The sequence below is a fragment of the Streptosporangium sp. NPDC049644 genome, assembly GCF_040675205.1.
GTDB classification, from domain to species: domain Bacteria; phylum Actinomycetota; class Actinomycetes; order Streptosporangiales; family Streptosporangiaceae; genus Streptosporangium; species Streptosporangium fukuiense.
Genome location: NZ_JBFAOJ010000072.1, coordinates 1 through 50,640, shown reverse-complemented (window position 1 = coordinate 50,640; position 50,640 = coordinate 1). Strand labels below are relative to the sequence as shown.

The following is a 50,640-nucleotide window of genomic DNA, read 5'->3' as shown; positions in this document are numbered from 1 at the left end:
GGCCAGGGCCGCCACCAGGGCACCGGCCCGTTCCGGCGAACGGTGGACAGGCACTGGTACGCCTGGGCCATGGTGGCCCCGGTGATCCTGGTCACCGGGCTGCTGATCGGCTGGCCGCTGGCCCGAGGCGTCTACCTGTCCCTGACCGACGCGACCGAGGCCAACATCGGCCGCACCATCGGCGTCAACGTCATCCCCTCGACCTACGAGTTCGTCGGGCTCGACAACTACATCGCGATCCTGACCAGCGGCCTGTTCTGGGAGAAGCTGGTCTGGACCGTGGTGTGGACCGTCGCCTGTGTCTCGCTCCACTACGGCCTGGGGCTGGGCCTGGCGCTGCTGCTCAACCGCAGGCTCAGATTCCGCTCGGCCTACCGGCTGCTGCTCATCCTGCCGTGGGCGATCCCCGGCTTCGTCTCCGCGTTCATCTGGCGCTACCTCTACAACAGCGACTTCGGCGTGATCAACGCGATGCTCAAGGCCGCCGGCCTCGGCGCGGTCGGCTGGCTCGACGACCCGACCACGGCGAAGATCGCGGTCATCGCGGTCAACGTCTGGATGGGCGTGCCGTTCATGATGGTCGCCGTGCTGGGCGGGCTCCAGTCGATCCCCGGTGAGCTCTACGAGGCGGCGGAGGTGGACGGCGCCACCCCCTGGCAGCGCTTCCGCTTCATCACCGTCCCCGGCCTGCGCACCGTGTCGAGCACCGTCGTCCTGCTGGGCACGATCTGGACCTTCAACATGTTCCCGGTGATCTACCTGATCAGCGGGGGAGGGCCGGGCAGCTCCACCGAGATCCTGGTCACCTACGCCTTCCGCGAGGCGTTCACCGGGGTCCGCAACTACTCCAACTCCGCGGCCTGGGGAGTCATCGTCCTGCTGCTCCTCGTCGTGCTGGCCGTGGTCTACCGGCGCTCGCTGCGCAAGCAAGGGGAGGTCTGGTGAGCACCGTCACCACCGGGCACGCCCGCGGCCGCGGGGAACGCAGCGCGGGAAGGTCGATACTGCTGCACGCGACCCTGCTCGCCGCGGTCGCCATCTCGCTGTTCCCGATCGTCTGGTTGGTCCTGACCTCGCTCAAGCCGCGCGACGGCTGGCTCTCCAGCGAGCTGGAGATCTTCAACCAGCCCTCGCTGGACAACTACGTCCGGGTGCTGACCGAGACGCAGTTCCCGACCTGGCTGCTCAACTCGGTGATCGTCGCCGGGCTGACCACGGTCATCGGCGTCTTCCTGGCCTCGACGACCGGGTACGCGATCAGCCGCTTCCGCTTCCCCGGCCACCGCGGGGTGATGTGGACGCTGCTGATCACCCAGATGTTCCCGGTGGCGATCCTGATCGTCCCCCTCTACAACCTGATGGCGGGCCTCGGGCTGCTCAACCAGATCGCTGGGCTGGTCATCGCCTACATGACCGTGGCGGTGCCGTTCTGCGCGTGGATGATGAAGAGCTACTTCGACTCCATCCCGCGCGAGATCGACCAGGCCGGACTGGTCGACGGCCTGACCCCGTTCGGCACGTTCTGGCGGGTCGTCCTGCCGCTGGCCAGGCCCAGCCTGGCGGTCACCGCCTTCTACTCCTTCATGACCGCCTGGGGCGAGGTGGCCTACGCCACCGTGTTCATGTCGCAGGAGGAGAAGCGCACGCTCGGCATCGGCCTCCAGCAGTTCGTCGGCCAGCACTGGTCCGACTGGGGCCTGCTCACCGCCTCGGCGGTGCTGATCGCGGTGCCCGCGGCGATCGTCTTCCTGCTCGTCCAGCGGCACCTGGTCGCCGGACTTACCGCCGGTGCCACGAAGTCGTAATACCACCGTGCTATCACGTCCTGACATGCCACCTGATCGGGGGATTTAATATGACTGAGCTGGTTTACGCGGACCATGCCGCCGGGACCGCCACCCGATGGTGGCGCGACGCGGTGATCTACCAGGTCTACGTGCGCAGCTTCGCCGACGGCAACGGCGACGGTGTGGGCGACCTGCTCGGCGTGCGTGGCAGGCTCCCGTACCTGGCGGACCTCGGGGTCGACGCGATCTGGCTCACCCCGTTCTTCACCTCGCCGATGGCCGACTTCGGCTACGACGTGGCCGACTACCGGGACGTGGACCCGATCTTCGGCTCGCTGGCCGACGCCAGGGCGCTGATCGACGACGCGCACGGCCATGGCCTGCGGATCATCGTGGACGTGGTGCCCAACCACACCTCCGACCAGCACGTCTGGTTCGCGGAGGCGGTGGCGGCGGGCCCGGGGAACCCCGCGCGCGAGCGTTACATCTTCCGCCAGGGCCGGGGGGCGACCGGAGAGCTGCCGCCCAACGACTGGGAGTCGGTCTTCGGCGGCTCCGCGTGGACCCGGCTGCCGGACGGCGAGTGGTACCTCCACCTGTTCGCGCCCGAGCAGCCCGACCTGAACTGGGAGAACCCCGAGGTTCACGCGGAGTTCGAGTCGATCCTGCGGTTCTGGCTCGACCTGGGGGTCGACGGCTTCCGTATCGACGTCGCCCACGGCATGGTCAAGGCCGAGGGGCTGCCCGACATCGGGCACAGCGACCAGATCCGGATGATCGGCACCGACGTGGTGCCGTTCTTCGACCAGGACGGTGTGCACGAGATCCACCGCGCCTGGCGCAGGCTGCTCGACTCCTACCCCGGAGAGCGGATCGGCGTCGCCGAGGCGTGGGCACCGTCCCCGCAGCGGCTGGCCAACTACGTCCGTCCCGACGAGCTGCACCAGGCGTTCAACTTCCACTTCCTCAACACCCCCTGGGAGGCGGGGGGGTTCCGCGCGGTCATCGAGGAGTCGCTGGCGACCGCCGGACTGGTCGGCGCGCCCAGCACCTGGGTGCTCTCCAACCACGACGTCAAGCGGCACCTCACCCGCTACGGTGGCGGCGAGGTCGGTCTGTGCCGCTCCCGCGCCGCGGCCCTGCTGACCCTCTCCCTGCCCGGCTCGGCCTACGTCTACCAGGGCGAGGAGCTCGGCCTGCCCGAGGTCCTCGACCTTCCCGAGGAGTTCCTGCGCGACCCGCAGCGGCTCCGCAACCCCGACGACGGCCGGGACGGCTGCCGGGTGCCGCTCCCCTGGTCCGACGGCGAACCGCACTTCGGCTTCAGCCTGCCGGGCGTCAACGGGACGTGGCTCCCCATGCCGTCCTCCTGGGGCCCGCTCAGCGTCGAGTCCCAGCTGGAGGAGCCGCTCTCCACGCTGAACCTGTACCGCGAAGCGCTCCGGATCAGGCGGGAGCGGAGGGCCTTCGGCGAGATGCCGCTGGCCTGGCTCGACTCCCCGGAGGGAACGCTGGCCTTCACCCGCGACGCCGGCTTCACCTGCACCGTCAACCTCACCGGCGAGGACGTGGAACTGCCCGCCCCCGGGCGGGTCCTGCTGGCCAGCGCCGAGCCGGTCGTCCAGGGCGGCGTCGCGCGGCTCGCGCCCGACTCCGCCGTCTGGTGGCAACGCGATGACGCCTCCTAGTGCCGTCGGCCCGCTCGGCAACGGCGCCGCCCGGCTGACCGACATCGCCGCGCAGGCCGGGGTCAGCGAGGCCACGGTCAGCCGGGTGCTCAACGGCAAGCCGGGGGTCTCCGCCGTCACCCGGCGCTCGGTGCTGGCCGCGCTGGACGTCATGGGGTACGAGCGTCCGCAGCGGCTGCGCCAGCGCAGCAACGGGCTGATCGGCCTGGTCACCCCGGAACTGGACAACCCGATCTTCCCGGCGTTCGCCCAGGCGTTCGAGAAGACGCTGACCCAGTACGGCTACACTCCGGTGCTCTGCACCCAGCTGCCCGGCGGCGCGGTCGAGGACGAGTTCACCGAGCTGCTCGTGGAGCGCGGGGTCAGCGGCATCATCTTCGTCTCCGGACTGCACGCCGACGTCACCGCGCGCTCGGACCGCTACACCCAGCTGATCGGGCAGGGCGTGCCCATCGTCCTGCTCAACGGGCACGCCGCCGACGTCCCCGCCCCCTTCATCTCACCCGACGACCGGGCCGCGACGAGGCTGGCCGTCCAGCACCTGGTCGACCTGGGCCACGAGCGGATCGGCCTGGCCGTCGGTCCCAGCCGGTTCGTGCCGGTGATCAGGAAGATCGAGGGGTACCGGCGGGCGATGGCGCAGTTGCTGGGGGCGACGGAGGTCGACGAGCTGATCTCGCACTCGCTCTTCTCGGTGGAGGGCGGGCAGGCTGCGGCGGCGCAGCTGCTGATGCGCGGCTGTACGGGGATCGTGTGCGCGTCGGATCTGATGGCGCTGGGGGCGATCCGGGCCTGCCGGGATCGAGGGCTCTCGGTGCCGGGGGAGGTGTCGGTGGTGGGGTTCGACGACTCGCCGCTGATCGCGTTCACCGACCCGCCGCTGACCACCGTGCGCCAGCCGGTCCAGTCGATGGTGACCGCCGCCGTCCACACTCTGCTGGAGGCCATCGCCGGCACGCCGGGACAGCACTCCGAACTGATCTTCCAGCCCGAGTTCATCGTCAGGGGATCGACGGGATCCGGCCCCAAGGTACTCCGGTGACGGCCTGATCTCCCCGATCTCCCCTGACCCCCTCTCCCGTCGCTCGAATCCATCACCCCTTCTCCACGAGGGGACCGGCATCGCCGCCGGTCCCTCTCCCCGGCATGTGCACCATCCGGACCGCCCACGGTCCGGGATCTCACTCTCGTTCGATCCACCGATCCCGAGCGCCCGCCCAGGAGGCCGGCATGAGTGTGCACGACCCGGCTCCGCCCACCGTTCCCCGGCTGCTCGCAGCACGGGCGGAGACCGATCCCGACCGCCCCGCCCTCGTCGCCGGTGAGCCCGCCGACGGATCGGGCGACCTGACCTTCGGCCAGTGGGAACGGCGTTCCAACGCCGCCGCCCGCGGTCTGCTCGCGCGCGGGCTCCGTCCAGGAGACCGCGTCGGCCTGCTGTTCGGCGGGGACGAGTGGCCCGCCTTCGCCGTCGCCTTCTGCGCCGTGCTCAAGGCCGGCGGCGTGGCGGTGCCGCTCTCCGCCCGCCTCGGCGGTCATGAGATACACGACACCCTGCGGCGTTGCGCCGCCGTGGGCGTGCTGCACGGGCGGCAGGCCCCCGCGCCTGCCGGGGAGGACCCCGGCCGGTGGTGGTCACCGGTGCCGGACGGCGGCGACGGCTCACCGATCGGCGGCGTCGAGGTGCGACCGGGCGACCTCGCCCAGATCATCTACACCTCCGGCACGACCGGCACCCCCAAGGGGGTCGGCGCCACCCACGCCAACCTGACCCACGGCCGCCCGCTACGTCCTCGCCGCCGGGCCTACGCCCACTCCGAGCGCTTCCTGCACGCCTTCCCCATCGGAACGAACGCCGCGCAGATGATGCTGATGGACGCCCTCACCGCCCACCCGGCCGCGCTCACCCTTCCCGGATTCGAGCCCGAGGAGTTCTGCCGCCTCATCGAGACCCACCGTGCGGGCACCGTCTTCCTCGTCCCGTCCATGGCCATCGAACTGCTCGGCTCCGGCGCCCACCGCAGACACGACCTGTCCGGGGTGCTGCTGCTCAGTTCCTCGGCCGCCGCCCTGCCCCCGTCCGTCGCCCAGGACCTGGCCGTCGCCTTCCCGGGGGCGACGCTGGTCAACTACTACACCTCGACCGAGGCGGTCCCCGCCCAGACCACCATGATTGTCGATCCTGCCAGGCCCACCTCCCTGGGCCGCGCCACCGACCCCGGTGACCTGCGCGTCCTCGGTGAGAACGGAGAGATGCTGCCTCCGGGTGAGACGGGCGAGGTCTGGCTCCGCTCCCCGGCGCCGCCGCGCTCCTACGTGGGCGACCCCGAGGGCAGCGCGCTGGTCTTCCGCGACGGCTGGGTTCGGATGGGCGACGTCGGCCACCTCGACGCCGACGGCTACCTCTACCTGTCCGACAGGGAGACGGACGTCATCAAGTCGGGCGCCCTGAAGGTCTCGACCGTGCGGATCGAGGCGGTACTGCACGAGCACCCCGCGGTGGCGGAGGCCGCCGTCGTCGGCGTTCCCCACCCCGTGATGGGCGCGCTGCCCGCCGCCGCCGTACGGCTGGCGTACCCGGTGCCGATGGACGAGATCCGCGACTTCCTGTCCGGGCGGCTGGCCCGCCAGGAGCTGCCGACCAGGATCGTGCCGGTCGAGGAGTTCCCCCGCAACGACCTCGGGAAGATCCTGAAGTCCGGGGTCCGCGAGCTGTTCACCGCGCGGGGCCGCCGGGTCCCGCTGACCGCGGGGCAGGCCGGACCGCCGGCCCACGGGGAGACGGTCCGGGTGGCGATGCGGGTGCGAGACACCGTCGACCCGGGGATCCTGCGCAGGGCGCTCCGCGAGGTCGCCGCCGCCCACGAGGCACTGAGGCTCACCTTCCCCGTGCCGGACGGCGCCCGCGTCGCTGAGATCGCGCCGGAGGCGGAGCCCGAACTCGTCCGCGTCCCGCTGGAGGCCGCCGTCGAGTACGAGCTGTCCCGGGGTTTCGACCTCGAACGGGGGCCGCTGCTCAGGACGATCCTGACCGACCCCACCCCCGGCGGGTCCCTGCTGGTGCTCTGCGCCTCCGCGCTGGCCTGTGACGACTGGTCACTCGAGACGGTCCTGTACGAGCTCGGCACCGCCTACGCCGCCGCTCTCAGCGGGCGTACGGCACCGGCCCCGCCGGCCACCGCGAGCTACGCCGACTGGGCCGCCACCCGCCCCCCGGCCCCGGGTGTCCCGCGATCCCGGCCGGTGTCGCCGCTCCCGCACCTCCCGGCCGGCGTCGCCGGGGCATACGGCTTCAGCCTGCCGCCCGAGACGGCCGGGCGGCTTCGGCAGGTGGCGCGGGCCCGCCGGGTGACGCCCGCCGAGGTGGCCCTGGCCTGCTGGGCGGCCGCGCTGTCGCGGGCCGGGGGCCTGGCTGAGCCGACGGTGCTGGTGCGCGAGCCGGGGCGCTCGGAACCCGCCCATGCCACCCTGGTCGGCCCGCTCGCGCTGGACGTGGCCGTCCGGATCACGATCCCCGGCGATCCCGCCGCGCTGATCGGCCTCGCCGAAGCGGCGCCGGAAACGGCGGGGCATGACGGCCGGTTCCGTTTCGAGGGCTTCCGTCCTGAGCCGTACCTGCCCGGCCTGAAGTCCGAACCGTACCCGCTGCCCGCGGCTCCGCCCGCCGACGGCGGGCCGTCCCTCATCCTCACCGAACAGCCGGACGGATCCATGTCCGGCGTCTGCGCGGGGCCCGCCGCCGACGACCTCGGCCGGGGGTTCCAACGCCTGTGCGACCTCCTCGCTCCCTGATCGACCCCCTGACTCCCCCTGATGAGCTCTCTCCGCCGAGCCCTCATCTGAGATCGGAAGTGATGCCAGTGACGTCCGAGATCGTCTCCGTACCCGTTCGGGCCTCGCTCGCCCAGCAGGGAATATGGTTCAACGAACGGCTGGGCGGCATCGGGACCGTCTACACGATGCCGTTCTCCGTCACCTTCGACGGCCCCCTCGACGCGGCCGCCCTGGCCGCCGCCTGGGAGGGGCTCGTCGCCCGCCATCCCGTTCTGGCCCGCGCGGTCGAGGAGCGGCAGGGCGTGCCCTACCTGGTACCCGCCGCCCCACCCGGGCTGCGGGTGGCGGACGCCCCGCGGGAACGGCTCGCGGAACTGGTACGGGCCGAGATCCTGCGCCCCTTCGACCTGGCCGCCGGACCCCTGGTGCGGGCGGTCCTGTACCGGGAGGGCGCCGGGCGGGCGACGCTGCTGGTCGTGGCACACCACATCGTCTTCGACGGCGAGTCCACCTCGGTTTTCCTGCGCGACCTCGCCGAGCTCTACCGGGCCGAGGTCACCGGAACCCCCGCGGACCTGCCCGAGCTGCGCCACGAGGAGCCGGGCGCCGGGCGCGTCGAAGCCGGGCTCTCCTTCGCCAGGGAGTTCTGGAACTCGCGGTGGCGCCAGCCGGCAGAGGTGACCCTGCCGGGACTGGCGGGGGAGGCGGCCACCTCGGCCGAGGGCGCGGCCGTGGAGTTCGCGCTGGCGGACGAGGCACGGGAGGCACTGGCCCGGCTGGCGGAGGAGATCGGTGCCAGCAGGTTCGAGATCGTGCTCGCCTCGCTGCACGCGCTCCTGTACCGGTACGGCAACACCGAGCCGACCGTCGCGGTCGATCTGGGCACCCGATCGCCGGAGACCCGCCACCGCCTCGGCGCCTTCGTCAACGAGTTGCCCGTCACGGCCAGGATCCAGCCGGACTGGAGTTTCCGCCGGTTCGTCGCCGACCAGCGGTTCGGCTACGGGCTCCGCTCCGACCTGCGCGGCCTCTACCGGGTCAGGGAGGTGCCGCTGTCGCGGGCGGTCAGCGGCGTACGGCCCGGCGTCTCGCTCGCGCCGGTCTCGCTCGGCTACCGCAGGCGCGAGGCCGCGCCCGCCTTCTTCGGAGTGGACGCCCATGTGGAGTGGGCGCTCTTCAACCACACGGTCCGCGGCGCCATGCGCGTGCACATCGTGGACGGGCCGGACCGGTTCGGCGTCGCCCTCCAGTACGACCCGGAGGCGATGGGCCGCGACGACGCCGAGCGGGTCGCCGCCCACTGGCGGACGCTGCTCGCCGCGGCGGCGGCCGAACCGGACGCGCCCCTGGCCGGGCTGCCGCTGCTCGGCGCGGAGGAGACCGGGCTGCTGCTGTCGGGCTGGAACGACACATCGGTCGACTACCCCGAGCTCACCCTGCCCGAACTGGTGGCCGTGCAGGCGGCCCGTACCCCGGACGCCACGGCCGCCGAGTGCGGCACGAACTCGATGACCTACGCGGAGCTCAGCGCGGCCACCGACCGCCTGGCCGGGCGGCTGCGCGCCGCGGGGGTGGGCCCGGGGAGGCTGGTCGCGATCTGCGCGGAGCGTTCGCCGGCGACCCTGGTCGGGCTGCTGGCCGTGGCGCGAGCCGGGGGTGCCTACCTGCCGCTCGACCCCGGACACCCCGAGGAGCGGCTCCGTTTCGTGCTGGAGGACTCCGGCGCCGGGCTGCTCCTGACCGATCTCGCGACACGGGACCGCCTGGCCGGACTCGAGCTCCCCACCCTCGTCCTCGAAGACCCGGCCGCCCCGGCCGGGGCGGAAGAGCCGGCCGGTCTCGGCTGGCCGTCGCCGGAGGATCTCGCGTACGTCATCTACACCTCCGGCTCCACCGGGCGCCCGAAGGGCGTGGAGATCCCGCACCGGGCCCTGACCAACCTGCTGCTCGCCATGCGCGACCGGCTCGGCTCCCGCCGGGGGGACGGCTGGCTCGCCCTGACCTCGCTGTCGTTCGACATCTCCGCGCTGGAGCTCTACCTGCCGCTGGTCACCGGCGGCCGGGTCGTCATCGCCTCCGGCGACGCAGCCAGGGACGGGCGCGAACTCGTCAGGATCGCCGGGTGCGGGGTGACCCACGTGCAGGCCACCCCGTCCGGCTGGCGGATGCTGCTCGACTCCGGGCTCGACCTGCCGCACGTGACGGCGCTGGCAGGTGGGGAGGCACTACCCGCCCCGCTGGCCCGCGAGATCCTGCGCAGGACCGGTCGTCTGATCAACGTCTACGGTCCCACCGAGACGACGATCTGGTCGATGAGCGCGGAGATCACCGAGCCTGTCACGGCGGTGCCGATCGGCGAGCCGCTCGCCAACACCCGGGTCCATGTGCTCGACGAACGGCTCGGCCTGCTCCCGATCGGAGTGCCGGGTGAGCTCTGCGTCGCGGGCGACGGCGTCGCCGACGGCTACCGGAACCGGCCCGAGCTGACCGCGGAGCGGTTCGCGGACGACCCGTTCGGCCCCGGGCGGCTCTACCGCACCGGCGACCGGGTGCTCAGGCGGGCCGACGGCCTGATCGAGTTCATCGGCAGGCTGGACGACCAGATCAAGCTCCGCGGCCACCGCATCGAGCCGGGCGAGATCGAGGCCCGGCTGCTCGAACACCCTCGGATCCGCCGCGCGGCCGTGCTCGCCAGGGAGGACGACAAGGGCGAGCGGCGGCTGGTCGCCTACCTGGAGGCCGAGGCCGTCCCCGGTGACCTGCGGGAGCACTGCGCGAGGACGCTCCCGCCGTACATGGTCCCGAGCGACTTCGTGTGCCTGTCCCCGCTGCCGCTCACCGCGAACGGCAAGCTCGACCGGGCCGCGCTGCCCGCCCCCGACCTGGGAGGGGAGCGGGAGGCGAAAGCGGGCCCGGTCGCCTACAGCGGCGTGGCCGCCGAGCTCCACGAGATCTGGTGCGAGGTGCTCGGGGCGGCGGAGATCGGTCCGGAGGAGGACCTGTTCGAACTGGGCGGGCACTCGCTCACCATCACCCAGATCGCCTCCCGGGTCCGCCTGCGCCTGGGCGCCGACCTGCCGCTCCACGTCTACTACGACGACCCCACGATCCAGGCGGTCGCCGCAGCGGTCGAGCGCCTGCGCGGGGAGGGCTGAGCACGTGCCGACCCAGCTGCGGGACGCCGCCCGCACCGACGGCGTCCCGCTCTCACCCGGCCAGGAACGGCTCTGGTTCCTGGATCAGCTCAACCCCGGTGACGCCGCCTACAACGTCTACGTCTCGGAACGGCTGCGCGGACCGCTGGACGCCGCGGCGCTGGCCCGCGCGTTCGATGAGGTCGTGGCCAGGCACGAGGTGCTGCGCACCCGCTACCCGAGCATGGACGGCCGGCCGGTCCAGGTCGCCGAGGAGTCCGGCCCCGGGCTGGGGCGGGTCGACCTGTCCGGTGGGGCCGTGCCGGATCCGGTCGTGCGGGCGCGGGAACTGGTGGCCGAGCTGACCAACCGGGGGTTCGACCTGGCGGCAGGGCCGGTGCTGCGCGCCGTCCTCATCCGGCTGGCCGCCGACGACCACGTGCTCTGCCTCGTCGTCCACCACATCGCGGTGGACGGCTGGTCGCTGGGCGTGCTCCGGGGCGAGCTGACCGCCCTGTACGAGGCGTTCGCCGCGGGGCTGCCCTCGCCGCTCCCGCCGCCCGCGCTGCAGTACGCCGAGTACGCCGTGGCCCGCCGCGAGGCCCCCGCCGAGGAGGACCTGAGGTACTGGCGGGCCAAGCTCGCCGATCCGCCGGTTCTCGCGCTGCCCACCGACCGCCCGCGCCCCCGGATCAGGACCGCGCGCGGCGCCTACGTCTCGCGGATCATCCCCGGGCCGCTGGCGGCCGAGGTGGCCAGGCTGGCCAGGAGCGAGCGCTGCACGCTGTTCATGACGCTCACCGCCGCCTTCCAGGCACTGCTGGCCCGCCACACCGGGCAGGAGGACATCTGCCTGGGCACCCCGGTCGCGGCCAGGGACCGGCCCGAGCTGGAGGGAATGATCGGTTTCGTCGTCAACACGCTCGTACTGCGGGGCGACCTGTCGGGCGACCCGACCTTCCGCGACCTGCTGCGCCGTACCCGCGCGACCGCGCTGGAGGCGTACCAGCGCCAGGACACGCCCTTCGACGTCCTGGTCAACGAGCTCGGGGTGGAGCGGGACCTGTCGCGCACCCCGGTCTTCCAGGCCCAGCTGGTCCTGCACGGCCGGGACCAGGAGGGGCCACCGCTGCCGGGGATCGTCACCGAGTTGTTCGAGGGCGGCTTCGCCCTGTCCAAGTTCGACCTCTCCCTGGAGATCGGGCACGACGGCGACGGGCTGCGGGCGCACCTCTCCTACAACGCGGACCTGTTCGAACCGGGCACCGCCGAACGGCTCGCCGCCCACTTCGAGAACCTGCTGCGTTGCGCGACCGGTGCCCCGGACACCAGGCTGTCGGAGCTGGAACTGCTCGGCCAGGACGAGCGCGAGCTCGTCCTGGAACGATGGAACGGCGGGGCGTCACGTCCGGGCGCCGCCGGGGAGGTCACCACCCTGCACGGGCTCGTGGAGCGTGCCGCGGCCTGCTCGCCGGATGCCGTCGCGGTCGTCTTCGGCGCCACCGAGCTGACCTACGGTGAACTCGACTCCCGAGCCGACCGGCTCGCCCGGGTACTGTGCGGTCACGGGGTCGGCAGGGACGACCGCGTCGCCGTCTGCCTGGAGCACTCGCCCGACCTGGCGGTGGCCGTGCTGGCCGTGCTCAAGGCGGGGGGCGCCTACCTGCCGCTCGACCCGGAGCAGCCCGCGGACCGGCTCGCCCACCTGGTCTCCGACTCGGGGACGACGGTGCTGGTGACCGCTCCGGCGCTGGCCGACCTGCTCCGCGCCCGGGTCACGGTCCTGCTCGACGGGGGCGAGGTCGTGGACCCGGGAGACCCCGCGGATCCTGCGGAGCCCGCGGGCGCGGGACCGGACGACCTGGCCTACGTTATCTACACCTCGGGCTCCACCGGCCTGCCCAAGGGCGTCGCCGTGCAGCACAGGCAGGTCCTCAACTACCTCGCCGACGTGCGCGAGCGATTCGAGATCGTGGACGGCGCCCGGTACGCCCTGCTGCAGTCGCTCTCCTTCGACTTCGGAGTCACGATCTTCTACCTGGCCCTGGCCACGGGGGGATGCCTGCACCTCGTCCCGTCGCGGATCTCCGGCCCGGATCTCGCCGACTACGCGGACCGGGTGGGGATCGACTACCTGAAGATCACTCCCTCGCACCTGGCGGCGCTCACCGCCGAGGTCGACCCGCGCCGGATCCTGCCCCGCCGCATGCTCATCCTCGGCGGCGAGGGCTCGGCCTGGGAGTGGACCCGCGAGCTGGCCGCCCTCGGCGTCTGCCGCGTGGTGAACCACTACGGCCCCACCGAGGCGACCGTCGGCGCGACCACGTACGAGGTGGGGGCCACCGACGACGTCCGGGGGCCGATCACGCCGATCGGGCGGCCGCTCGGCCATGTCCGGGCCTACGTCCTGGACGCCGGCCTCGGGCCGGTGCCGATCGGCGTGGTCGGTGAGCTCTGCCTCGGCGGCGACCGGCTGGCACGCGGGTATCTCGGCCGCCCGGACCTGACCGCCGCCGCCTTCGTCCCCGACCCCTACGGCGGGCCGGGGGACAGGCTCTACCGCACCGGCGACCTGGCCCGCAGGCTGCCCGGCGGCGACCTGGAGTTCCTGGGCCGCCGCGACCTCCAGGTCAAGATCCGCGGGTACCGGGTCGAGCTGGGCGAGGTCGACGAGGCGCTCCGCGCCCTCCCCGGCGTCGCCCACGCGGTGGTGGACGCCCGCGGCCGGCCCGGAGCACTGGAACTGGTCGCCTACCTGGTCGCGGCGGGGACATCCGGGGAGCCCGAGGCCGAGGGCGCCGGCCAGGGCCCCGCCGGACCGGGCGTGGCCGAGCTGCGCGGGCGGTTGCGGGCCGTGCTGCCCGACTACATGGTGCCGACCCGCTACGTCTGGCTGGAGCGGTTGCCGCTGAAGTCGCACGGCAAGGTCGACAGAGCCGCGCTTCCCGACCCCGAGGCGGCCGGGCCGGATCGGACCGGGGAGTTCGAGCCGCCCTCCGGGATGGTCGAGGAGGCCGTCGCAGCGGCGTTCGCGCAGGTGCTCGGGGTGGAACGGGTCGGCGCGGGGGACGATTTCTTCGACCTGGGCGGGCACTCGCTGCTCGCCGTGCGGGTGGTCGCCAGGCTCCGCCGGAGCCTGGACGGCATGCGGCCGGTCAGTGTGATGGACCTGTTCGGCCACCCGAGCCCGCGAGCGCTGGCCGCCCTCGTCGAGTCGGACGACGGCGGGCCGCGCGGCCTGCTGTACGAGCTGACGCCCAAGATCGCCACACCCGGGCTGTCCCTGGTGTGCGTGCCGTACGGCGGCGGCAGCGCGGTGGTCTACCAGCCGCTCGCCGACGCCCTGCCCGCCGGGTGCGCGCTGCACGCGGTGGCGGTGCCCGGCCACGACCTGGGGCTGGCCGAGGAGCCACGCCCGCTGGCCGAGGTCGCCGCCGACTGCGTGGCCGAGATCCTGGCCAAGGTGTCCGGGCCACTGGTGCTCTACGGCCACTGCGGGGTGGGCGGCGCGCTGACCGTCGAGATCGCCTGCCGGGTGGAGGCCGCGGGGCGCCCGCTTGAGGCGGTCTACCTCGGCGGGCTGTTCCCGTTCGCCCGGCCCACCCGCGGCGTGCTCGGCCGATGGGCCCGTCTCACCCGGCTGGAACGGCTGCGCGCCGACCGGGGCCAGGTGAACTGGCTGACCGGAATGGGCGCCGACCTGTCCGGGCTGACCGAGGAACAGCTGGCGTTCGTCGTGCGCAACATGCGGCACGACTCCCGCGAGGCGGAGGACTACTTCACCCGGCTGGTCGAGGAGGGGGCGGAACCGCTGAGGGCCCCGATCATCTCGGTGGTCGGCGAGCGCGACCCCAGCACCGAGTTCCACCGCGAGCGCTACACCGAGTGGGGTTTCCTGTCGCCCCGTACCGCCCTCGCCGTGCTCGACGAGGGCGGCCACTACTTCCTCAAGTACCGGGCCGAGGAACTGGCCGAGATCGTCACCACGGTCCACCCGGCCCTCGCGGAACCTCCGGTGCCGGGGGCCGGGCCGCCGGAATCCGCCGGCGGCACCTGGCGCCTCGCCGCCGACTCCGGCGCGGACGGCCGGGAGGCGCCGCGCGAGAAGGCACCCGAACCGAGCCTGGCGCGCTTCCTGACGATCGCGGTCGGGCAACTGGTCACCATCGTGGGTGCCACGCTCACCGAGTTCGCGATCCCCATCTCCACCTACCTGGACGGCGGATCGCTCACCCGGTTCGCCGTGCTCCAGGTGCTCGCGCTGATCCCCGGAATCCTGGTCGCCCCGCTGGCCGGCGCGATCGTGGACCGGTCGAGCAGGCGGGCCGTCATGCTCGGCGGCAACGTCGCGGCGCTCGTCGTGCAGCTGATCACCGGCATCCTGGTGTGGAGCGGAGCACTGGCGGTCTGGCACCTGTACCCGTTGCTCACCGCCCTGTCCGTCGCGCTGACCTTCCAGCGACTGGCCTACGTCTCGGCCATCCCGCAACTGGTCCCCAAACGCTATCTCGGGCACGCCAACGGGGTGGTCCAGGCGACCACCGGCGTGGCGCAGTTCATCGCGCCGCTCGGCGCGGTGGGGCTGCTCGCGCTCACCGGGCTGGGAGGCATCCTGGTGCTCGACGTCGCCGGGTACGTCGCGGGTGTGATCGTACTGCTCTGCGTCGCCTTCCCCGCGACGCTGGCCGGCGAGCGCCACGAGTCCGTCGCGGCGGAGATCGCCGGGGGCTTCCGGCTGCAGATGGGCCGGCCCGGCTTCCGGGCCATGCTGGTCTTCTTCGCGCTCTTCAACCTGGTGCTCTCCCCGGCGTTCCTGCTCTTCTCGCCGCTGGTGCTCTCCTTCGGGACGCTCGGCGACGCCGGGTTCGTCGCGCTGCTCGGCGGCGCGGGCGCGGTGACCGGCGGCCTGGTCATGAGCGTGTGGGGCGGGCCGGCGCGCCGCCGGATGTTCGGCGTGCTGATGGGGACGCTGGCGCTGGCGGCCTGCTGTCTGGTGACCGGCGCGCACGAGTCGCTGCTGTTCGTCGGGGCCGGTGCGTTCGGGGTGTCCTGCTCGCTCGCGCTCGTCAACGGCGTCTACGCCACCATCGTCCAGGTCAAGGTGCCCCAGCGGTTCCACGGCCGGGTCTTCGCGCTCAACCAGATGGTCGCGCTGTCGACGATCCCGCTCGGCGTGGCCCTGATCGCGCCGTTCGGCGAGCGCCTGCTGGAGCCGATGTTCCTGCCGGGCGGCCTGCTGGCCGATACGGCGGGTGCGGTCATCGGGGTGGGGCCGGGCCGCGGCATCGCGTTCATGTACATCGTGTGCGGCCTGCTGGTCGCACTGATCGCGGCCGGCGCGCTGCGCAGCCGGGCGCTGTCCCGTTTCGACGACGAGGTGCCGGACGCCGTGGCCGACGACCTCGTCGGTATCGAGGCCCTGAGCCGAAGGACCGGGCCGGACGGAAGAACAACGAGAAAGGAGCCGGTCCAGTGTCCCTGACCGTCCCCGCAGTCCATGTCAACTGGACCGGCCCGTACCGGGCCGGCCTCCGCCGCCACCGGGACCGGGCGCTGGAGAACGGACCCTACGGCCTGCCGGTCGAGGAGATCCTCACCTGCGTGCACAGCGTCCATGCCTGGCGCACCTTCCACGGAGGCGTCGAGCTGGTGACCGACGAGCTGGGAGCCTCCTACGCCGCCGCGCAGGGGCTCGACGCGCTCTACGACCGGGTCGACACCCGCCTGGACGAGCTGGACGCCCTCGACGTCGACCCGCTCCTGTACTTCGCGGCGGGCAAGAGCCATGCGGCCCTGTCGCGGACCGCGCCGTTCGCCGTGGTCGACACCGACCTCTACCTGCGCCGTCCCATCGACCACCTGGAGCGCGGCGGGTTCGTCTTCGCGCACTGGGAGTCGGTCGGCAACTCCGTCTACCCGCCGATCGAGGAGATCCCCAATCCCGCGGGCCTGGACCTGTCCCGCTGGACGTTCGACACCCCGGCCGCGAACATGGCCGTCTCGGTCTTTCTCGACGACCGGCACCGCGCCGAGTACGCCGAGGCGGCGATGGCGTTCATGACCGGCAACGCGGGCCCTTCGAGCACCGACCCGATCGTCCGCCAGACCTTCGCCGAGCAGCGCATCGCCCCCGCGGTCGCCCGCTCCCTCGGCGTGGACCCGCGCCCGGTCACCGAGCGCTTCTGGATCGTGGAGACCGAGGAGTGGGACGGGCCCTCCTACGCCGACCGGTTCCACCACACCTGGAACCAGAAGCGTCTGCTGCGCCAGTTCCCCGAACTGCGCCCGGCCTACTGGCGCTACCTGCTGGAGGACCTGCTCTGGAACCACCCTTCCGCCGCCGACCTGCTCCTGTCGGTGCCCGCGCTCGAAGAGTGCGCCGACCTCATCCGGGCCGTCCGGCGCGACCTGGCCGCACACGGCCCCAGCGTCCTCGATTGGAAGAGGCCATGACCCCGTACCGAGACCGGCTGGAGGAAGAGTGACCGCGCAGAGCACCGAGACGGAGCTGGGCGCCCTGTGGCGTCAGGTGCTCCGTGTCCCCGAGGTCGCCCCGGGCGACAACTTCTTCGAGCTGGGCGGCGACTCCTTCAGGGCCGCCCAGCTGGCCTCCCTGATCGGCGACCGCCTGGGCGTGCCCGTCACCCCGGCCCTGGCCTTCGACCGGCCCGAACTGGGAGGGCAGGCCCGCTGGATCGACGACGCGCGCGCCTCGGCCGTCCCGGCCGCGGCCGCTCCGGAGACGGGCGGGGGAGCGGCGCTCAGCACCCAGCAGGAGGAGTTCCTGCACTGGATGTTCGAGAGCGAACCGGTCCGCGACATAGGATCCTGCGCCACCGCGATCCGTATCCGGGACGCCCTCGACGTACCGCTCCTCACCCGGGCGCTGGAGGCGGTGATCGCCCGGCACGAGCCGCTGCGCACCGTCGTCACCGCCTCGGGGCGGGTCCTGGTCGCGGACGAGCTGCCTCCCGAGGTCGCCGAGGTCGCGGCCTCCGGTGACACGCCGTCGGAGCGCGAGCGCGACGCCGAGCGGATCGTCTGGCACGAGCGCATGCGCCTGGACAGCGTGCTGCGCGGCCCGCTCGTCCGGGCGCTGGTGGTGCGCGTCGACACCGACGACCACGTGCTGGTCCTCGCCGTGCACCACTTCGCCTTCGACGGGTTCTCGCTGGGCGTCATGCTCAGGGAACTGGGCGTCGTCTACTCGGCGCTGCGCACCGGCCACCCCAGCCCGCTGCGCCCGCTGCCCATGACCTACGCCGACCACTGCGCCTTCGCCCGGGAGCAGTGGCCGCGCAACCGGGCCTACTGGGACCGGGTCCTGGACGGCGCCCCCCGCGACCTCACACCGTTCCCCGGCCGCCGGGACACCGCCCTGTTCTCCCGGCGCAGGCACGCCTTCGAGATCGACGCGGGGCTGGCCCGCGGGCTGCGGGAGACCGCCCAGACGCGGGGCGCGACCACGTTCATGGCGGTGGCGGCATGCTGGACCTGGTTGCTCCGCCAGTGGACGGGGATGACGGATCTGGTGGTGATGTCACCCGTGCCGGGCCGTACCGTGCCCGAGCACGAGGCGCTGATCGGCTGCCTGGTGCAGTCGCTCGTCCTGCGCTTCGACGCCTCGGGAGAGCCCGCCTACTCCGAGCTGCTCGACCGGGTCAGGACGGTGTCGGTGGGGGCGGTGACGCACCAGTTCCACTCCTACCTGGAGACCAGGCTGCGGGTGCCGTTCCCCTCGCGGATCCACTACGAGAGCTTCGGCGCCCCGCACTTCCCCGGCCTGATGTCGGAGGCGTTCCCCTTCCCGCGCGAACAGGAGGGACTCGACTGGGCGGCGAACCCGGGCGAACTCGACCTCAGCGCTCCCGAGCTGATCGTCGAGGAGCAGCGGGACGGCTCCATGCTCGCCGCCGTGGTCTACAACCACTACGGGTACGACCCCGAGACGGCCGCCGAACTCGCCGGGGCCTTCCAACGCTACGCCCGCATCGCGGTCGAGCACCCGGACGACCCCCTCCCCGGGCTGGGGGCGGCCTGACCGCACCTTTCAGTCCGCTGTGGCGCTGAACCCATGAGGACGCCGGCAGATGTGGCCTAAGCGCCTGTTCCTAAGCTTCTGACCTTGCGCTTCGTGATCAGCAGGTGAAGAGACCCCGCCGGCGTGTGCCGGCGGGGTCTTGGCGTGCGGGTGGCGTCGAAGGTTCGGCCACACGAGTACCACGGGGCTTGCACTCGCCACAGCGACCCGGACGGCGGGCCGAAACGGTGCTCGGGCAGCCTCGGCGGTGAGAGGCGGACCCACGGCCGAACCGTGTCGGAACGGCTCCGACGGCTGGGGCGGATCGGCCGTCGGAGCCCCCGGGCGCGTCCTTCCGAGATCGGTCAGGAGGTGGCTGCCGGGTGCGGGTCGCCGAGGTACGGGAACCGGTCCAGGGTGTCGGTGTGCGGGTTCAGGCCGGTGGGCGGAGCTTCGTTCCTGGTGAGGAACGCGACGCGGATGTTGATGACGTCTTCGGTAAATGTCCGGCCATTAGGATACGCAGCCGGCTTGGATGGGTCGAAGCGCAGCACGTCCGGCAGGAGGCCGTGCTCGTCGATCGCGTTGATCGCGTCCTCGCGCGAGTAGCCGCCGGTGTGGCCCAGCAGATGGACGAACTGGTCGGTCCAGTTGTCCCGGTCGTTGACCGGTTCGCCGGCGTTGTAGTCCTCCTTCGTGTCATCGGTGTTGAAGAAGCTGCTCATCGACGGGTGTCCGGCCCGGTCGGCGTGGACGAGTTCGCCGTCGCGCCGGACGCTGCACCGGCCCCAGATGTGCAACCCGGACTTGGGCGCCAGTTCCGCGGTCGGTAGTTCGATGGCCATGGAGAAGACGTTGGCCATGAGATTGGAGTCGACGCCGGTCCACGGGGACTTCCCGCCCAGATGTGGTGCGGTGAAGTTCCGCCTGCCGCTGGTGTCGAACAGGTTCTTGATTCCGTCGAAGTCGAAAAAGAAGGCGTCACTGCGGCTGCCGGCGGCCACCTTGTAGTCGCCGCTGCCGACCACGTTGGCCTGGGGGCCGAAGGAGACGGCGGCGTCCGACACGATCTTGGTGCCGACCGCCTCGGGCTTGCGGGAGTCCGCACCGGTTGCCATGAGGACGCTGTAGGTCTGAGAGCCGTCGGATGCCGGCGGGCTGAAGACCCAGCTGAAGGCGACGTCGGTCAGATAGTCGCCGTCGTTGTCGATGTTCAGGCGGTATACGGCGTCGGGGTGCAGGGCGTCCGCGTTGGGGTTGGCGTTGAGGATGACAACGGTCCTGCTCGGATCCCCGGGTGCCGTGAAGGCGTAGAGGTCGCACAGATCGAGACGCTGGTCTCCGAGTGGTGGCCCGAGGCTGAGGCCGGTGAAGTGATTGGACATGTCAGGCCCTTCCATTGCTCGCTCACCAGACCCCTGCTGGAACGCTCCACTGGCCGTTCTGCGGCGCGGTCACGTCCTGCGGAGCGGCGTAGGAGTTGATCTCCGCTTGATCCTGTTTCTGCAGGTTAAGCTCTCCCCGCCAAAATGAACGAGAGGTATTGACGGGTGGCGAGTCGTTCGGCTCATCGCCTGATCGGCGCGTTCGCCGTGAGCTTGCGGCAACCGGTGGTGTGAGCCCGCGTGCGGTGGCCCGGACGTGCGCGAACCGCGGCCTGCCTGTGCCGGAGCAGGCCCGGTCGTCGCGGCGGACAGCGTAGCCCCTGGTGATGCCGTACCCGACCGCGAACGGCACCGGTGGGCCGGTACGAGGCCGGGCGGCGACTCCGCCCCGACCGTGACGGACGCCCCTCCCGGCGGCCGGCCCGCCGTGGGATCCACGCCGTCGCCGACCCGCCAGGAGCCCGCGGGTGAAGCGAAGGTAACGGCTGGCTGTGGGTCCGTCCTTGCGGATCGCTGACCAAACCCCGGGTGTGCGAAGATCTGCGCCTGACACACCTGTGGTGACGGCGATGGAGCGTACCAGCATGAGATCGACGAGACGGTGGGCCACTCCGGTGGCAGGGGCTTTCCTGGCGGGAGGCATGCTCGTCGCACTACCCGAGGCCACCGTGGCGGTGGCGGGCACCGTTTACTACGTCGACTCCAAGGCGGGGGACGACGCCGCGGCGGGCACCTCGGCCGCGGCGCCCTGGCGCAGCCTGGACAACGTCAACGCCGCCACCCTGCGTCCCGGTGACATCGTGCGCCTCAAGCGCGGCAGCGGCTGGCCCGGGCCGCTGAGACTGTCCGGCCGGGGCACCGCGGCCGGCCCCATCCTGGTCGAGCCGTACGGCAAGGGCGCGGCCCCGAAGGTCAGTGGCAGGGGCGAGGACTGCGTGGTGATCTCGGGCTCCCACGTGCGGGTTGTGGGGGTGCGGGCCAGCAACTGCCGGTGGGCCGGCTTCGAGGTCGGCGGCAGCCGCAACGAGCTCGACCGGATCGTCGCCGACCGCAACGTCACCGGGGTGCATTTCTTCGGCGCGCACAACGTGGTCAAGGACAGCGTCCTGACCGACAACAACCGCATGAGCGTCAACGACGAGGGCGGCGACAACGACTCCGGCGCCTTCGGCGTGCTGCTCAACGGCGACGACAACCTCGTCACCGGGAACCTGATCACCGGCAGCTACGCGAGCAGCAAGGACTACGGCACCGACGGCGCCGCGGTCGAGGTGTTCAACGGCGACCGCAACCGGATCACCCACAACGTGGCCAGGGAGAACAAGACCTTCGTCGAGCTGGGCGCGCAGAAGGGCAAGACCGCCGAGGGCAACGTCTTCGCCCACAACGTGGTGACCGCCTCGCGCAAGAGCACCTCCTTCCTCGTCACGCGCGGCGCCCGCCACGCGGTCGGGCCGGTGAAGGGCACCATCGCGGTGCACAACTCGGTCTACCTGTCGGCCCGCAGCACCCTCGGCTGGGCCTGCCACGACGGTTGCTCGCCGAACATCCTGAAGCTGCGCAACAACATCATCGTGGTCGGCGGCCAGGTGGGCTTCGAGGACGGCAAGGGAGCCGATGAGGACGCCGGCGTCTACAAGGGCCGTTCCCTCAAGTTCAAGCTCGGCCCCAGGTCGATCGTGGCCGATCCCCGGTTCAGAAGCCGGAAGGACCTGCGCCTGAGCCCCGGCTCCCCGGCGCTCGGCCGTGGTGTCAAGCTCGATCCCGCCTGGTACGGGGGGGCGACCCTGGCCAGGGACCTTTCCGGTGCCGCACTGCCGGTAGCCCCCGCCGCCGGGGCATATCAATCCTGATTTTTACTCATCTTGGGTCTTAATCTGGACATCTCTCCGGAACCTTCGTGAAACCTGGCTAGGACAGTCTGGTGCGCAGAGCGAGGTGATCGGTGATGATGTTGCGGCTCCGTGTTTCCTTCCCCGACAGGCCGGGTGCCCTGGGCCAGGCGGCCCGGGTGCTCGGCACGCTGGGCGCGGACATCCTCCAGGTGACGGTCCTGGAACGTGAGGTCGGCCGGGCGGTGGACGACTTCACGGTCTCCTGGCCCGGCAGCGTGGACGCCGAGACGGTCAAGGACCGTCTCTCCGGGGTCCCGGGGATGAGGGTGGAGGGCGTCTGGCCCACCCGTGAGATCCCCGGCGCCGCACCGGACTACGACCTGCTCAAGCACGTCGCCGCCGATCCGGGCAGGGCGCTGGCCACCCTCGTGGACGCCATGCCGGATCTGGTGAGCGCCGAGTGGGCGGTGACCATGTCCTCGGAGAGCGGGGAGTTCGTCCACCGCAGCTGGCAGGCGCCGGCCGGTCTCGACGGTACGGGCGGTCTCGCCGGCATCAAGTGGGCCGACCTCGCGCCGCTGCGACCGGCCGTCCTCGGGGCGGGCGTTCACCAGCTGATGAGCATTCCGGTGCCGGAGGTGAGCCTGCACCTGGTCCTCGCCCGTGCCGGAGGCCCGCCCTTCCACCGTGTCGAGCTGGACCGTGCCATCCGCGTCCTGGAGATCGTCTCCATCATGGGGCGTGCCTCCCGGGCCTGAGTGTTTCCGATATGTCGGCTATTGGGTAGAAAGCGAGAAGTGGTGTGCTGCCACCTCCCGCGACCGGTTCTGTCGGGGCCGTCCGGCAACGGCCCGGCAGGCGGGTAACCACCGTGCACGTCCGCGTCAGCTCTCCCCCCGATAGACAGCGCAGGTCATATCGGTACCGGGCCCCCGCGGGTCCGCGAGGAGGGCAGCCTGATGCCTAACCGCCACCACACCGTGGCCATGAGCCTGCTGGGGCTCTGCCTGGGAACGAGCACGGCCTGCGGGAGCGGGGACCGGATCGCCGGGGCCGGGGTTCCCGCCGACCTCGCGCGGAACTCCAGCCCCGGGCAGAGCGCCGCACCCACCACGAGCCCCGGTTCGGCGAGCCCCACTCCCGGGCGGAACACCGGTGCGGCACCCGTTCCCAACGGTTTCAAACCGATCGGCGGCACCGCCAACGGTGTCAGCGTCGCGGTCCCGAAGGAATGGGTCGCGATCGACCTGACCAAGGATGATCTCAACAAGGGACTGAAGAGCAGCGGACTGTCCGGCCCCACCCTGGAGCAGGCCAAGAAGAGCCTGCAGACCCTGGTCGACAACAAGGGGATCTGGGCGGCGGACCCCAACTCGGCCAAGTCCTCCCCGAACGGCTTCCCGACCAACCTCAACGGCTTCTGCCAGGCCGGGCGGCAGATCTCGACGGAACAGCTGATCAAGGAGACCAGATCCCAGCTGGAGCAGCTCAAGGCCAAGGTCGTCGCGGCGGGGACGGTGACGATCGGCTCCAGAAAGGCGGCCAGGATCGTCTACACCTTCCCGACCAACGGCGTCGACGTCAGGGGCACCCAGTACTACGTGCCGACCGAGAACAAGACCTGCATCGTCACGCTCAGCACCGACGTCGACGGCAAGCAGGAGCTGTTCGACCGGATCGGCCAGACGATCCGGCCGGTCTGACGGCGCGCCGGATCCTCGGCGGCCGCCACCGCGTCGCACCCTTCCGGCGGCGCTGCGGATCAGCGCTGCGGAGGGTCGATGCGGGCACCGTCCATGGTGAAGAGCATCAGGCGGGTGACGTCGACCCCCACCCTGGCGGACTCGCCGGCCCGCCAGACCGGGCGGGAGCCGAGCCGGACGATGAGGTCGGCGCGGCGGTGGTGGCCACTGACCTGCTCCTGTTCCTGCTGCGGCTCGACGTCCCCGTCGAAGAGGTTGCCGGGGATCAGCCGGCGCAGGACCGACCGGACGCGGCCGCCGACGAGGGGGGAGGCGCCCAGGCCGTTCGCCCCGCGGCGGGGGTCCGGCGGCTCGGGCACGGCCACGGAGGTCAGGCCGCTCTCGACGTAGGCGAGCCATTCGTGGCCGTGGTACTCCAGGGCGCGGACGCGGCCGAGGAAGGTCGGGCCCTCGAAGGTGTCGGGAACCGGAGCCAGGCAGTCGGGGCGCAGGCCGACGATGATCTGGTGGCCGACGTGCTGGGAGATGACATACGCCCTGGGATCGGTCCAGGGGATCATGATCTGGTGCGGGCCGAAGTCCAGCAGGATGAACTGGTTCTGCGGGGTGCGGACGGTGGCCGCGAGCAGGTTGAGCTGCTGGGAGCTGAGGAAGGCCGCGGTGAAGGCGGTCGCGGGGTCGTTGTACACCTGGCCGGGGGTGCCGAGGTCCTGCAGGACGCCGCGGTTCATGATGGCGATCCGGTCGGCCAGGGTCAGCGCCTCGACCTGGTCGTGCGTCACGTAGATGGTGGTCACCCCGAGGGAACGGACCAGCGACGAGATCTCCATCCGCAACTCGGTGCGCATGCCCGCGTCCAGGTTGGAGAGCGGCTCGTCCATCAGGAAGAGCGAGGGCTGGCGGACGATCGCGCGGCCCATCGCGACGCGCTGGCGCTGGCCGCCGGAGAGGGTTCCGGGGCGCCGCTCCAGGGTCTCGTCGATGTGCAGCGCCTTGGACAACTCCGTCACGCGTTCCCTGACCATCACGGGGTCGGCCTTGGCGATCTCCAGCGGGAAGGCGATGTTGCCGCGCACGGTCCGGTGCGGGTAGAGCGCACCGTTCTGGAATACCATCGCCACGTCGCGGTCGCGGGGAGCGAGGTCGTTGGCGAGCGTACCGCCCAGCCACAGGTCTCCCTCGGTGACCTCCTCCAGGCCCGCGATCATCCGCAGCAACGTGGACTTACCGCAACCGGAGGGCCCCAGCAGAACGAGCAACTCCCCGTTTTCCGCGCGCAGGTTCATGCGGTCGACCGCAAGGTATCCACCCGGGTATACCTTGCTCACATTGTCGAGGACGACGGTACTCATGCTCGCTCGTTCCTCCCGGGCGCCCCCGCCCGGATCCCAGCCGTGTGATTGATGAGGTAGTACATCGCGACACTTGCCCGTGTGTCCATAGATGTCGTTAGAAATCGCTCATCTAATGGTTACTTCTACGTTCCCTGATGTGACGGTCAGTCGTGACCGGAAGGCTTTACCGGAATGCCACTGCGAGGGTTGAGATGTTACAGTTTGCGAAAAGTTGCAGAAACGAATTTCACAGCGGGTGTCGGACGCCGATCGGCTTGCGCCTGATTCGGCCGCATGGTGGGGTGGCTCATTGATGGACGGTGAACTAGCGCAGACCTCACGCTCCCGCTCCGACGGGACGGCGATTCGGCTGGCCGACATCGCCGCGCAGGCCGGGGTCAGCGAGGCCACGGTCAGCCGGGTGCTCAACGGCAAGCCCAGCGTGTCGCAGGCGACCAGGCAGGCGGTGCTGACCGCGCTCGACCTGATGGGGTACGAGCGTCCGCAGCGGCTGCGCCAGCGCAGCAACGGGCTGATCGGCCTGGTCACCCCGGAACTGGACAACCCGATCTTCCCGGCCTTCGCCCAGGCCATCGAGAAGGCGCTCACCCAGCATGGCTACACCCCGGTGCTCTGCACCCAGCTGCCCGGCGGCGCTCCCGAGGATGAGTTCACCGAGCTGTTGATGGACCGCGGGGTCAGCGGCATCGTCTTCGTCTCCGGGCTGCACGCCGACACCACGGCGAAGATGGACCGTTACACCCGGTTGACCGAGCGCGGGCTGCCGATCGTCCTGCTGGACGGCTACAGCGAGCGGATCGACGCCCCCTTCATCTCACCCGACGACCGGGCCGCGGCGCGGCTGGCCGTCCAGCACCTGGTCGACCTGGGCCACGAGCGGATCGGCCTGGCCGTGGGGCCACGCCGGTTCGTGCCGGTGATCAGGAAGATCGAGGGGTACCGGCGGGCGATGGCGCAGTTGCTGGGGGCGACGGAGGTCGACGAGCTGATCTCGCACTCGCTCTTCTCGGTGGAGGGCGGGCAGGCTGCGGCGGCGCAGCTGCTGGCGCGCGGCTGTACGGGGATCGTGTGCGCGTCGGATCTGATGGCGCTGGGGGCGATCCGGGCCTGCCGGGATCGGGGGCTCTCGGTGCCGGGGGAGGTGTCGGTGGTGGGGTTCGACGACTCGCCGCTGATCGCGTTCACCGACCCGCCGCTGACCACCGTGCGCAAGCCCATCGGCGCCATGGCCTCGGCGGCGGTGGCCACCCTCCTGGAGGAGATCAACGGAGTCCGCGCCAAGCACGTCGAGCTGATGTTCCAGCCCGAGCTCGTCGTGCGCCGCTCCACCGGTTCAGGCCCGCTGGTCAACCGCTAGCCCACTCGTCGGTGAAAGGTTCGGGATGAACAGCGGTCACGACGTCGTCGTCATCGGTGGCACCGGGGTCGACACCACCGCCTACGTGCCCTCGCTGCCCCTGCCGTACGCCGACACCTACGCGGTCCCTCCGGTGGTGGACCGGATCGGCAACACCGGCAGCGGGGTCGCCCTCGGCTGCCACGCGCTCGGGTTGAGGGTCAGACTGGTCGACCTGATCGGCGACGATCCGCAGGGCCGCTTCATCCGGGCCCATTTCGAGGCCAGGGGGGTGGAGGCCGGCTGGGCGCTCGCCCCGCAGGGAACCCGGCGCAGCATCCTGCTCGTCGGCCCCGACGGGCGGCGCACCTCGCTGTTCGACCCGCGCGCCGTGGCGGGCGAGCGGCTGCCCAGGGAGCTCTACCTGGACGCGGTCCGCGCGGCCCGGCACGTCCACGTGTCGATCACCGACTTCTCCCGGCACGTCTACCCGGACCTGGGCCCCGGGTCCGTCTCCACCGACCTGCACGACTGGGACGGCGAGAACGACCACCACAGAGACTTCGCCTACTCCTCCGACCTGGTCTTCCTGTCGGCCACCGCCCTCGGCCCGCGCCGTGACGAGGTCATGCGCGACATCCTGGCGCGCGGCCGGGCCAGGGCCGTGGTCTGCACCGAGGGCGCGGAGGGCTGCCACGTCCTCGACGAGAACGGCCTGCGGGGCTTCCCCGCGGCACCGCTGCCGGGGCCGGTGGTCGACAGCAACGGAGCCGGGGACGCGTTCGTCTCCGGCGTACTGTACGGCCTGCTCTCCGGGCGCTCCCTCGACGACTCCATCCCCCTCGGGGCCCACGCCGGGGCCCACGCCTGCACGTCGGAGGGCACCCACGAGAACCCCATCGGAGAGCCGGACCTCCTCGACCGTGCCGGGTGACCCTTCTCCGACCGGAAGCTCCGCGCGGGCCCGGGCACCGCGCGGATCCCGGCGGCGGGCCCCCTCGTCGCGTCGGGCGCCCGGCTCGCCGTCGAACCGCTCCGCGGACGGGAACGGCTTTACCATCGACCCATGACGCTGACGGTGCTGACGGGCGCGGGGATCTCCACCGAGTCCGGGATTCCCGACTACCGAGGACCGAACGGTGTGTGGCGTAAGGACCCCGACCACGAGAAGCTCGTCACCTACGAGCACTACATGGCCGATCCGGAGATCCGGCGGCGCTCGTGGCTGATGCGCCGTGACAACCCCGCCTGGCGGGCCGAACCGAACGCGGCGCACCGCGCCCTGGCCGGCCTGCCCGACGCGTGGATCGTCACCCAGAACGTCGACGGCCTGCACCAGCGGGCCGGATCGCCGCCCGAGCGGGTACTGGAGCTGCACGGCAACATGTTCGACGCCCTGTGCACCGCCTGTGGTGCCGCCTCCACCACGCGGGAGGCGGTCGACCGGATCCTCGCGGGCGAGAACGACCCCGCCTGCCGCGACTGCGGCGGCATCCTCAAGACGGCCACCGTGATGTTCGGCCAGGCCCTCGACAGGGTCACCCTCACCCGGGCGATCGAGGCGGCCGAGAAGTGCGAGATGTTCGTCGCCGTCGGCACCTCGCTGCAGGTGCAGCCCGCCGCCTCCCTGGTGGGCGTCGCCGTCGGAGCGGGCGCCCGGCTGGTCATCGTCAACGCCGAGCCGACCCCCTACGACCACCTGGCCGACGAGGTGATCAGCGACCCCATCGGTGTCGCGGTCCCCCGCCTCTGCTCGTCCCTCGCCTGACGGAGGGCGGCGGACCGGTCACCGGCGGACGAGCCCGGGCGGGGCGCCGCGTCCGGGGAACGGGAACCGCCGGGATCGAACGGGCGAGACGGCGGTCATCCGCCGGGCGTGCCCCGGGCAGGCCTCACACGGAGATGTTGACGACACTGGTGAGGATGACCGCCGAGTCCTCGTCCGCCTCCACCGAGTGACGTCGCTGCGGGATCGGGGTGGCCTGCCCCGCGCCGACTTCGACGCTCCGCCCCTCCTCGACGATCCGTACCCGCCCGGACAGGACGTGCAGGCTCGCGGCCGGCGGGGCGTCGTGGTCACCGAGGACGGTTCCGGCGATCAGCGCGATGACCGCCTGGCGCAGCGTGCCCTCGTTGAGGTAGGTGTGGGCGCTACGGCCGTGCGCGCTCTCCCTGGCGAGGGCGAGATGCTCCCCGGCGAGAGCCAGTACGTCGATCATTGAGGTTTCCTCCCGGTCGTTCTGAACCTGCCCTGGGTGAGGAATGCCCAGTGCCGGGCGAAGGTAAAGTCATCCGTCCCGCGCGGGGGGCCGTTCGTCGAAGCGGATGGCCCGGAGCAGGTCCGCGGCGGGACGGTCGAGGATCGTGACGCCCGTGGCCGGGGGGAGCACGCCGCCGCGGGCGCGTTCGACGAGCACCCGCCAGCGGCGGCAGTGCCGGGCGAAGGTGGCGTCCGTGACGACCCGGCCGCGCGAGAGCTGTCCCGCACGGGCCGCGCTCGGCTCCACGTCGAGCAGGATCAGATGGATCTCGTTGCCGACCCCGCGCGCCAGCCAGGCGAAGCCGTACAGGATGTGCGGCCAGGTGCCCCGGGTGTGCGCGACGACACCGTGCCCCTGCAGCAGGGCGCGGGCGATCCGCGCCACATGGGTGGTGTGCACGATCGGGGTGCGGGCTCGCGGGGGGATCGGGCCGAGATAGCGGGCCCACCAGTTGCGGGACTGGCGAGAGTCGATGACGCGGACCTCACCGGCGCGGACCGGTTCCCTCTCGTCGCCGCGCAGCCCGTACAGCCGGTCGAGCAGGGTGCTCTTGCCCGCGCCGGGAAGCCCCGCGAGGAGCACCAGCGTCCCGGCCGGATAGTGCAGCTCCTCGTCGGAGGACCGGCCGGCCGATGTGGTGGCCATCGCGTGCACCTCGCAGGAAAGGGGACTCCCACCATCATGTGTCTCGGAGGACTGCCGCGGTGGGATCGGGTTCGCCGACGATCCGGAGGGCGCCGGAGGGGACTGCGCCCGAAGGGTGGAACGCCGGGAAGGTGGTACCTGGGGGAGACCGTCGGTGGGCATGCTCACTCCTCGAATGCGCTCGGTCATTCGAGGTCTCCTTCACCCGCACCTCGCGGGCAGCCGTCCGGGGACGCCACAGGACGTCCGTACTGACCGGGGCGGCTCTTGGGAAGTACTCCCCTCGTTCGTTCAAGGGTAGGGGAATCCGGGCGGTGGCGCGGTCACCGGGAGGAGACTCTCCGGTAAACGCGCGGCGCCGGCACCTTTCGGAGGTGGGGTGCCGGCGCCGCCTGCGAGACCCACGGCCCTCGTGCCCGTCGGCGGCCCGTCAGTAGCCGTAGCCGGAGTTGTGGGAGCTTGGATGCGAGGGCGAAGGCGCGGGGGAGGCGCCGCTGGAGGGAGAGGTCGTCGGGGTGGCGGCGCCCTTCACGAACGCGCTGATGATCGCGTCGTCCGGGTCGGCCTCGGCGTTCCAGCCGGTGATCGCCCCGCTGGGGCTGGCGAAGATGAACGTCGCGGGCCCCGAACCGCCGGGTCCTTTGACGACGAACTCCTCGCCCGGGTTGACGACCTGCCCGGTGGGCCTGCCACCGGGGACGCGGACCCGGGTCCTCTCCTGCTTCACGGTGCCCGCGCCGCCGGAGTAGACCGTGGCCAGGCCGCTGCCCGCGGCCGAGACCCAGAGGGTCCTGCCCATGGCCAGTCCCCACGGGTTGATCAGTGCGGGGTCGGTGACCGCCGCCCGCCCGCTGACGTCAGAGACCAGGTTGGTGACCGAGAAACGGCTCTGCGCGCGTCGCGTTCCGGTCTGCGCGTGGCCGGTCCAGGATTTCGCCTGGCCGGTTCCGGCTCGGGCCTGTTTCGCTCCGTTCTGCGCCTGCTGGGTTCCGGCGGACGCCGTACCGGCGGCGCCCATGACCAGAACCGTGGCGCAGATCGTGACGATGCGTACTCGCATTCATGGCTCCTCTGTGAGGGAGTGCCTTTCGCCGCGAGATACGCGCGGGGTCCTTACCGGGTTCAGCCCGCTTCCGGTGGCCGGGAGCGGCGAGGAGCCGGCCGGGCGAAAAGGAATGGCCCATGGCCGCCGGGTAGGGCGGCCATGGGCCGGATCTCATGAGCGCCACACCGGGTCACGGCCGGCTCATGGCCGCGGGCGGGCCAAGGGAGGACAGGCACGCCCGCGGAGTCCTGCGGCGAACTAACGGCGGAGGGCGGCCGCCTCGGTGGCCAGCTTCTCGATCCGCGGGTAGTCACCGGTGGCGAGCGCGTCGGCGGGGGTGAGCCAGGTACCGCCCACGCAGCCCACGTTCGGCAGTGCCAGGTAGTCGGGGGCGGTCGCGAGCCTGATGCCGCCCGTCGGGCAGAACCTGATCCGCGGCAGCGGGCCGCCGAGCGCCTTCAGATACGGCAGGCCGCCGGCGGCCTCGGCCGGGAAGAACTTCATCTCGGTCACCCCGCGCTCGGCCAGCGCCATGACCTCGGACGCGGTCGCCGCGCCGGGCAGGAACGGCACCCCACCGGCCTCAAGGGCGTCGAGAAGTCTCGGGGTGGTTCCCGGGCTGACCAGGAAGGCGGAACCGGCCGCCACCGAGGCGGCCACGTCGGCCGGGGTGCGGACGGTGCCCGCGCCGACCACCGCCTCGGGGACCTCGGCGGCGATGCGCGCGATGGCGTCCAGGGCGGCGGCGGTGCGGAGGGTGACCTCGATGGCCGGCAGGCCGCCCGCCACCAGGGCGCGGGCCAGGGGGACCGCGGTCTCCGGGTCGTCGATCACGACTACCGGGATGACGGGGGCGATGTCGAGCAGGCTACTCACACGTACTCCAGGTTGGACAGGTGCTGGTTCAGCCACGCCGCCGCGCCGACCAGGGCGGGCTGTGGGGCCACGATCAGCGTGGTGGCGATGCCGGAAAGGTAGTCGTTCAGGGTGGGGGTGGCTTCGAAGCGGCGGCGGAAGTCGCTGGAGCGGACCCGGTCCACGATACGTGGCAGCACGCCGCCGCCCAGGTAGACCCCGCCCCGGGCACCGAGGGTCAGTGCGACGTTGCCGGCGAAGGTGCCGAGCATGGCGCAGAAGACCTCGACGGTCTGCGCGCACAGCGAGTCGTCCATCCGGGCCACGATGTCGGAGGCCGACAGCCTCGGCGCGTCCACCCCGCGGACGAGGGCGAGCCCCCGGTGCAGGCGAGACAACCCCGGTCCGGAGAGCAGGTGCTCGGCCACCACGTGCTCCATGCCGTCCGCGCGCAGCGCCCGGACGATCTCGTGGTCGCGCTCGTCGAGGAGCGGCATGGTGACGTGACCGCCCTCCCCGGGGATCGGCACCCAGCCCTCGGCGGCGGGCACCAGGCCGCCCACGCCGAGGCCGGTTCCGGGCCCGAGCACGGCCTTGACGCCGCGCGAGGGCTCCGGGCCGCCCAGACAGACCAGGTCCTCGCCCCGCAGGTACGGCAGGGACGCGGCGAGGGCCTCGAAGTCGTTGAGCAGCCAGGCGTTCGGGATGCCCAGCTCGCTCACCGACCCCGTCCACCCGGCGTTGGTGAGCCGGTAGCGGTCGCCGTCCACGGGTCCTGCGATCGCGATGCACGCGGCTCCCGGCCGAACTCCGCCCGCATGGTCTGCGAGATAGGCGGCTACGGCTTCGGGAAGGCCGTCGTGTTCCGCGCCCGCGAGCACGGCCACCGTGCCGGGCCGGCCACCGGCCTCGGTGACCAGCCCGAACCGGGCGTTGGTGCCGCCGACGTCCGCGACGAGCCAGGGAAGGCTCACATGATCTCCTTTGCGGGCCGTGCCGGGGAGACGGTGCGCGCGATCACACCCGGCCGCCGTTCGCGACGGCCTCGGCGTGGCCGTTCAGGGCGAAGATGCCCGCGCCGCGCTCGGCCGGGCCCGCCGCGCGGCGGAAGGAGCCGAACAGCTCGCGGCCGGTGCCCACCCACTGGGCGTCGGTGAGCGGCGCGCCATGCGGGGACCGGGCGGCCAGCTCGTCGGCGGGGACCAGCAGTTCCAGGGTGCCGGCGGCGGCGTCGAGGCGGATCGGGTCGCCGTCCAGCACCAGCGCGATGGGGCCGCCGTCGGCGGCCTCCGGCGACAGGTGGATGGCCGCGGGGACCTTGCCCGACGCGCCGGACATGCGGCCGTCGGTGACGATCGCCACCCGCTGTCCCCGGTCGAGCAGCACCGCCATCGGCGGGGTGAGCTTGTGCAGCTCGGGCATGCCGTTCGCGCTCGGTCCCTGGTATCGGATGACCGCGACGAAGTCCTGCCCGTCGAGCTCGCCCGCGTCGAAGGCGCGCAGCAGCTCCAGCTGGTCGTCGAAGACCTTGGCGGGGGCCTCGATGACCAGGTGCTCGTCCTTGACCGCGGAGACCTTGCTGACCGCGCGCCCCAGATTGCCGTTGAGCATGTGGATGCCGCCGTCGGCGGAGAACGCGTCGGAGACCGGGCGCAGCACGTCGGTGTCGGTGCTGCCCTCGGTGCGCTCCGTCCAGAGCAGCTCGCCGTCCTTGAGCTCGGCGGCCGAGCGATAGTGGTCCAGACCGCGCCCGGCGACGGTCAGCACGTCGCCGTGGAGCAGCCCGGCGTCCAGCAGGTCGCCGATGAGCACCTGCATGCCGCCCGCGGCCTGGAAGTGGTTCACGTCCGCTTGGCCGTTGGGGTACATGCGGGTCAGCAGCGGCACGACCTTCGACAGTGCGGCCAGGTCGTCCCAGAGGAGTTCGATGCCCGCCGCCGCGGCGATGGCGACGATGTGCATCGTGTGGTTGGTCGAGCCGCCGGTCGCCAGCAGCGCCACGCAGGCGTTGACTATCGCCTTCTCGTCGACGACCTCGCCCACCGGGGTGTACTCGTCGCCGTGCGCGGTCAGCTCCACCGCCCGCCTGCCCGCCGCCTTCGTCAGGGCCTCGCGCAGCTCGGTGCGCGGGTTGACGAAGGTCGAGCCCGGCAGGTGCAGGCCCATGACCTCGATCATGACCTGGTTGGAGTTGGCGGTGCCGTAGAAGGTGCAGGTGCCGGGGGAGTGGTAGGACTTCGCCTCGGCGTCGAGCAACTCGTCCCTGCCGACCTTGCCCTCGGCGAACAGCTGCCGGGTGCGGGCCTTGACCTTGTTGGGCAGGCCGGAGGTCATCGGCCCGGCGGGGACGAACACCGCGGGCAGGTGGCCGAAGTGCAGCGCCCCGATCAGCAGGCCGGGAACGATCTTGTCGCAGACGCCGAGCATGAGGGAGGCGTCGAACATGTCGTGCGAGAGCGCGATCGCGGTGGCCATCGCGATGACCTCGCGGCTGTAGAGCGACAGCTCCATGCCCGCCCGGCCCTGGGTGACGCCGTCGCACATCGCGGGCACGCCGCCGGCGAACTGCGCGACACCGCCGGCTTTTCTGACGGCCGCCTTGAGGATCGCCGGGTAGGTCTCGTAGGGCTGGTGCGCCGAGAGCATGTCGTTGTAGCTCGACACGATCGCCACGCCGGGCTTGACGCCTGCCCGCAGGTCGCGCTTGTCGTTCTCTCCCACGCCGGCGAAGCCGTGGGCCAGGTTGGCGCAGCCCAGGCTCGCCCTGGCGGGACCTCGCCGGCGGGCCGCCTCGGCCTCGGAGCGCAGCCGGGTCAGGTACGCGGTACGGCTGGGGCGGCTCCGCTCGACCAGGCGGTCTGTCACTTCTTGGATCACGGGATGCATCCGGTCTCCTGCGTCGCGGTCGGTTCGGTCTGTGTGCTGTTCCCGGCCGCTCACGCCAGTCCCTCCCCGTGCCAGGTGCGGCCGCTGCGGCCGACGAGTTCGTGGGCCGAGGCGGGGCCCGCGCTGCCCGCCGGGTACGGCTCGGGGGCCGTGCCCCGCGACTCCCACTCGCTGATGATCGGATCGATCCACCGCCAGGCGGCCTCGACCTCGTCGCGCCGCATGAACAGGGTCGGGTTGCCCGCCAGGACGTCCATGAGGAGCCGCTCGTAGGCGTCGGGCACCCGGCCGGTGAAGGTCTCGGCGAAGCTGAGGCTGAGCGGGACGGGTTTGAGGGTGACCTCGCCGGCGCCGGGCTCCTTGGCCATGATGTTCAGCTGGATGCCCTCGCTCGGCTGCAGCCGCAGCACCAGCCGGTTGGGCGTGCTGCCCGGGAAGATCGAGTGGGGCACGTCCTTGAACTGCACGACGATCTCCGAGCAGCGGTACGGCATCCGCTTGCCGGTGCGCAGGTAGAACGGCACCCCCGCCCAGCGCCAGTTCTTCACCTCGGCGCGGATCGCGGCGAAGGTCTCCACCCGCCGGGAGGCCTCGGTGGGGGCGGTGCGGTCGGGCTCGTCGAGGTAGCCGGGGACCTCGACGCCGCCGGACTCGCCCGCCGTGTACTGGCCGCGTACGGTGAAACGGTCGACCTCGCCGCCGGTGACGGCCCGCAGCGACTGGAGGACCTTGACCTTCTCGTCGCGGATCGACTCGCGGTCGTTGCGCGAGGGGGGCTCCATCGCGACCAGGCAGAGCAGCTGGAGCAGGTGGTTCTGCACCATGTCGCGGAGCGCGCCCGCGTGGTCGTAGTAGCCGCGCCGGCCAGGGGTGCCCACGGTCTCGGCGACGGTGATCTGGACGTGGTCGATCCAGAGGGAGTTCCAGATCGGCTCCAGGAACGCGTTGGCGAACCGGAGCACGAGGAGGTTCTGGACCGTCTCCTTGCCCAGGTAGTGGTCGATGCGGTAGACCTGCCGCTCGTCGAAGATGGCGCCGACCTCGTCATTGATGCGCAGTGCGCTGGTCAGGTCGCGCCCGAGGGGTTTCTCCAGCACCACCCGTGAGGCGGGGGTGACCAGACCCGCGCGGTGTGCCTCCCGGCAGAACGGGCCGAACGTCATGGGCGGGCTGGCCAGGTAGAAGACCCGGGCGCGGTGCTCGTACCCGGCGAGCAGCCCGGTGAGCCTCGCCCACCCGGTCGGGTCCTGGCCGCCGATGTCGACGCTGACGTGGTGCAGGCGGCCGAGGAAACGCTGCCAGGTGTCCGGGTCGTCCACCGGCACCGAGCCGCGCACCTCCGCGTCCACCTTGCCGCGGAAGTCGGCGTCGTCGAGCCCGCCGCGGGACATCGCGATGACGCGGGTGGAGGGGTCGAGGAGGCCGGCGCGGTCGGAGTGGTAGAGCGCCGGGAGGAGTTTCCGCATGGAGAGGTCACCTGTGCCACCGAAGACGATGAGGTCGGCGGGTTGCGGGGTCTCGGACATGGGGGAGCGCTCCGTGATGATCTACCGAAATTGGGGATAGATCGGACAGTAGCCATATCTTGCGCTCTACACAAGCCGAGTTTTGTCATTTGAGATGAGAAAGTACGACGTTTTCATTTCATAAGCAGGTGTGGTTCACTTAACCGATGCCTCGACGTCCCGCTGCCGCGCTGGCCACCAGCGGTGAGGTGCTGCGCCTCATCCGCTCCGGTGAGGCGGTCACGCGCGCCGACATAGGGCGCGTCACCGGCCTGTCCAGGCCGGCCGTGTCCCTGCGCGTCACCGAGCTGCTGGAGCAGGGCCTCGTCGTGGAGGACAGCGAGGGCCCCTCCACCGGAGGACGTCCGCCCACCCGGCTGGTCCTGAACGCCTCGGGCGGCCTCGTCCTGGTCGGCTCGCTGGGCGCGAGCCGCGCGCAGGTCGCCGTCTGTGACCTGGCGGGCGAGGTGGTGGCCCGCGCGGAGTTGTCCGTGGACGTGGAGGAGGGCCCTGACGTCGTCCTCCCGCTGGTCATGCAGACCTGGAGTGAACTGCTCGGCGACCGCCCCGTCTCCCTGGTCCGCGGCGTCGGCCTGGGGGTCCCGGCCACCGTCGAGTTCGCGGCCGGGCGCACCGAGAGCGCCCGGATCATGGCCAGCTGGACGGGGGTGGCCATCCCGCCGATCATCGCCGAGCGCTTCCCCGTTCCCGTCCTCCTCGACAACGACGTGAACGTCATCGCCATCGGCGAGCACCGCGCGATCTACGCGGGTGAGGCCGACGACCTGCTGTTCATCAAGGTCTCCACCCGGATCGGCTCCGGCGTCATCGCCGGCGGCGAGATCCTGCGGGGGGCACTGGGCGCCGCCGGGGAGATCGGGCACATCCCGGTCCGCGACGGCGGGGGAGTGCTCTGCCGCTGCGGCAACATCGACTGCGTCGACTCGGTCGCCAGCGGCACCGCGATCCTGCGCGAGCTCCGCGCCCGGGGGCACGAGGTCAAGACCATGGCCGACGTGGTGAGCCTGGTCCGAGCCGGCGACGCGGAGACCATGACCGTGGTCCGCAACGCCGCCCGGATGCTCGGCGAGGTCGTCGCCAGCGCGGTCAACCTGCTCAACCCCGCCGTGGTCGTACTCGGCGGCGACGTGGCGGAGACCTTCCAGCCGATGGTCTCGGGGGTCCGCGAGGTGATCCACCGCCGCTCGACGGCCCTGGCGACCCGTAACCTGCGCATCGAGCGCAGCCGCCTCGGCCCGGGCGCCGGGATCGTCGGCTGCGCCCACATGGTCCTGGACCACATCCTCTCGCCCGAGGCCGTCGACTCCGCCGTCTGGCAGGCGGTCCGCTCCGTCCGCTCCCTGGCCTGACCGGTTCCGCGCCCGGCGTCGCGCTGCCCCGGACTCCGCCCCCTCGAACCCTTAAGATCGTCGTTGTCCAGACCGGGACGGATCGAGCTGGGGATCGCCGGATACGGCGACATTGTCCGCAGGATGGCACTGCCCGCCCTGCCATCCCTGGGAGCGGCCGTCTCCTGCCTGTGAGGTCGAGGCGGAAGCGGCCCTGGACGGGCGCGGGGCGGGGCGCCGGCCTGCGGGGCGGACATCCCGTCGGCGAGGCCATCGGAACGGCTCAACCGGCGGACCCTGACGGCGGCAAATGAAAGTTTCAGGGATGCCCCAACTCGGGTGACCTCCAGAAAAACGCTTTGACCTGCCCCGACGTCGAGCCGTCGAGGTGTTTCGCCCATCGGGGCTTCTCGTCTCCGTCCGCCTTGTGCTTCACTCCGAACATGCCGGGAAAGCGCTTACCGATGCAAGGTGAGCGATCTCTTCCATGGTGTCCGGCAGGCCGGCCTGTTGGCGAAGGGAACTTGACGAGGACGGCGACGATCAGGGCGGGTGGGCTGTCGTCGGCGCGGCCGCCAAGAAGATCGCCCCCTGACGCGCTTCGACCCCGCCAAGCGCTCGCACCCCCAACCGAACTGGAGATTACGATGCGCAAAGACCGAAGACTGGCGGTCACGCTGGCCGCCGCTCTCGTGACGGGCAGCGGGCTGGTGACCGTGCTCTCCACCCCAGCCTCGGCAGCCCCCTCCAACGGTAACTACACGCTGGCCAACGCCGGCAGCGGCCTGTGCGCCGCCGTACCGGGACAGAGCACCGGCGACGGCGTCCAGTTGGCCCAGAGCGCCTGCACCAACGCCGCCGGGCAGGTCTTCACGCTCACCTCCTCGGGCAGCGGCTATCAGATCAAGGCGGCGCACAGCGGCAAGTGCCTCGGTGTACGGGATGCCTCCACCAGCGCCGGCAAGGCGGTCCAGCAGGAGTCCTGCACCGGGGCCGCGTCGCAGACCTGGCAGCTCACCGCTTCGGGATCCAACTACCGGGTGGTCAACGGCAACGGCGGCAAGTGCCTCAACGTCCAGGACAACTCCACCTCCTCCGGCGCCCTGCTGCAGCAGAACTCCTGCGACTCGGCGGCCACCAAGCAGTGGACGCTGCAGTCCGCCGGCGGCGGCACGCCCGGCCCCAGCCCGGAGCCCACCCCGACCGTGACGCCGCCCCCCTCCGGCAACGGTGACGGCAGCGGCCCGTGGCCCTCGAACACCGGCAGCGTGCACCAGACCACCACCCGCAACGCCGGCACGTTCTTCGACGGCGGCATGAAGCGCTACTACGGCATCGGCGACGGAGGCCAGGGCGAGAGCCAGGACCCGATGTTCGTCGTGGCCAACGGCGGCACGATCCAGAACGTCATCCTCGACGCCCCGGCCGGTGACGGCATCCACTGCGAGGGCTCCTGCACCATTCGCAACGTGTGGTGGAACGACGTCGGCGAGGACGCCGCGACGTTCAAGTCCTCCAGTTCCTCGGCCACCTACCTGGTGGACGGCGGCGGTGCCAAGTCCGGCGCCGACAAGGTCTTCCAGCACAACGGCGCCGGCACGCTCACGATCAGGAACTTCCAGGTGCACAGCTCCGGCAAGCTGTACCGGGCCTGTGGCAACTGCTCCACCTCCTACAAGCGCCACGTGGTGATGGACGGCATCACCGCCCGCTCCACCAAGGTGCTGGCCGGGATCAACTCCAACTGGGGCGACACCGCGCGCTTCAGCCGGATCACCGTCTACGGCAGCGCCACCATCTGCGAGCGCTACAAGGGTGTGCCGAAGGGCAGTGAGCCCACCAAGATCGGTGAGGGCCCGGACGGCACGCACTGCCTGTACTCCGAATCCGACATCACCCGCCGCTAGAGATCCCGGGCAGGCGGGCGGGCACGTCCCCGCCCGCCTGCCCGGCGTTCCCGAAAGAGGACCTTGGCCGCGACCACGAGACCACATCGACAGCCCGGACGGGCAACGGTGGCGGCTTCTCGCGTCGTGTCCGTCGCCGGAGCCGGGCCAAGGCGCCGGAGAGACCAACCTGTGGCGGTCCCGCCTCCACTCGTCGTCCGACGATGCAACGATCCTGGAGACCAACGATGCGCCTGACGCCTTTCCTCGCGTGCGCCGGCCTGCTCGCCGGCATACTCGTCGCGCTGTCCGGGAACGCGGCGCACGCCGCGCCCATCCGCTATGAGGCCGAGACCTCGCCTGCGGCCTGCACCGGCACCATCGATTCCAACTGGTCCGGCTACTCCGGCCGCGGTTTTTGCAACGGCGACAACGCCACCGGCGCCTACGCCCAGTTCACCCTGAACGCCTCCGGCGCCGGTGTAGCGACATTGGGGATTCGCTTCGCCAACGGCGCCACCACCGCCCGGCCCGCCAGCCTGATCGTCAACGGATCCACGGTGGCGACCCCGTCGTTCGGAGGCACCGGCGCCTGGACGGCCTGGGTCACCAGCACCCTGGCCGTACCGGTCGACGCGGGCAGCAACACCATCCGGCTCACCCCGACCACCTCCGCCGGGCTGCCCAACATCGACTACCTCGACGTCGAGACCGGGGGCCAGCCGCAACCGGCCAACGAGCTGTACGTGGCGACCAACGGCAACGACGCCGATCCGGGCACGCTCAGCGCGCCGCTGAAGACCATCCAGCGGGCGGTCGATCTGGCCCAGCCCGGCCACACCATCGTCATTCGGGGCGGAACGTACGCGCCGAGTACCAACATCCAGATCCTCAAAGACGGCACGCCGAGCCGGCCCATCACGATGCGCAACCACAACGGCGAAAGGGTCATCCTCGACGGCGAGAACATGCCCTACACGCCCGGTGCGGTCGGCTCCTCCATCCCCCGCCCCGAGCGGGGGGCCATCCACATCGAGGGCGACTGGTGGCGCCTGACCGGCCTGGAGATCATCCACGGTCCGTACGGCATCTTCGGCCTGGACACCAGCGACAACGTCTTCGACCGTCTGATCACCCGGGACAACTACGAGTCGGGCCTGCACCTTCAGGGCGCCTCCGGCAACAACCAGATCATCAACCTGGACGCCCACGGCAACCGCGACCCGCGCAAGAACGGCGAGAGCGCCGACGGCCTGGCCATCAAGGAAGGCTCGGGCAGCGGCAACGTGGTGCGCGGTGCCCGGCTGTGGAACAACTCCGATGACGGCCTGGACTTCTGGATGTTCCTGTCCCCGATCACCGTTGAGTCGTCGGTGGCATGGGGCAACGGATTCAACCGGTGGAACCTGCCCGACTACACCGGAGACGGCAACGGCTTCAAGCTCGGCGGCGGTGACCCGGACCCGCAGGCCGACCACCTGATCCGCAACTCCATCGCGTTCGACAACGCGGTCGGCGGCTTCATCGACAACGGCAACCCCGGCCGGCTGACCGCCGACCGCAACACCGCGTGGCGCAACGGCGGCACCGGATTCAACTTCGCCCGTTCCAGCTCCACCCTCACCAAGAACCTGTCGGTGGCGAATGCGACGCAGGCCTCGCTCGGCCCGTCGTCCTCCGGCTCGGGCAACTCCTGGAACCTCGGCGGCACCTGGGCCTTCGTCGGCACCGATCCGAGCACGATAACCGGACCCCGAGCGGCAGACGGCTCGATCCCGTCCTCCTCCTTCCTGCGCCCGTCCAACGGCGCCGACGTCGGCGCGCGCATCTGACCCGCGCGGATCCACACTTCGCACTCGCCGTGCTCTTCACCTTCCCGGCAGGCGGCAGAGCCGGCGGGTGCGGCCCACCCCACACGACCGCGTCGCCCGTCTTCCCTCTCTCCGCCTGCCGGGACCTTCTCCGCTCCGTTTCCTTCATCGACCTTCTTCCGGGAAACACGGAGGGACGGAGCCTGCTCTTCCGGAGGATCGCCGTCCCGAATTCGGGGCGGCTGTCCTGACCGTGACCGCGTACGACGGCCGGGCCCGTGCCGGTGACCCCCGTCGTGACCCGATGGTCCCAGGAGCCGCGCCGGGTGAGGAGGTGGCGTGTGCGCATCGCGGCGGCCACGGATCACGGGTGGGCGAGAAGAAGGACGAAGTCGCCGGTGGGGTCGATGTACTGGCGGGTCATCCCGAAACCGGCCGTGAGGAGTTCCCGGCGCAGCCCCTCGGGGCGGAACTTGGCGCTGATCTCGGTGCGCATCTCCTCCCCGGCCACGAAGGAGGCCCGCAGGCCGAGATCGGGAATCCGCACGCGCATGGCGCGGCTCGCGCGCAGCCGCATCTCGATCCACTCGTGCCGCGCGTCGTACAGCGCGACGTGCTCGAAGGCGTCCGGGTCGAAGTCGGCGCCCAGCTCCCTGTTGATCACGTGCAGGACGTTCCGGTTGAAGGCGGCGGTCACCCCGCTCCCGTCGTCGTAGGCCGCGACCAGCCGATCGGTGTCCTTGACCAGGTCCGCGCCGAGCAGGAAGGTGTCGCCGGGGCGTAGCGTGGCGCGCAGCTCCTTCAGGAAGACCTCGCGTGCCGCCGGGGCGAGGTTGCCGACGGTGCCGCCGAGAAAGGCCACCAACCGCCGTCCGGTACGGGGCAGCAGCGCCAGGTGCGCCTCGAAGTCGGCGCAGATCGCCCGGACGGTCAGGCCTCGGTAGCGCCGGGCGAGCCAGCGCGCGGCGTCGGCCAGGGTCGCCGCGTCGACGTCCACCGGGGTGTAGACGCGCAGCGTTCCCGTAGCGGAGAGGGCGTCGAGCAGCAGCACGGTCTTCTCGCTGGTCCCCGAGCCGAGCTCGACCAGGGTGTCGGCGCCGGAGCGCGTGGCGATGTCGAGGGAGTGCCGGCGCAGGATGGCCAGCTCGCGGCGGGTGGGGTAGTACTCGGGCAGCCGGGTGATCCTGGAGAACAGCTCGCTGCCGGCCTCGTCGTAGAACCACTTGGGCGGCAGCCACTTGGGCGTCGACGTCAGCCCGGTGCGGACGTCGTGTTCGAGTGCCTGGTGAAGATGGTCACGGCCGAGATGGTCCACCAGGTGTACGGCTGACTGGCTGACTGACACGGGGCCTCCTGGGTCCGTGGGTCACGGGTCCTGCTCGCCGGTCCGTGACCGGGGTGCTGTGTTCTCCTGCGGTCCGGCTCCTCTTCATCACGGTGCTGCCACGGTGCTGTCGCAGTGCTGCCACGGTGCCGCCGCTGCCTGGTCACAGCGGCTGGACGCGCACGCCGTCCGCGGCGGCGAGGACCAGGGTCCGATCCGGTACGGCCTGCCAGCCGGGCCGGTCGTCCAGCGGTTCGCTCGCCATGAGCACGCCGTCGCGCGGGTGGTCCCCGAGGTGGAGGAAGAGCGTGTCGCCCCAGGTGGTCGCGGCGATCGACCGGCCGTCGCAGGCGAGCAGGTTCAGCCGGGCGTCGGGATCCTTCACCCCGGCGTGGGTGACGACCTCCACCAGGGCCTCGCCGAGCGGGTCGCCCATGCGCCGCCGGGTGAACACCGCGGCGGCGAGCCACGCCGAGTCGCAGGAGCTCTCCGCGTCCTCGGCGAGTTCCCTGACCGCCTCCCGCGCCACGCGGCCGTTGTGGCTGAGCAGCCACGGCCCGTCGGCGAAGGGCGCGGTCGCGCTCTCCTCGATCGGCATCCCGGCGGTGGCCGACCGTACGGCGGCCAGCAGGCAGCCGGAGCGGGCGACCCGGGCGATATCCGTCAGGTTGGCGTCCGCCCAGATGGGGATCGTACGGCGGTAGCGGATCGGTTCGGCGCGGCAGACGTCGTACCAGCCCATGCCGAAGCCGTCGGCGTTGACGGTGCCGTAGCGCTGCAGGCGCGGGGCGTGGGCCTGCCGGAGCAGGCCGTGGCCGGGCTCGTGGATCAGTGAGGCCAGCGGGCGGGGGGCGCCCAGCCAGGCCGCGTGGCGGCACATCTACCGCTGCCCCGGTGAGCGCCCGGAGAGGTGCTCCGAGGAGTGGCCCTGGGATTCCTCCGGCGAGTCCTCGGGGGAGGCCGAGCGGGCACACCGGAAGCCGGAGAAGATCTGCCTGCGGGCAGGACGGTCCCAGTTCCTGAACGTGGTGCGGACCACGGCCGGGTCGGACGCCCAGGATCCGCCGCGCAGCACCCGGTACCGAGAGTCGAAGAACACCTCGCTGTACTCGGGGTAGGGAAAGCTGCGGAAGCCGGGGTGGGGCAGGAACCACGAGCCGGTCCACTCCCACACGTCCCCGATCATCTGCTCGGCGCCGTAGGCGCCCGCGCCCGCGGGGAAGGCGCCGAGCGGTGCGGGCCGTGCCGCCCGGTGCCCGAGGTTCGCCGTGGCGGGCCCGGGGTCGTCGTCCCCCCACGGATATCTCCGCGCCCGCCCGGCCTCGGGGTCCCAGCCGCAGGACTTCTCCCACTCGGCCTCGGTGGGCAGCCGCCTGCCGGCCCACCGGGCGTAGGCGTCGGCCTCGTACCAGCACACGTGCTGAACGGGCTCGTCCATGGGAAGGGGCTCGGTCCGGCCGAAGCGGGTGCGCCACCAGGCGCCGCCGTCGGAGATCCAGAACAGCGGGGCGAAGGCGCGGCTCCGCTGCAGCCAGAGCCGGCCCTGCGGGGACCACCAGCGGGGGTCGTCGTAGCCGCCGTCGGCGACGAAGTCCGCGTAGGCGCGGTTGCCGACGGGGAGCCTGTCGATCCAGTAGCCGGGCAGGTCGATCCGGTGGGCGGGGCGTTCGTTGTCGTAGGCCCACGGCAGGGTGTCGGTGCCCATCGTGAAGGGGCCCGCGGGAACGAACACCTCGTCGGCACCCGAGGGCCGGCCGGGCGGCAGTTCGCCGTCGCGGACCAGGCCGGGCGCGCCGGACAGCTGCAGGGTGGCGAGCATCGTCTCGTCGTGCTGGTGCTCGTGCTGGATCACCAGGCCGAAGACGAAACCGCCCCGGTGCAGGGGGTCGGGGCCGTACGGGTCGATCGCGTCCAGGGCGTCCAGCACCCGGCCGCGCACGCCCTCGATGTAGCGGCGCGCCTCCGCCGGCCCCAGGATGGGCAGGGCCGTGCGGTTCGCGCGCGGATGCCGGAACGCGTCGTACAGGTCGTCGATCTCCGGGCGGAGCGGGGTGATCCCGCAGGCCTGCCGCAGCACCCACAGCTCCTCGTAGTTGCCGACGTGCGCCAGATCCCACACCAGCGGCGACATCAGCGGCGAGTGCTGCCTGACCAGCAGCTCCTCCTCGGCGTCGGTGTAGGCGGTGGACCGGCTCCGCGCGGCGGTCAGCCCGGCGGCGATCCGTTCCTTGAGGTCGCTCATCAGATACCTCCGTGCTGGAGATTCCGCTCCCCGGTCCCGGGCAGGTCCCGGGCCGGCCTTGGTGCGGGCGTCAGATCCGTCCTTCCTGGGCCAGCCAGTCGGGCAGGCGCCGTTCCGGCCCGCCGGCCAGGTTCAGCAGGTCGGCGGCCGGGGAGCGGCTGGGGCTCACGTGGCGGTTGGCGAACGCGGCGACCTCGCAGACCAGGGCCGGTGTCGCCCCCAGCCTCGGCAGCGCCGCGAGGGCGGCGCGGAAACAGGACTCGGCGGCCCTGCGCAGCAGGGGGTCGGCCAGGCCGCGGCGTGCCGCCCGCTGCCACATTCCCGCGCACGGCTCGGCCGCGGCCAGCGCCGCGTCGGCCGCGCGGTCGTCCGTCACCAGAGCGTGGGTCACCGCCGCGCACACCGGCCAGCTCGCCGGATGCTGGGCGTCGAGGTAGCGGATCTCCAGCCAGCCGCGTGGCCGTACGGGCGGGAAGAGCGTCGTGGCGTGGTAGGTCAGATCCGCCAGGGTCGGTGGCCGCGCGGACGTGGCCAGCCGGTCGCGGAAGGTCGAGCCATCACGGACCGGGCGATACCGCGCGTCCCCGGAACTCTCCGGGTCCCCCGTGCTCCCCGTCGCCTCGCGCACGGCCATGAGGCGGGCGTCGAGCAGGTACTCGGCCCAGTCGGCGGCGGGGTCGCCGCCGGCGGGGACAGCGGCCGTCCGGGTGCGGTCGAGCCGATCCCACACCGCCTGGCGGCCGGACATCCATCCGCACGGCCGGCTCCCGCTGAGCGGCGAGTTGGCGAAGGCCGCCACCAGGACGGGACCCAGCAGGTGGGCGCGGTCCCACCTGGTCGCGGGTCTGGTGCCCAGGTCCAGGTTGACCTGGATCGAGGCCGTCGAGCACATCATCAGCGCCCCGTACGGCCTGCCGAGGAACTCCGCCATCGCCTCGTACCGGGGCAGGCGCAGCTGCCGCCACGCGGGCCGCAGCGGGTCGAGTCCCACCCCGGCGAACACCAGGCCGGCGTCCCGCAGCGCTCCGCGCGCGGCGTCCACGTCGGCGGTGAGGCGGGTGATCGCGTCGGTCAGCGGGCCCGGCGGCCCAGAGAGCTCCAGCTGGCCACCAGGCTCGAAGGTCACCACGCTCCCGCCGGGGAGCGGCGGCAGGACTTCGGCGATCCTGGTCCACGGAACCTGGCGGGCGGGAGCCGTGCGGTCGAAGACCAGGAACTCCAGCTCGACTCCCACCTGCTCGCCGGTGGAGGCGGGAAAGCACTGCCGTGCGAAGGCCTCCACGTCCGAGGCGTTCCGGATCAGCGTGTTCTCGGTCGCCAGACCAGTCATCCCCGTCCCCTTTCAACATTTATCTGTGGATCTACAGACTTGTGTGATGTTCAGGGGGTGGGCGGTATCGGTGAGTCACGACAATGTGGCACTCTGTTCCGGCCCCCGGGCATCGCGGTGCCATGTCCGGTGGGATGCTCAGGAAAGCGATGGTGTTTCTAGAGGGAAAGTTCCCGTTATGGGTGATTTCGACACATTTCCCTCCTTGGTCGGCCGGCCACCCGCCATGGCGTTCCGCGATCGGTCCGGAGACCGCGTGCCCCCGGCCGCACCCCCCGCCGTGCCGCCGTGCCCCTGCGCCGCTGTGCCGCGCGGTGCCGTCAGCGGTCCCCGAAGGGGTGGCCGCCGGGGAGAAGCGCCGAGACCTCCTCCAGGCCGGGCGGTTCCGGCCAGCCCGTGGCCGGCCCGGTGCCGGAGGGAGCGGGGGTGGAAGAGCACGGACCGGAGAGGCCGAGGACCGCGCAGGCCAGCCAGTGCTCGCCCGGCTCGTGCTCGCCGCGCAGCGTGGGAATGACCGTACGCGGCACGATGACGTTGGTACCCGGCAGGGGGAGGACCAGCTCCCCGCTCCGGGCCCCGCGGAGGTCCTCGATCACGCACAGCCCGGCGGGGGAGTCGAGGCGGGCGTGGCCGGGGCCCTCGGCGGCGCGGTGCGCGGCGGGATCCCGGTCGACGGCGAACGCCCCCTCGGCCGACGACAGCCCACGCCCGGACCGCAGCCGGTGCACCCGTACGTGCCACGGAGGACGCGGGAGCAGCCAGGTGTCGACCTCCACGTCCGGCCATGGCGTCCAGCGGGCGTGGAGCAGGCCGCCGCGTGCGGAGAGGCATTCGGGCACCTCGCAGGGCCGCCAGTGCGTCCCGTCGTCGCTCACCGCCAGGGTGCTGTCGAAGGCACCCTGCTCCAGCCCCCACGAGCCGCCCGGCACGCTGAACCCGAAGGCCGTCGAGTAGGCGAACTTGGCGTACTTCGCCGCGCCGTGCCGCACCCATGTGTGGTGCTGCCCCGCGCTCAGCATGACGACCTGCCGTCCCCGCTCGCACCGCATCAGCGCGACCCCCGCCTCCGGCTGGACGCTGGTCGCGGCGAGTTCCCGCGCCGCCTCCTCGTCGGCCGTCCAGAAGGGATGCCCGGCGGCGAGTGCCAGCGGCAGGAACGCCTTCAGCGCCCAGTACGGGGAGCCGGGGGCGTTGTACTGCTCGGTGAGAGCGGGCTGGGCGTAGCCGTATCCCAGGGTGAGCAGGCCGGCGGAGTCGCGGATCGGCCGCCCGAGCCACCAGCGTAGATGCCGCATCAGATGCCCCTTCACCTCACCCCACGGCAGGGCCTCGACCCCGGCGAAGGCGAGGGCGCCCCAGAAGGCGCCCTGCGCGAAGCGGTAGGTCAGGCTCCGGCCGAAGGGCACGGCGGCTCCGCCGGAGGTGAACCAGTGCCGGAAGTCCAGCGCGAAGGCCGCCGCCCGCTCGCGCAGGCGCCCGGCGCGGCCCAGATCGCGGTCGGCGGCCAGGGCGGCGTAGACCAGGCCGTAGTAGTGCATCGCGAAGGGGACGTAGTAGTCGCGCTGGGCGGTGGGGCCGTCGCTGTACCAGCCGCCGCCCAGCGCGAAGGACTCCAGCCGCTCCAGACGGGCGAGGTTGGGCCCGGAGTCGAAGCGCACCCCGACGCGGTCCAGGCCGAGCCCCGCCATGACGGGAAAGAACTGCCAGTTGTTGTCGACGGCCTCGACGGTCATCGAGTGGAGCAGCCAGGCCGCGAGGCCGTCGCGTTCCCGGCCGCTCAGCGGGTCCCACACGGCCTCGGGTGCGAGGGCCAGCGCCAGGCCGATCGCGGCGGTCTCCACCAGCCGCTGGTCGGCGTCGGTCACCGACCCCCAGAACTCCCCGTGCCCGGGATCCGTCCCGGCGGCGAGTCCCCGGCGCCAGAGCTCCCAGTGCTCGAAGGATCCCCCTCCGGCCGCCAGCGGCGCCAGCCCCCACAGCGGGCGGGCGAACGCCTCCAGCTCGGCGGCCGCGTCGTCGTAGTGGGCCGTGTTGCTCCCGAGCCGAAGTCGCGCCCGTCCCGGACTGAGATGGGGGACCAGCGGCAGGACGAGCTCGGTCACGAGCCGGCGCATGTCCTCGCGGTCACGCGGCGTTCCGCTCCCGCCCGCCCCCGGCGACGCCGGCGAGGTGGCCGATCGTTCCACTGTCGCGGATTCCCCCTCTGGTGGTCGGCGGCCGTGGCCGCCGGAGGCCCTGCCGTCCGGGCCGGACCCGCGCCGGGAGCGCGGTCAGCTCTTGAGCCCGGTGAACGCGATCCCCTGCATGATGCGGCGCTGGAAGATCAGTAGGACCACGATGACCGGGACGACCGCCAGGGCGGCGCCCGCCATGATGTGGTACGCCCGTCCGGACTCGCTGCTGGCCAGCTGCTGCAGGGCCAGCGGCAGCGTGTAGAGATCGGGGTCGTTGAGCACCACCAGGGGCCAGACCAGGTCGTTCCAGTGGAAGATGAAGCTGGTGATCGTCACGACCGCGAGCACCGGCTTCGACAGCGGGATGATGATGCGCCAGAAGATCTGCATCCGTCCCGCGCCGTCGATGCGCGCCGCCTCCTCCAGTTCGCCGGGCAGCGACATGAAGAACTGGCGCAGCAGGAAGATGTCCAGGACCGAGGCGACGTTGGGCAGGATCAGGCCCCATCCGGAGTCGAACATGCCGAGCGCCTGGGTGACGTGGATGCGTGGCACCAGCAGCGTGATCGTGGGGACCATCATGCCCGCGAGCAGTACGACGAACAGCTTGTCCCTGCCGGGAAAGGGGATCCTGGCGAAGGCGTAGGCGGCCAGCGCGTCCACCAGGAGCTTGCCGGGAACCAGTATCAGGCAGACCCAGACGCTGTTGAGGAACGCCTGGCCCAGCCCGCCGACCCGCAGGACGTGCTCGTAGTTCTCCAGCGTGGCCGACCACTCACCGGTCTTGCGATCCAGCGGGAGCAGGCTGGGCACCTTGGTGTAGACGTCCGGGCCGTGCTTGAAGGAGGTCGCCAGCATCCACAGGAACGGGATCACCGATATGGCCGCCAGCAGCACCAGGGCGATGTAGACGAGCGCGAGCCGCGCTTTACCGGCCGTCCTCACGACGCCTCCTGCCTGACGAACTTGAACTGCAGCGCAGTGATGATCATGATGAAGAGGAACAGGATGAACGACATCGCGCAGGCCGCGCCCATCGCGTCGTAGCGGAACGCGAACAGGTACAGGTGCAGGACGTAGGTCAGGCCCGACTGCTCGGGGCCGCCGGTGACGCTCCTGCCGCCGCCGCCCGAGAAGATCACGTACACCAGGCCGAAGACCTGCAGCGCCGCGATCACGCCGGTGACCAGCAGGTAGAAGGTGGTGGGACGCAGCATCGGCACGACGATCCTCCGGAACCGCTGGACGGGACCCGCGCCGTCGATGATCGCGGCCTCGCGGATCGAGTCGGGGATGCCCTTGAGCCCGGCGAGGTAGATGATCATTGAGATGCCGCACTGCCAGGCGGCGATGAACGACAGGGCCGGGATGACCAGCTCGGGGGTGTTGAGCCAGTTCTGCCCGGGGACGCCGAACAGGCCGAGAAGGCTGTTGACCAGCCCGTACTGCGGGTCGTACAGCCAGCGCCAGATGGCGCCCACCGCGGCCTCGGCGGTCACCACCGGCAGGAACAGCAGCAGCCGGAAGAGGTTGGAACCACGGCGGATCGTGTTGATCAGCAGTGCCTGGGCGAGCGCGGTGACCAGGGTCAGCGGTACGGCGATCAGCGTGTACTGCAGGGTGACCCGGATCGACTTCCAGAAGTGCGGATACCGTACGTCGTCGAAGAGCAGGTCGGAGTAGTTGGCCGGTCCCACCCAGTTGGGCGCCGACCGCAGGTTCCAGTCGGTGAAGCTGTAGTACAGCGCGGCCAGCGCGGGGTAGAGCAGGAAGATCACGAAATAAACCACCGCGGGGGCGATCAGGAGCCACCCGATGACGTGGTCGCGCCGCCCGAAACCCGGGCGGCGGCGCCGCCCGGGGAGGGGCGTCACGGCGGGCTTGTCAGCCAGCACCGGAGATGCCACGTTTGCCTCGCTTTCGCGTTAGCCGTTCCAGCCGAGCAGCGCGCGGGTCTTGGTCGCCGCCTCGGTCAGCGCCTGCTGGGAGGTGACCTTGCCGCTCAGCGCGGACTCGATCGCGGGGGCGATGATCTCGTCGTTGATCTGGATCCACTCCGGCAGGGCCGGCCTGGCATGGGCGACCTTGAGCTGCTCGAGGAAGGCCGCCTGGTCGGGTCCGAAGGTGGCCGCGTCCCTCTCCGCCGCCGCCACATTGGTCGGGAAGCCCCCCAGCGCCTGCGCCAGCGCGGTGTTGTTGTCGGCGTTGGTCAGGAAGGTGAGCCACTTCCACGCCAGTTCGGGGTTCCTGCCCTTGCTGAAGACCACCGCGTTCTCGCCGCCGATGTTGCCGGCGGGCTCGGTCTTGTACGGCAGCGGGGCGGTGCCGAACTCCAGTTCGGGGAACTGCTCCTTGATGTTGGCCACGTCCCACGGGCCGGAGATCATCATCCCGGCCAGGCCGTTCTCGAAGGCCTTGTCCGAGTCGGTGATCGCCCTGGGGGAGGACGGCAGTAGATCCACCCAGAGCTGGAGCGCGTCGACGCCGGGCTGCTGGTCGAACAGGATCTTCTTGTCCTTCTCGTCGACGAGGGAGCCGCCGGCGCCCGCGAGGAAGCCGGGCCACATCCAGCCGCCGTAGCCGTCGCCCTTGGGCACCACCATGCCCGCGATCTTCGGATCGTCCTGGTGGACCTTGGCGGCCGCCTGCTTGAGCTCGTCCCAGGTCTTGGGCGGCGTCGGCACCAGCTTCCTGTTGTGGAAGAGCGCCACCGCGGTGTGGTCCAGCGGCAGGCCGTAGAGCTTGCCGTTCACCTTGTTGGTGTTCAGCGCGCCCGCGTAGTACGTCTTCTCGTCGACGGTGCCGGCGGGCATCTCGCTGACGGTGCCGTCGAGTGCGTACCTGGCCACCAGCGGCTGGTCCAGGATGCCGACGTCGGGGACGGTGCCGGCGGCGACGGCGCTGCCCAGCTTGGTGTTGTAGTCGTCCTTGGGGATCTTGACGATCTTGACGGTGACCTTGTTGGCCTTCTCGAAGTCGGTGCGTAGCTTCTCGACGACCTCCCCCGCCTGCGGGGTGCGGTCCTGAAACATCCAGTAGGTCAGCGTGGTGGCCTCCGAGGCCGTCCCGTTGCCGCCGCAGGCGACAAGCCCGGCCAGCAGTGCCATGCCCGCCGCGGCCCCTGTGACTCTCCTGATCATTTCTTCCTCCTGTCGGGGGGTGCAACGGAGGATAATGTAAGGTGTGAAAAAAGTTCAGTCCCCTTGGGGAACGCTTTGGTAACACGGAGGAGAGGGAGGTGTGGGGCATTCGTGAGGTGCCCTCCCCGGGGAGCGAGGCGCCGGGGGACGCCCCGGCGCGGCGGGGCGTC

At 71.6% G+C, this 50,640-nt stretch carries 35 protein-coding genes; 18 read left to right on the top strand and 17 right to left on the bottom strand.

What is annotated here, in order from left to right; genetic code table 11:
- From AB0J58_RS31550 to AB0J58_RS31510, 9 genes are all read left to right on the top strand, one after another.
- Window positions 1–945: sugar ABC transporter permease (locus AB0J58_RS31550; RefSeq protein ID WP_364222622.1), on the top strand; the 945-nt coding region annotated here is incomplete at its 5' end.
- Window positions 942–1,805 carry a carbohydrate ABC transporter permease gene (locus AB0J58_RS31545; RefSeq protein WP_343978846.1) on the top strand — a complete coding sequence of 288 codons (864 nt, stop codon included), beginning with the start codon at window positions 942–944 and terminating at the stop codon, window positions 1,803–1,805. The genes AB0J58_RS31550 and AB0J58_RS31545, both read left to right, overlap by 4 nt.
- Window positions 1,806–1,855: 50 nt before the next feature.
- A complete protein-coding gene (locus AB0J58_RS31540) occupies window positions 1,856–3,475 on the top strand; it encodes a glycoside hydrolase family 13 protein (RefSeq protein WP_364222619.1) in 1,620 nt (539 codons plus the stop codon).
- Window positions 3,462–4,517 carry a LacI family DNA-binding transcriptional regulator gene (locus AB0J58_RS31535; protein WP_364222616.1) on the top strand — a complete coding sequence of 352 codons (1,056 nt, stop codon included), beginning with the start codon at window positions 3,462–3,464 and terminating at the stop codon, window positions 4,515–4,517. Before AB0J58_RS31540 ends, AB0J58_RS31535 begins: the two co-directional genes overlap by 14 nt.
- Window positions 4,518–4,705: 188 nt before the next feature.
- Window positions 4,706–7,267 (top strand): AMP-binding protein, encoded by a 2,562-nt coding sequence (locus tag AB0J58_RS31530; RefSeq protein WP_364222614.1) that lies wholly within the window; start codon window positions 4,706–4,708, stop codon window positions 7,265–7,267.
- A 62-nt stretch (window positions 7,268–7,329) separates the two neighbouring features.
- A complete protein-coding gene (locus AB0J58_RS31525) occupies window positions 7,330–10,404 on the top strand; it encodes an amino acid adenylation domain-containing protein (protein ID WP_364222611.1) in 3,075 nt (1,024 codons plus the stop codon).
- Window positions 10,405–10,408: 4 nt separating this feature from the next.
- On the top strand, window positions 10,409–15,865 hold the full coding sequence (locus AB0J58_RS31520; RefSeq protein WP_364222608.1) for an amino acid adenylation domain-containing protein: 5,457 nt from the start codon (window positions 10,409–10,411) through the stop codon (window positions 15,863–15,865).
- Window positions 15,856–16,836 carry a DUF6734 family protein gene (locus tag AB0J58_RS31515; protein ID WP_364156455.1) on the top strand — a complete coding sequence of 327 codons (981 nt, stop codon included), beginning with the start codon at window positions 15,856–15,858 and terminating at the stop codon, window positions 16,834–16,836. Before AB0J58_RS31520 ends, AB0J58_RS31515 begins: the two co-directional genes overlap by 10 nt.
- A gap of 28 nt (window positions 16,837–16,864) precedes the next feature.
- On the top strand, window positions 16,865–18,424 hold the full coding sequence (locus AB0J58_RS31510; RefSeq protein WP_364222605.1) for a condensation domain-containing protein: 1,560 nt from the start codon (window positions 16,865–16,867) through the stop codon (window positions 18,422–18,424).
- Window positions 18,425–18,768: 344 nt separating this feature from the next.
- On the opposite strand, the gene AB0J58_RS31505 is transcribed toward AB0J58_RS31510, so the two are convergent.
- On the bottom strand, window positions 18,769–19,788 hold the full coding sequence (locus AB0J58_RS31505) for a DUF4331 family protein (protein ID WP_364222602.1): 1,020 nt from the start codon (window positions 19,786–19,788) through the stop codon (window positions 18,769–18,771).
- A gap of 584 nt (window positions 19,789–20,372) precedes the next feature.
- Here AB0J58_RS31505 and AB0J58_RS31500 point away from each other — a divergent pair.
- The 3 genes from AB0J58_RS31500 (at window position 20,373) to AB0J58_RS31490 (ending at window position 23,326) form a co-directional block, all read left to right on the top strand.
- A complete protein-coding gene (locus tag AB0J58_RS31500; RefSeq protein ID WP_364222599.1) occupies window positions 20,373–21,641 on the top strand; it encodes a right-handed parallel beta-helix repeat-containing protein in 1,269 nt (422 codons plus the stop codon).
- A gap of 95 nt (window positions 21,642–21,736) precedes the next feature.
- A complete protein-coding gene (locus AB0J58_RS31495) occupies window positions 21,737–22,381 on the top strand; it encodes an amino acid-binding protein (protein WP_364222597.1) in 645 nt (214 codons plus the stop codon).
- Window positions 22,382–22,582: 201 nt separating this feature from the next.
- Window positions 22,583–23,326, top strand: a complete 744-nt coding sequence (locus AB0J58_RS31490) for a hypothetical protein (RefSeq protein WP_364222594.1) — start codon at window positions 22,583–22,585, stop codon at window positions 23,324–23,326.
- Window positions 23,327–23,385: 59 nt separating this feature from the next.
- On the opposite strand, the gene AB0J58_RS31485 is transcribed toward AB0J58_RS31490, so the two are convergent.
- On the bottom strand, window positions 23,386–24,678 hold the full coding sequence (locus tag AB0J58_RS31485; RefSeq protein ID WP_364222591.1) for an ABC transporter ATP-binding protein: 1,293 nt from the start codon (window positions 24,676–24,678) through the stop codon (window positions 23,386–23,388).
- Window positions 24,679–24,973: 295 nt separating this feature from the next.
- Between AB0J58_RS31485 and AB0J58_RS31480 the strand changes: the two genes are divergently transcribed.
- From AB0J58_RS31480 to AB0J58_RS31470, 3 genes are all read left to right on the top strand, one after another.
- Entirely contained in the window at window positions 24,974–26,038 is a 1,065-nt protein-coding gene (locus AB0J58_RS31480) for a LacI family DNA-binding transcriptional regulator (protein ID WP_350920523.1), read from the top strand.
- Window positions 26,039–26,063: 25 nt separating this feature from the next.
- Window positions 26,064–26,951: a carbohydrate kinase family protein gene (locus tag AB0J58_RS31475; RefSeq protein ID WP_343978837.1), complete on the top strand. Its 888-nt coding sequence runs from the start codon at window positions 26,064–26,066 to the stop codon at window positions 26,949–26,951.
- A 132-nt stretch (window positions 26,952–27,083) separates the two neighbouring features.
- Entirely contained in the window at window positions 27,084–27,785 is a 702-nt protein-coding gene (locus tag AB0J58_RS31470; protein WP_364222588.1) for an NAD-dependent deacylase, read from the top strand.
- A 124-nt stretch (window positions 27,786–27,909) separates the two neighbouring features.
- Here the strand turns inward: AB0J58_RS31470 and AB0J58_RS31465 are convergent, their stop codons facing one another.
- The 7 genes from AB0J58_RS31465 to zwf all read right to left on the bottom strand — a co-directional run bounded on the left by AB0J58_RS31465 (window position 27,910) and on the right by zwf (window position 35,235).
- Window positions 27,910–28,236, bottom strand: coding sequence for a cupin (locus AB0J58_RS31465; RefSeq protein WP_364222585.1), 327 nt, complete (start codon window positions 28,234–28,236; stop codon window positions 27,910–27,912).
- 69 nt (window positions 28,237–28,305) lie between these two features.
- The gene (locus AB0J58_RS31460) at window positions 28,306–28,923 is read right to left on the bottom strand and encodes an ATP-binding protein (RefSeq protein ID WP_364222582.1); all 618 of its coding nucleotides are present in this window, start codon (window positions 28,921–28,923) and stop codon (window positions 28,306–28,308) included.
- Between the two features lie 430 nt (window positions 28,924–29,353).
- A complete protein-coding gene (locus AB0J58_RS31455; RefSeq protein WP_364222579.1) occupies window positions 29,354–29,983 on the bottom strand; it encodes a hypothetical protein in 630 nt (209 codons plus the stop codon).
- A gap of 243 nt (window positions 29,984–30,226) precedes the next feature.
- Window positions 30,227–30,844, bottom strand: coding sequence for a bifunctional 4-hydroxy-2-oxoglutarate aldolase/2-dehydro-3-deoxy-phosphogluconate aldolase (gene eda / locus AB0J58_RS31450; protein ID WP_364222576.1), 618 nt, complete (start codon window positions 30,842–30,844; stop codon window positions 30,227–30,229).
- Window positions 30,841–31,797: a glucokinase gene (locus tag AB0J58_RS31445; protein WP_364222573.1), complete on the bottom strand. Its 957-nt coding sequence runs from the start codon at window positions 31,795–31,797 to the stop codon at window positions 30,841–30,843. Before AB0J58_RS31445 ends, eda begins: the two co-directional genes overlap by 4 nt.
- A 43-nt stretch (window positions 31,798–31,840) precedes the next feature.
- Window positions 31,841–33,709, bottom strand: coding sequence for a phosphogluconate dehydratase (edd, locus tag AB0J58_RS31440; RefSeq protein ID WP_364222570.1), 1,869 nt, complete (start codon window positions 33,707–33,709; stop codon window positions 31,841–31,843).
- Window positions 33,710–33,759: 50 nt separating this feature from the next.
- Window positions 33,760–35,235, bottom strand: a complete 1,476-nt coding sequence (gene zwf, locus AB0J58_RS31435) for a glucose-6-phosphate dehydrogenase (protein WP_364222567.1) — start codon at window positions 35,233–35,235, stop codon at window positions 33,760–33,762.
- A 146-nt stretch (window positions 35,236–35,381) separates the two neighbouring features.
- On the opposite strand from zwf, the gene AB0J58_RS31430 reads away from it, so the two are divergent.
- The 3 genes from AB0J58_RS31430 to AB0J58_RS31420 all read left to right on the top strand — a co-directional run bounded on the left by AB0J58_RS31430 (window position 35,382) and on the right by AB0J58_RS31420 (window position 40,281).
- Window positions 35,382–36,584: an ROK family transcriptional regulator gene (locus tag AB0J58_RS31430; protein WP_343978810.1), complete on the top strand. Its 1,203-nt coding sequence runs from the start codon at window positions 35,382–35,384 to the stop codon at window positions 36,582–36,584.
- A gap of 626 nt (window positions 36,585–37,210) precedes the next feature.
- The gene (locus AB0J58_RS31425; protein WP_364222564.1) at window positions 37,211–38,470 is read left to right on the top strand and encodes a pectate lyase; all 1,260 of its coding nucleotides are present in this window, start codon (window positions 37,211–37,213) and stop codon (window positions 38,468–38,470) included.
- A gap of 227 nt (window positions 38,471–38,697) precedes the next feature.
- Window positions 38,698–40,281: a right-handed parallel beta-helix repeat-containing protein gene (locus AB0J58_RS31420; RefSeq protein WP_364222561.1), complete on the top strand. Its 1,584-nt coding sequence runs from the start codon at window positions 38,698–38,700 to the stop codon at window positions 40,279–40,281.
- Window positions 40,282–40,624: 343 nt separating this feature from the next.
- On the opposite strand, the gene egtD is transcribed toward AB0J58_RS31420, so the two are convergent.
- The 8 genes from egtD to AB0J58_RS31380 form a co-directional block, all read right to left on the bottom strand.
- Window positions 40,625–41,605, bottom strand: a complete 981-nt coding sequence (egtD, locus tag AB0J58_RS31415; protein ID WP_364222558.1) for an L-histidine N(alpha)-methyltransferase — start codon at window positions 41,603–41,605, stop codon at window positions 40,625–40,627.
- Window positions 41,606–41,747: 142 nt separating this feature from the next.
- The gene (egtC, locus tag AB0J58_RS31410) at window positions 41,748–42,464 is read right to left on the bottom strand and encodes an ergothioneine biosynthesis protein EgtC (protein ID WP_364222555.1); all 717 of its coding nucleotides are present in this window, start codon (window positions 42,462–42,464) and stop codon (window positions 41,748–41,750) included.
- Complete coding sequence (egtB, locus tag AB0J58_RS31405; protein WP_364222553.1) at window positions 42,465–43,826, bottom strand: ergothioneine biosynthesis protein EgtB; 1,362 nt, start codon at window positions 43,824–43,826, stop codon at window positions 42,465–42,467. It abuts the gene before it with no gap.
- Between the two features lie 70 nt (window positions 43,827–43,896).
- Window positions 43,897–45,156, bottom strand: a complete 1,260-nt coding sequence (gene egtA, locus AB0J58_RS31400) for an ergothioneine biosynthesis glutamate--cysteine ligase EgtA (protein ID WP_364222550.1) — start codon at window positions 45,154–45,156, stop codon at window positions 43,897–43,899.
- Between the two features lie 320 nt (window positions 45,157–45,476).
- On the bottom strand, window positions 45,477–47,270 hold the full coding sequence (locus tag AB0J58_RS31395) for a DUF2264 domain-containing protein (protein WP_364222547.1): 1,794 nt from the start codon (window positions 47,268–47,270) through the stop codon (window positions 45,477–45,479).
- Window positions 47,271–47,426: 156 nt separating this feature from the next.
- Entirely contained in the window at window positions 47,427–48,275 is an 849-nt protein-coding gene (locus AB0J58_RS31390; protein ID WP_364222544.1) for a carbohydrate ABC transporter permease, read from the bottom strand.
- Window positions 48,272–49,237 (bottom strand): sugar ABC transporter permease, encoded by a 966-nt coding sequence (locus AB0J58_RS31385; RefSeq protein ID WP_364222541.1) that lies wholly within the window; start codon window positions 49,235–49,237, stop codon window positions 48,272–48,274. Before AB0J58_RS31385 ends, AB0J58_RS31390 begins: the two co-directional genes overlap by 4 nt.
- 18 nt (window positions 49,238–49,255) lie before the next feature.
- Window positions 49,256–50,470 carry an ABC transporter substrate-binding protein gene (locus tag AB0J58_RS31380; protein WP_364222538.1) on the bottom strand — a complete coding sequence of 405 codons (1,215 nt, stop codon included), beginning with the start codon at window positions 50,468–50,470 and terminating at the stop codon, window positions 49,256–49,258.
- Between the last annotated feature and the right edge of the window lie 170 nt (window positions 50,471–50,640).

Bases quoted from the DNA above. Each gene is read 5' to 3' on its own strand.
- AB0J58_RS31540 (WP_364222619.1), top strand. From the start codon at position 1,856: ATGACTGAGCTGGTTTACGCGGACCATGCCGCCGGGACCGCCACCCGA.
- AB0J58_RS31535 (WP_364222616.1), top strand. From the start codon at position 3,462: ATGACGCCTCCTAGTGCCGTCGGCCCGCTCGGCAACGGCGCCGCCCGG.
- AB0J58_RS31530 (WP_364222614.1), top strand. From the start codon at position 4,706: ATGAGTGTGCACGACCCGGCTCCGCCCACCGTTCCCCGGCTGCTCGCA.
- AB0J58_RS31525 (WP_364222611.1), top strand. From the start codon at position 7,330: ATGCCAGTGACGTCCGAGATCGTCTCCGTACCCGTTCGGGCCTCGCTC.
- AB0J58_RS31505 (WP_364222602.1), bottom strand. From the start codon at position 19,788: ATGTCCAATCACTTCACCGGCCTCAGCCTCGGGCCACCACTCGGAGAC.
- AB0J58_RS31500 (WP_364222599.1), top strand. From the start codon at position 20,373: ATGAGATCGACGAGACGGTGGGCCACTCCGGTGGCAGGGGCTTTCCTG.
- AB0J58_RS31495 (WP_364222597.1), top strand. From the start codon at position 21,737: ATGATGTTGCGGCTCCGTGTTTCCTTCCCCGACAGGCCGGGTGCCCTG.
- AB0J58_RS31490 (WP_364222594.1), top strand. From the start codon at position 22,583: ATGCCTAACCGCCACCACACCGTGGCCATGAGCCTGCTGGGGCTCTGC.
- AB0J58_RS31485 (WP_364222591.1), bottom strand. From the start codon at position 24,678: ATGAGTACCGTCGTCCTCGACAATGTGAGCAAGGTATACCCGGGTGGA.
- AB0J58_RS31480 (WP_350920523.1), top strand. From the start codon at position 24,974: ATGGACGGTGAACTAGCGCAGACCTCACGCTCCCGCTCCGACGGGACG.
- AB0J58_RS31475 (WP_343978837.1), top strand. From the start codon at position 26,064: ATGAACAGCGGTCACGACGTCGTCGTCATCGGTGGCACCGGGGTCGAC.
- AB0J58_RS31470 (WP_364222588.1), top strand. From the start codon at position 27,084: ATGACGCTGACGGTGCTGACGGGCGCGGGGATCTCCACCGAGTCCGGG.
- AB0J58_RS31465 (WP_364222585.1), bottom strand. From the start codon at position 28,236: ATGATCGACGTACTGGCTCTCGCCGGGGAGCATCTCGCCCTCGCCAGG.
- AB0J58_RS31460 (WP_364222582.1), bottom strand. From the start codon at position 28,923: ATGGCCACCACATCGGCCGGCCGGTCCTCCGACGAGGAGCTGCACTAT.
- AB0J58_RS31455 (WP_364222579.1), bottom strand. From the start codon at position 29,983: ATGCGAGTACGCATCGTCACGATCTGCGCCACGGTTCTGGTCATGGGC.
- edd (WP_364222570.1), bottom strand. From the start codon at position 33,709: ATGCATCCCGTGATCCAAGAAGTGACAGACCGCCTGGTCGAGCGGAGC.
- zwf (WP_364222567.1), bottom strand. From the start codon at position 35,235: ATGTCCGAGACCCCGCAACCCGCCGACCTCATCGTCTTCGGTGGCACA.
- AB0J58_RS31430 (WP_343978810.1), top strand. From the start codon at position 35,382: ATGCCTCGACGTCCCGCTGCCGCGCTGGCCACCAGCGGTGAGGTGCTG.
- AB0J58_RS31425 (WP_364222564.1), top strand. From the start codon at position 37,211: ATGCGCAAAGACCGAAGACTGGCGGTCACGCTGGCCGCCGCTCTCGTG.
- AB0J58_RS31420 (WP_364222561.1), top strand. From the start codon at position 38,698: ATGCGCCTGACGCCTTTCCTCGCGTGCGCCGGCCTGCTCGCCGGCATA.
- egtC (WP_364222555.1), bottom strand. From the start codon at position 42,464: ATGTGCCGCCACGCGGCCTGGCTGGGCGCCCCCCGCCCGCTGGCCTCA.
- egtB (WP_364222553.1), bottom strand. From the start codon at position 43,826: ATGAGCGACCTCAAGGAACGGATCGCCGCCGGGCTGACCGCCGCGCGG.
- egtA (WP_364222550.1), bottom strand. From the start codon at position 45,156: ATGACTGGTCTGGCGACCGAGAACACGCTGATCCGGAACGCCTCGGAC.
- AB0J58_RS31395 (WP_364222547.1), bottom strand. From the start codon at position 47,270: ATGCGCCGGCTCGTGACCGAGCTCGTCCTGCCGCTGGTCCCCCATCTC.
- AB0J58_RS31380 (WP_364222538.1), bottom strand. From the start codon at position 50,470: ATGATCAGGAGAGTCACAGGGGCCGCGGCGGGCATGGCACTGCTGGCC.